The organism is Enterococcus spodopteracolus (assembly GCF_030441955.1).
Taxonomy (GTDB): Bacteria; Bacillota; Bacilli; order Lactobacillales; family Enterococcaceae; genus Enterococcus_B; species Enterococcus_B spodopteracolus.
In genome coordinates, this window is sequence record NZ_JARJHD010000013.1 from 1 (window position 1) to 49,363 (window position 49,363).

At 37.9% G+C, this 49,363-nt stretch carries 37 protein-coding genes, 2 pseudogenes and 1 other annotated feature; of the genes and pseudogenes, 27 read left to right on the forward strand and 12 right to left on the reverse strand.

The window, feature by feature from the left end; translation table 11 throughout:
* The 3 genes from P3R27_RS11840 to P3R27_RS11850 form a co-directional block, all read right to left on the reverse strand.
* The coding region (locus tag P3R27_RS11840; protein WP_301399081.1) for a PALP domain-containing protein at positions 1–512 on the reverse strand (512 nt) is incomplete at its 3' end.
* A gap of 47 nt (positions 513–559) precedes the next feature.
* Positions 560–934, reverse strand: coding sequence for a hypothetical protein (locus tag P3R27_RS11845; RefSeq protein WP_301357424.1), 375 nt, complete (start codon positions 932–934; stop codon positions 560–562).
* Between the two features lie 473 nt (positions 935–1,407).
* Positions 1,408–1,671: a hypothetical protein gene (locus tag P3R27_RS11850; protein WP_301357425.1), complete on the reverse strand. Its 264-nt coding sequence runs from the start codon at positions 1,669–1,671 to the stop codon at positions 1,408–1,410.
* Between the two features lie 1,097 nt (positions 1,672–2,768).
* Here P3R27_RS11850 and P3R27_RS11855 point away from each other — a divergent pair.
* On the forward strand, positions 2,769–3,449 hold the full coding sequence (locus P3R27_RS11855) for a DUF5626 family protein (RefSeq protein ID WP_034689787.1): 681 nt from the start codon (positions 2,769–2,771) through the stop codon (positions 3,447–3,449).
* A gap of 232 nt (positions 3,450–3,681) precedes the next feature.
* Here the strand turns inward: P3R27_RS11855 and mnmM are convergent, their stop codons facing one another.
* The 3 genes from mnmM to P3R27_RS11870 are packed head-to-tail and all read right to left on the reverse strand — an operon-like array spanning position 3,682 to position 5,869.
* Positions 3,682–4,257 (reverse strand): tRNA 5-(aminomethyl)-2-thiouridylate-methyltransferase MnmM, encoded by a 576-nt coding sequence (gene mnmM, locus P3R27_RS11860; RefSeq protein WP_034689785.1) that lies wholly within the window; start codon positions 4,255–4,257, stop codon positions 3,682–3,684.
* On the reverse strand, positions 4,251–5,213 hold the full coding sequence (gene mnmL, locus P3R27_RS11865; protein ID WP_301357426.1) for a tRNA modification radical SAM protein MnmL/YtqA: 963 nt from the start codon (positions 5,211–5,213) through the stop codon (positions 4,251–4,253). The genes mnmM and mnmL overlap by 7 nt, the downstream gene beginning before the upstream one ends.
* Complete coding sequence (locus P3R27_RS11870) at positions 5,213–5,869, reverse strand: phosphatase PAP2 family protein (RefSeq protein WP_034689781.1); 657 nt, start codon at positions 5,867–5,869, stop codon at positions 5,213–5,215. Before P3R27_RS11870 ends, mnmL begins: the two co-directional genes overlap by 1 nt.
* A gap of 365 nt (positions 5,870–6,234) precedes the next feature.
* On the opposite strand from P3R27_RS11870, the gene P3R27_RS11875 reads away from it, so the two are divergent.
* The 9 genes from P3R27_RS11875 (at position 6,235) to P3R27_RS11915 (ending at position 20,453) form a co-directional block, all read left to right on the forward strand.
* The gene (locus tag P3R27_RS11875) at positions 6,235–8,250 is read left to right on the forward strand and encodes a LysM peptidoglycan-binding domain-containing protein (protein ID WP_126134370.1); all 2,016 of its coding nucleotides are present in this window, start codon (positions 6,235–6,237) and stop codon (positions 8,248–8,250) included.
* Between the two features lie 70 nt (positions 8,251–8,320).
* Positions 8,321–8,533 (forward strand) — a binding site (T-box leader).
* A gap of 90 nt (positions 8,534–8,623) precedes the next feature.
* A complete protein-coding gene (gene leuS, locus P3R27_RS11880; RefSeq protein ID WP_034689778.1) occupies positions 8,624–11,038 on the forward strand; it encodes a leucine--tRNA ligase in 2,415 nt (804 codons plus the stop codon).
* A gap of 549 nt (positions 11,039–11,587) precedes the next feature.
* Positions 11,588–14,521, forward strand: coding sequence for a hypothetical protein (locus tag P3R27_RS11885; RefSeq protein ID WP_126134369.1), 2,934 nt, complete (start codon positions 11,588–11,590; stop codon positions 14,519–14,521).
* A gap of 300 nt (positions 14,522–14,821) precedes the next feature.
* Positions 14,822–15,136, forward strand: a complete 315-nt coding sequence (locus P3R27_RS11890) for a PTS cellobiose transporter subunit IIB (RefSeq protein ID WP_010734143.1) — start codon at positions 14,822–14,824, stop codon at positions 15,134–15,136.
* Positions 15,137–15,156: 20 nt separating this feature from the next.
* The gene (locus tag P3R27_RS11895) at positions 15,157–17,136 is read left to right on the forward strand and encodes a BglG family transcription antiterminator (protein ID WP_034689775.1); all 1,980 of its coding nucleotides are present in this window, start codon (positions 15,157–15,159) and stop codon (positions 17,134–17,136) included.
* 12 nt (positions 17,137–17,148) lie between these two features.
* Positions 17,149–17,469, forward strand: coding sequence for a PTS cellobiose transporter subunit IIA (locus P3R27_RS11900; protein ID WP_034689774.1), 321 nt, complete (start codon positions 17,149–17,151; stop codon positions 17,467–17,469).
* Positions 17,470–17,491: 22 nt separating this feature from the next.
* Positions 17,492–18,010 (forward strand): hypothetical protein, encoded by a 519-nt coding sequence (locus P3R27_RS11905; protein WP_034689772.1) that lies wholly within the window; start codon positions 17,492–17,494, stop codon positions 18,008–18,010.
* Entirely contained in the window at positions 18,011–19,366 is a 1,356-nt protein-coding gene (gene celB, locus P3R27_RS11910) for a PTS cellobiose transporter subunit IIC (protein WP_126134368.1), read from the forward strand.
* 205 nt (positions 19,367–19,571) lie between these two features.
* Positions 19,572–20,453: a hypothetical protein gene (locus P3R27_RS11915; RefSeq protein ID WP_034689768.1), complete on the forward strand. Its 882-nt coding sequence runs from the start codon at positions 19,572–19,574 to the stop codon at positions 20,451–20,453.
* Positions 20,454–21,629: 1,176 nt separating this feature from the next.
* Here the strand turns inward: P3R27_RS11915 and P3R27_RS11920 are convergent.
* Complete coding sequence (locus P3R27_RS11920) at positions 21,630–23,132, reverse strand: UDP-N-acetylmuramoyl-L-alanyl-D-glutamate--L-lysine ligase (RefSeq protein ID WP_034689766.1); 1,503 nt, start codon at positions 23,130–23,132, stop codon at positions 21,630–21,632.
* Between the two features lie 488 nt (positions 23,133–23,620).
* Between P3R27_RS11920 and P3R27_RS11925 the strand changes: the two are divergent.
* The 9 genes and pseudogenes from P3R27_RS11925 (at position 23,621) to P3R27_RS11965 (ending at position 34,000) form a co-directional block, all read left to right on the forward strand.
* A pseudogene (locus P3R27_RS11925) lies at positions 23,621–25,274 on the forward strand (putative polysaccharide biosynthesis protein).
* Between the two features lie 31 nt (positions 25,275–25,305).
* On the forward strand, positions 25,306–26,025 hold the full coding sequence (locus P3R27_RS11930) for a pseudouridine synthase (RefSeq protein ID WP_034689762.1): 720 nt from the start codon (positions 25,306–25,308) through the stop codon (positions 26,023–26,025).
* A 251-nt stretch (positions 26,026–26,276) separates the two neighbouring features.
* The gene (locus P3R27_RS11935) at positions 26,277–27,224 is read left to right on the forward strand and encodes an ABC transporter permease (protein ID WP_034689760.1); all 948 of its coding nucleotides are present in this window, start codon (positions 26,277–26,279) and stop codon (positions 27,222–27,224) included.
* Between the two features lie 11 nt (positions 27,225–27,235).
* Positions 27,236–28,156, forward strand: coding sequence for a carbohydrate ABC transporter permease (locus P3R27_RS11940; protein WP_034689758.1), 921 nt, complete (start codon positions 27,236–27,238; stop codon positions 28,154–28,156).
* Between the two features lie 25 nt (positions 28,157–28,181).
* Complete coding sequence (locus P3R27_RS11945) at positions 28,182–29,642, forward strand: ABC transporter substrate-binding protein (protein WP_034689757.1); 1,461 nt, start codon at positions 28,182–28,184, stop codon at positions 29,640–29,642.
* A 252-nt stretch (positions 29,643–29,894) separates the two neighbouring features.
* Complete coding sequence (locus tag P3R27_RS11950; protein WP_034689755.1) at positions 29,895–30,509, forward strand: YesL family protein; 615 nt, start codon at positions 29,895–29,897, stop codon at positions 30,507–30,509.
* Entirely contained in the window at positions 30,502–32,247 is a 1,746-nt protein-coding gene (locus P3R27_RS11955; RefSeq protein ID WP_301356825.1) for a sensor histidine kinase, read from the forward strand. Before P3R27_RS11950 ends, P3R27_RS11955 begins: the two co-directional genes overlap by 8 nt.
* The gene (locus P3R27_RS11960; RefSeq protein WP_034689752.1) at positions 32,237–33,691 is read left to right on the forward strand and encodes a response regulator transcription factor; all 1,455 of its coding nucleotides are present in this window, start codon (positions 32,237–32,239) and stop codon (positions 33,689–33,691) included. Before P3R27_RS11955 ends, P3R27_RS11960 begins: the two co-directional genes overlap by 11 nt.
* 207 nt (positions 33,692–33,898) lie before the next feature.
* On the forward strand, positions 33,899–34,000 hold the full coding sequence (locus tag P3R27_RS11965; protein WP_126134367.1) for a putative holin-like toxin: 102 nt from the start codon (positions 33,899–33,901) through the stop codon (positions 33,998–34,000).
* A gap of 277 nt (positions 34,001–34,277) precedes the next feature.
* Here the strand turns inward: P3R27_RS11965 and P3R27_RS11970 are convergent, their stop codons facing one another.
* Together P3R27_RS11970 and P3R27_RS11975 are read right to left on the reverse strand one after the other, a co-directional pair.
* Positions 34,278–36,431, reverse strand: a complete 2,154-nt coding sequence (locus P3R27_RS11970) for a GH92 family glycosyl hydrolase (protein WP_126134366.1) — start codon at positions 36,429–36,431, stop codon at positions 34,278–34,280.
* Positions 36,412–37,479, reverse strand: coding sequence for a GntR family transcriptional regulator (locus P3R27_RS11975; protein ID WP_126134365.1), 1,068 nt, complete (start codon positions 37,477–37,479; stop codon positions 36,412–36,414). The genes P3R27_RS11970 and P3R27_RS11975 overlap by 20 nt, the downstream gene beginning before the upstream one ends.
* Before the next feature lie 150 nt (positions 37,480–37,629).
* Here P3R27_RS11975 and P3R27_RS11980 point away from each other — a divergent pair, with 150 nt between their 5' ends.
* Genes P3R27_RS11980 through P3R27_RS11990 form a run of 3 tightly spaced genes read left to right on the forward strand, consistent with a single transcriptional unit; the run spans position 37,630 to position 42,487 of the window.
* Positions 37,630–38,919 carry a glycoside hydrolase family 125 protein gene (locus tag P3R27_RS11980; protein WP_034689748.1) on the forward strand — a complete coding sequence of 430 codons (1,290 nt, stop codon included), beginning with the start codon at positions 37,630–37,632 and terminating at the stop codon, positions 38,917–38,919.
* 14 nt (positions 38,920–38,933) lie between these two features.
* Complete coding sequence (locus P3R27_RS11985) at positions 38,934–41,615, forward strand: alpha-mannosidase (RefSeq protein ID WP_301356823.1); 2,682 nt, start codon at positions 38,934–38,936, stop codon at positions 41,613–41,615.
* 5 nt (positions 41,616–41,620) lie between these two features.
* Complete coding sequence (locus P3R27_RS11990; protein ID WP_034689744.1) at positions 41,621–42,487, forward strand: ROK family protein; 867 nt, start codon at positions 41,621–41,623, stop codon at positions 42,485–42,487.
* 146 nt (positions 42,488–42,633) lie between these two features.
* On the opposite strand, the gene P3R27_RS11995 is transcribed toward P3R27_RS11990, so the two are convergent.
* Both P3R27_RS11995 and P3R27_RS12000 read right to left on the reverse strand, forming a co-directional pair.
* A complete protein-coding gene (locus tag P3R27_RS11995; protein ID WP_034689741.1) occupies positions 42,634–42,984 on the reverse strand; it encodes a GyrI-like domain-containing protein in 351 nt (116 codons plus the stop codon).
* A gap of 164 nt (positions 42,985–43,148) precedes the next feature.
* The gene (locus tag P3R27_RS12000; protein WP_034689739.1) at positions 43,149–44,003 is read right to left on the reverse strand and encodes an RluA family pseudouridine synthase; all 855 of its coding nucleotides are present in this window, start codon (positions 44,001–44,003) and stop codon (positions 43,149–43,151) included.
* 209 nt (positions 44,004–44,212) lie between these two features.
* Here P3R27_RS12000 and P3R27_RS12005 point away from each other — a divergent pair, with 209 nt between their 5' ends.
* From P3R27_RS12005 to P3R27_RS12015, 3 genes are all read left to right on the forward strand, one after another.
* Positions 44,213–46,387 (forward strand): PBP1A family penicillin-binding protein, encoded by a 2,175-nt coding sequence (locus P3R27_RS12005; protein WP_126134363.1) that lies wholly within the window; start codon positions 44,213–44,215, stop codon positions 46,385–46,387.
* Positions 46,388–46,454: 67 nt separating this feature from the next.
* Entirely contained in the window at positions 46,455–46,796 is a 342-nt protein-coding gene (locus P3R27_RS12010) for a YlbF/YmcA family competence regulator (RefSeq protein ID WP_010734167.1), read from the forward strand.
* A gap of 172 nt (positions 46,797–46,968) precedes the next feature.
* Positions 46,969–47,499, forward strand: coding sequence for a hypothetical protein (locus P3R27_RS12015; RefSeq protein WP_126134362.1), 531 nt, complete (start codon positions 46,969–46,971; stop codon positions 47,497–47,499).
* Between the two features lie 109 nt (positions 47,500–47,608).
* On the opposite strand, the gene P3R27_RS12020 is transcribed toward P3R27_RS12015, so the two are convergent.
* Positions 47,609–47,839, reverse strand: coding sequence for an SGNH/GDSL hydrolase family protein (locus P3R27_RS12020; RefSeq protein WP_235186420.1), 231 nt, complete (start codon positions 47,837–47,839; stop codon positions 47,609–47,611).
* 299 nt (positions 47,840–48,138) lie between these two features.
* Here P3R27_RS12020 and P3R27_RS12025 point away from each other — a divergent pair.
* Positions 48,139–48,769: pseudogene (locus P3R27_RS12025) on the forward strand (family 43 glycosylhydrolase); the annotation flags it as partial.
* 9 nt (positions 48,770–48,778) lie between these two features.
* The gene (locus P3R27_RS15210) at positions 48,779–48,886 is read left to right on the forward strand and encodes a beta-xylosidase family glycoside hydrolase (protein ID WP_369075744.1); all 108 of its coding nucleotides are present in this window, start codon (positions 48,779–48,781) and stop codon (positions 48,884–48,886) included.
* The last annotated feature ends 477 nt before the right edge of the window (positions 48,887–49,363 follow it).

Consider the following 49,363-nt stretch of genomic DNA (forward strand, 5'->3'; position numbering starts at 1 on the left):
CCTAACTTTGCTCCCATGATTCCGACACTAAGTCCTAAATTTCCTGTAGAACCCACAGCGATTGAATAATTAGAAAAAATATTTTTGAATTCATCATTTGCTAGAATAGCATAATTACTATCAATTGTGAGTTTTCCAGAATCCAGTGCAACTTTTTCAGCAAACGTCAAAACCTCATAGATTCCACCTCTGGCTTTAATCGAACCAGATACAGGAAGATTATTGTCACATTTAAAATATAGTTTACTGTTTGTTTCAAAATGTTCTTTTTCTTTTATTTTATCCAACATACTAGGAATCTCAACTAATTCTGACTCGATGATCCCATTAGTAGATTTAGTATCAGGAAAAACTTTAGCAATGTATGGAGCAAATCTTTGTAGGCGTTTAGAAGCGTCGATTACATCATTTATGGTAAAATATGAAATTTTTTTCCCAAAATTTGGATTTATCCAACAAACTTCTTGATATGCTTGTAATGCTCTTAATAAATGATCTGTTCTAATAGTCATTTTTAGGCCTTCTTTCTATTTTTTAACTTATGTTAACGATGAAAGAATTATTGATTCATCCCCCATGCAACGAAGAAATAAAAGAGTGTAGGGAGAGAAAAAAGTAAATTTGTTCCTAAAATCCAAATGGAAAGCAATTTATAATTATTAGTGAAGATATTGAAAAATAATCCAATTATCGAAAAAATGATAAAAAACGAGAGAGAAGATAAATAAAGTTTATCGGAAGAAACGTGAAGGATAGATGAAGTAGCAGAAGCAAATTTTTCAAAAAATCCAAATAGAGGGATGTTCGGATCTGCAACGCCCATATGGAAAATATAGAGACAAGTGATGTGTAATACCGATATCGCTGCACCAAGAGCACCGATTACTAATAAAGAGATTGTTTTTAAAGGATTAGCAGATTTGATTATTGGCATATAAATACCTCCTAATTTTGATATATTTAATTATCTATAAAAATTTTTTTCTAACCATTTTTTTGTCCGATTTATTCATTACATTTTTGTAAGGAAAGAGATCTGAATGATTGGAAAGCTTCATTTGAGAGTCGCTAGAATTGTTATAGCTTAAGACAGTTTACTTATCTCGAAGGTCTTGATTTTTAAAGGGACAGCTATTTTTCAGAGTAATTATCTTTTAAAAGTAAATACAACCACTGAAAACCAAAACTGTTGAATAATAAATAAAATGATAGTAATGTTATTGTATCACCCTAACAACATTTTTTACATCCGGCTCATTGGAGCGGGGTACATAAAAGAACATATTATTTGAACATAGCCTGAAATGGTAGTAAGCTTTAATTAGCCTCACTAATGCGGATTGAATTCTTTAGTGGCCCGCTCTTTACGAGCGGGTATTTTTTTGTTGTGTGTTATAAACATAGCAATCAGCAAATTCCTAATCTGCGTATAGTATCATCAGGGTTTACAATAGAAATTTGATTTACAACAAGCTGTTTTCGTTTGTTATAGCGACCACTTACTTCTAAAACATACTGTTTTTCAGGTAGCAATAACAGCTTATCGATAATGTCATTTTTTGCAGTTACGCAGTTTACATATTCTGATGGCGATTCAATAGTAAATCTTAGTAAAAGAGGGGCAGAGTTGATGACTCTGATTTTATCTAATATGCCAACAATTGATCCCATGTAATCACCATCCATTTTTTATACTATTTTAACAGATGGAGGGGCATATAAGGGGCAAAAAAAGAGTCATAATAGAAAAATAAGTGACATATGATAGCTAGATAAAATTCCTTTTTTAATTATTTATCGTTGGTATTATAGTGTTTTTAGTATTCGGATATATGTCAGTTGATTTCTTGTTTTAAACCAGTTTGTGTTTGAATAGGTGGTGGGAGAGAACGAATGTCTCACGCCCGTCATTGTGTAACGAATGTTCAAATGGAAGTCGAAAAGCACCAAATCAAGAAGCCCTTGGTTTGGTGTTTTTCATGTAATGCAGTCTGATTGGCGTTTTTGGATGAATCCAAACATGAACCTTGGAAAATTAGCAAGGCTAATATACTTATGTAACAAAAGTTATGGCAAATAGTTTTCAGTTATTGGAAAGTGAATCTGTGATTTCTTATTAAGCCAGGTTAATGATTTTAGGAACCATGACTATGTAAAATAAAAAGAACTTAATCAAGTATTCCTCTTGATAATCGTTTGATCAATAGAAGTGACGATGAATTTCTATTCTAAATACACAGACACACTGGAATATTAATTGTATTATAGTATAATGTATTCAACAAAGAACAGGTTCATATTAAGAGCAAAAACCACTAGCTGGCGGGCTAGTGGTTTTCTTTTACGTTTCAATAGGACCTAACAGGTAGGCTTACTGTCTTTTTTTGGCAATTCTACAATCAAACCATTTGCAGATGTAATGAGCGGTTACTTCTGCCGTGATTACAAAGATAAAATCAAAGAATAGATTCATGAGTACATCTTACTTCCCTTGTCCGAAACAGACAGAAAAAATTTTATAGCGCATTTGAAATCTCCAATTTTAGATGAGGTGGCTATTCGTTTATTGAGGTGAGGTAGTTTTTTTATAAAAATAAATCAGAGAATATATAGTATGAAGTTTTTTTAAAAGAAAAAAGAAAAAATCCCGATATTCTAAAGTTGATATAATTAATTATAGCAGAATAACTATTAATACATCATTTAGTTGCATGCCCATGCATAATGAACTCATCCTAACTTCACTTGCATATAAATAGGAAGACTGCATGCCATACTTATATAAATATAAAAATGAGGAGGATAAAACTAAATCTAGTTTGAGCGTTAGTAGGAGTAGTTGGAATGTTCCATGCAGTAAAAATGAAAAATGTGTTAAAGAAAGAAGGGAACTTAAGATGTGGAGAGAAAAGCAATTTAGTAAAGTAATCGATTTGATTAGTGTTATAGCAATCACTCTGATATTGATATTTTTCATGCCAACTAAAATTGTAGAAGCGCAACCGCTAGTAGAAGCAGATGATTCTGCCGTTCTTGTAAAAGAAGAAGGAGGTAGTGGAGTAGAATTTGACTTATCAAAAAACATGGTACAGACTAAAGAGATACATTTGGCAAGTGGTACAACAGCGAAAATTGTTGCTGAACCAGTGTTTGATAACCATTTACGTTTAGGTAATGGAGTATGGAATATCTGTTATTATTCAGTAATCTTTAATTGCGGCTTTAATATTAGAGTAAGTAGTAATAGTATTAGTATTAGTAGTGCTTATGATCCTTGGTACTATCATGTGGGGGTTAGTGTGAAATCTAGTTCATTGAAAAGAGATAGCACAAAACAAGCAACTTATTATTTTGAGTTTGGAACTCCGATATGGGATTTTGGCGGATGGAGTGGCTGGTTAAGAGCATCAATTAATAGCTCAAATAATTTGGTCGTAACTGTTAAATAGGATGGGGGCTCTAGGAATAATAATAGCCATCATCAGTTTTATTTTGGCAGTAGGCGTAACAATATTGATCATTCGTATGCTAAAACAGTATTTCACCAAATCATAGCTCAAATGTGATCAAGTGAGGGTCATTAAGAAAATAGAATTCTAATTGGTCGTTAGGTTCTGCTAAAAAATGAAAAAACTCTTTATCTTCTCAGTTTTATCATACTAGAAGACAAGGAGTTTTTTATTAGTTGTGGCGTTTCTTTTTTTCGATACAATACAAGATCGGAGGATTATTTTTTTGATTGATAAATTGATAATTCAAAACATTGAATTGTTCTTGAGGCAACGCTTGGCAAAAGCTTTGGACCATATCTAGTTCTGCTTCGCCACCTTGATGGCCATAATAAACGACGATGATCATGCGACCTTGTGGAACTAAACGTTTCAAGATTTCTTCCATCGCTGTTTTTGTCGTTTCAGGTAGGGTGATGACGGATTTATCACTTTTTGGTAAATAGCCTAAGTTGAAAATACCGGCTTTGATCGGCTGTTGTTCAGCAATGACTTCACCAATGGTTTCATGCCCTTGTAAAAACAGGGTCGCCCGCTCCAATAAGCCATTCTCTGACAATTTCTGTTGTGTGGACGCCAATGCTTGCTGTTGAATATCAAAACTATATACTTGACCGGTTTTTCCGACTTTTTCTGCCAGAAATAAAGTGTCATGCCCATTGCCCATCGTGGCATCAATCACATGATCTCCTGGTTGGATGATTTCCTCCAATAGCGTATGACTATAATGAAGTGCCGTTTTCAACATCCGCTTTTGACTCCTTCTCGAATATTGTATTTTCCTTGATAGCTATTGCGACGAATCATTTCTTCATCGATCGCATTCAAGACTTCCCATTTTTTCAAACTCCACATCGGACCGACCAATGAATCCCAAGGCGCATCACCAGTTAAACGATGGATGATGATCTCTTGTGGGATCATTTCTAATTGGTCACAAATGACAGATACATAATCGGCTCGACTCATCAATTGCAGTCTGCCCTCGTGATAGTCACGTAACATCTTTGTTTTACGCATCAAGTGCATCAAATGTAGTTTGATTCCTTGGATATCAGAATCTAAGATCGTGCGACGAACATTTTCCCGCATCATTTCTAATGATTCTCCTGGCAATCCGTTGATCAGATGTGTACATACACGTATGTTGTGCTTCCGTAATTTAGCAACACCGTCTAGGTACGTTTGATAATCATGTGCCCGATTGATCAGGTCGGAGGTTTCTTCATAAGTCGTTTGTAAGCCCAATTCTACCCATAAGTATAAACGTTGATTCAATTCAGCTAAGTAATCCACGACTTCATCGGGTAAGCAATCTGGTCTGGTACCAATTGATAAACCCACGACACCTGGTAGGTTGATGACCTGTTCAAATCGTTCACGAATGACTTCGACTGGCGCATGGGTATTTGTGAAATTTTGAAAGTAAACGATGTATTGATTCACTTTTGGCCATTTTTTATGCATCATATCGATTTCTTTTTGAAACTGGATCGGTAGTGGCTCTTCTGGAGCAACGATCATATCACCAGATCCAGAAACACTACAAAAAGTACAACCACCGTGGGCAACTGTTCCGTCACGATTGGGACAATCAAAGCCACCATCGATCGGTACTTTAAAAATTTTTCCACCAAATTCATGACGTAACGCATAATTCCAAGAATGGTAACGTTTATTTCCTTCAGCATAAGGAAATTCCATTAAAATCCCTTCTTCCTATTTGATTGTGTAAATGGCAAGCGTTGTTGGACATACCAAGGATAAGTCAAGCATAACCAAAACAGGCTCAAGCTATATCCACCGAGGATATCACTAGGATAATGGACACCCAGATAGACACGACTAGCGCCAATACTCAGAATCAGTAAACCTAACAATACTTGGATCATCCATGCCCAATCTCTCGTCTTGATCAAAGATGGCATCAAAAAAATCAGTGTGCCATACAAGATCATACTCGTTGCAGCGTGTCCACTTGGAAAACTATACGTCGTTTCGACAACTAAATGTTGAAGACTTGGACGGTCACGCATCACTAGCAGCTTGATCAGTGGATTTAAGATCCCAGCAATTAGCACAAAATTGAGGGTAAACCAATAAAGTTCTTTTCTTTTTTTCTTGAACCATAACCAAAGAGCAACTAATCCAAATACTAAAATGACAGTTATTGCATTTCCAAATGTCGTGATCAACCGCTGAAATGGATTCCAATCAGGATAAGGAATACGAATCCAATGGGTCAGCGTTTGGTCAAAACTAGACAATAGATCCACACGAAATAAGACAAGTAGACTCAACGCTAGAAAAAGCAAGAAGCAACTTGCGGCTGAGATTTGGAAGATTCTTTTATTTTTCATTTAACTCCTCCTTCATGCCCAATCATTATAGCATTTATTATAAGAACGAAAAACAAGAGTTTTCTATTCCTGTTCACTTGGAGCAATGAATAAAAATATATTGTTATGCAAGTTGTAATGTAATAGCAACCCTCAAGTAATATACCCGACATATTTAATTAAAAAAATAGGTGGTCATATATAATTTAATAACTCGGAATCGTTTGATTAAAGGGTTAACAAAAGCGTCAAATCAAAAAATTACGAAAGATTACATAAAGATTACAAAACAACGTAATAGTCTTAAATAACTTTTAATAAATATTAAGAGAAGTTATAATTATTGATAAGGCTAGATAAAAGTAATTAAATATGGGGGATAGTATATGCAAAAGGAATTAGTAGGACGAAAAGAACGCAGACGTCTGGAACAAGCAAAGCGTTACCGTAAAGTAAAGCGAAGTGCGGCAATCGTCGGAACCGCAATGGTGGGCTGTTCAGCTGTAGCACCAGTATTACAATCAGTCGCTGTCAATGCGGATGAAACACCGATCCAAATGAACTCTCGGATCAATACCGCTGCATTTATCACAGAAATTGCCACATTTGCACAACCGATCGCAAACGCGAACGATTTGTATGCTTCAGTAATGATCGCTCAAGCAGTTGTCGAAAGTGGTTGGGGTGGCAGTACATTATCACGTGCACCTTATCATAACTTATTTGGGATCAAAGGAAGCTACCAAGGACAAACTGTTTATATGGACACGCTTGAATTCTTGAACAACCAATGGGTGACGAAAAAAGAACCTTTCCGTCAATATCCTTCTTTCGCAGAGTCTTTTAGTGACAATGCCTATGTACTTAGAAATACTTCATTTGGTAATGGCTACTACTATGCAGGTGCTTGGAAGAGTAATACTCGTTCTTATACGGATGCTACTGCCCATTTGACAGGACGCTATGCGACGGACCCAAGTTATGCGACAAAATTAAACAATCTTATCATGACGTATGGCTTGACTAAATATGACACACCAGCAACTGGAAATGCAGGCGGTGGTGCGACTACTGGCGGCAATACGATTAATACAGGTAACACAGGAAGTACAAATACAGGAAGCACGAATACAGGAAATACTGGTGGAAGTACGACTACTGGTTCAACGACGTACACAGTAAAATCTGGTGATTCTGTTTGGGGCATCTCAAATGCTCATGGCATCTCAATGGCACAATTGATTGAATGGAATAATATTAAAAATAATTTTGTTTATCCAGGACAAAAATTGACGATCAAAGGTGGTACAGCTGGCGGATCTTCAACAACAAATTCAGGAAACAATACAGCTTCTGCAGGTAGCAGTTCTGCTGGAACAACAACAAACAATTCGTCCGGTACGCGTTATACAGTCAAAGCAGGTGACTCTGTTTGGGGTATCTCGAATGCCCACGGCATCTCAATGGCACAATTGATCCAATGGAATAATATCAAGAATAATTTTGTTTATCCAGGACAAAGCTTGATCGTTTCTAATGGTGGGTCTGCTTCTGTAAATACACCATCGACACCAAGCACAACACCATCAACACCAAGTACAGGTGCTTCAGTTTCTGGTGCAAAATATACGGTCAAAGCAGGTGATTCTGTCTGGGGTGTGTCTCATGCCCACGGTATCTCAATGGCCCAGTTGATCCAATGGAACAACATCAAGAACAACTTTATTTACCCAGGACAACAGTTGGTTGTTTCAAATGGTGGCGCATCAAGCACTGCATCAACGAGTCCAGCACCTTCAACAACGACGAATAATCCAACGACTTCAAACACAGCAAGTCAAGGATCAGGCACCTACACGGTCAAAGCAGGTGAATCGGTGTGGAGCGTCGCAAATAAAAATGGGATCTCGATGAACCAATTGATTGAATGGAACAATATCAAAAATAACTTCATCTATCCAGGTCAAAAACTGATCGTAAAAGGTGGTAGTACAGCAGCACCAACATCTACACCGACAACAACGCCGGCAGCTGCGCCAAGCACACCGAATACGTCAGCAGCAACGAACACATCAACGTCTGGTGATACGATCTATACGGTCAAAGCAGGTGAATCTGTTTGGGGTGTAGCTGATAAACACGGCATCACGATGGATCAACTGATTGAATGGAACAATATCAAAAATAATTTCATTTATCCAGGCCAAAAAGTGGTCGTGAAAAAAGGAAATACAACAGCAGCACCTACGTCTAATGATGGCAAACGTTACACGGTCAAAGCAGGTGAATCCGTTTGGGGTGTAGCTGATAGCCATGGCATCTCAATGGCGCAATTGATCGAGTGGAACAACATCAAAAATAACTTTATCTACCCAGGGCAAAGTTTGATCGTTGCAAAATAATCGATCTGACTGAAATAATAGTTGATTGATTCAATAATATTTGTTACTATGAAGCTACTAAAAATTTAGTTGATCAACGTTTGAAAAGGAAGTAGTAAAAAGTCGAAAGTTTTAGAGAGCACATGGTTGGTGAAAATGTGTACGGACGCTTTTGAACTCGCCTTTGAGTTGCACCTGCTGAACAGTTCTCCCAGTAAGCAGAGGCGGTGACGACCGTTACAACGTTCAAGGCCTTGTTTAGTAAGGCAAAATTAGGTGGTACCACGTAGATTACGTCCTATAAAAAGAGCAATCTTTTTATAGGATTTTTTTGTTTTTCAAGGCCAGATGCTAAAAGAAAAACAGATCATTACATCAAAATAGGGGGTTCAAGATGAGCTATAATCACAAAGAAATTGAAAAAAAATGGCAAAAATATTGGGCAAAAAATAACACCTTCAATACGCATGATGAACCAGACAAACCAAAATTCTATGCGTTGGATATGTTTCCATATCCATCAGGACAAGGTCTACATGTTGGGCATCCAGAAGGCTATACTGCAACAGATATCTTAGCACGTTTCAAACGTAGTCAAGGTTTCAACGTGTTACATCCAATGGGGTGGGATGCATTTGGACTACCAGCAGAACAATACGCATTGGATACAGGGAATGACCCTGCAGAATTTACGCAAAAAAATATTGAAACCTTCCGTCGCCAAATCAATTCACTTGGTTTTAGTTACGATTGGAATCGTGAAGTCAACACAACAGACCCCGAGTACTACAAATGGACACAATGGATCTTTACTAAATTATATGAAAAAGGGTTAGCCTATGAAGCAGAAGTAGCAGTGAACTGGGTACCTGAACTAGGTACAGTGATCTCAAACGAAGAAGTGATCGACGGCAAAAGTGAACGTGGTGGCTATGATGTCATCCGCAAACCAATGCGTCAATGGATGCTGAAAATCACCGCTTATGCAGATCGTTTGATCGATGACCTCGAGCTTGTGGATTGGCCCGAAAGCATCAAAGAAATGCAACGTAACTGGATCGGTCGTTCAGTCGGAGCAAATATCACGTTTAAAGTGGCTGGCACAGACAAAGAATATACGGTCTTTACCACACGTCCAGATACGTTATTTGGGGCAACCTACTCTGTGCTAGCACCAGAGCTAGACTTAGTTCGTGAGATCACAACTCCAGAACAAAAAGAAGCAGTCGAAGCGTATATCGCAGAGACAGCGAAAAAATCAGATCTTAAACGAACAGATCTTGCTAAAGAAAAAACCGGCGTATTTACAGGGGCGTATGCGATCAACCCAGTAAATGGTAAGGAAATCCCTATCTGGATCGCTGATTATGTGTTAGCTTCTTATGGCACAGGTGCGATCATGGCAGTACCGGCACATGATGAACGTGATTACGAGTTTGCACAAGCGTTTGATCTAGAAATCTTACCAGTCATCGAAGGTGGCGATACTTCAACAGCTGCCTACACAGAAGATGGTGCGCATATCAATTCTGATTTCTTGAACGGATTGAATAAAAAAGAAGCCATCGATGCGATGAATCAATGGTTGGAAGAACATGGCGTTGGGAAAAAAGAAGTCAGCTATCGCTTGCGTGATTGGTTATTTTCTCGTCAACGTTATTGGGGAGAACCAATCCCAATCATCCATTGGGAAGACGGCACAGTGACAACAGTAGCAGAAGAAGAATTACCACTACGTTTACCAAAAACAAGCAATATCCAACCAAGTGGCACAGGGGAGTCACCATTAGCAAACATTGACGAGTGGGTCAATGTCGTTGATCCTAAAACAGGTAAAAAAGGCCGTCGTGAAACGAATACGATGCCACAATGGGCAGGAAGCTCATGGTATTACCTACGCTATATCGATCCACATAATAAAAAAGAATTAGCTAACTATGAAAAACTAGAACGATGGTTACCAGTAGATATTTATATCGGTGGGGCAGAACATGCGGTACTTCACCTATTGTATGCTCGCTTCTGGCATAAATTTCTTTACGATATTGGCGTGGTACCAACAAAAGAGCCTTTTGAAAAATTGTTCAATCAAGGAATGATCCTTGGAGAAAACAACGAAAAAATGTCTAAATCTCGTGGCAATGTCGTCAATCCTGACGATGTCGTAGAAGCATATGGTGCGGATACGTTACGTCTCTACGAAATGTTCATGGGCCCATTAGACGCATCGATTGCTTGGAGTGAAAATGGATTAGAAGGTAGCCGTAAATTCTTAGATCGTGTTTGGCGCTTGATCGTGGACGAAAACAATAAAATGCGTGATCGGATCACGACACTGAATGACGGTAAACTTGACAAAGTATATCACCAAACAGTTAAAAAAGTCACAGAAGATTACGAAAATCTACATTTCAATACAGCGATTTCTCAATTGATGGTCTTTGTCAATGAAGCATATAAAGTCGATGCCTTACCTTATGAATATATCGAAGGCTTCGTTCAATTGCTAGCACCAATCGCTCCTCATATTGGGGAAGAGCTATGGGCGATCTTAGGCAATGAACAAGATCTTTCTTATGCACCATGGCCAACTTATGATGAAGCTGCTTTGATTGAAGATGAAGTAGAAGTCGTCTTCCAAATCAATGGAAAAGTTCGTGCAAAAGCCAGTGTTGCACGTGACTTATCAAAAGAAGAACTAGAAAAAACAGCGATGGACGATGATAGTATCAAAGAACAATTAGAAGGAAAAACAATCAGAAAAGTGATCGTGGTTCCCAATAAATTAGTCAACATCGTCGCAAATTAATAAGTAAGCATTAATAAAAAAGTATAAAAATGAGATGCCACATTCGCATGAAAATCATTTAGATTTCATGAGAATGTGGTTTTTTATAAATTTCTTTTTGAGGGAAATATTATTATCAGTGATGCTCGCTCATTTTTACTCTATCTAGTTAACTCCTTTTGTTCAAGAAATAGTAAGCAATCTAGTGAAAATAAGTAAAATATAAAGTCGGAAAACAATAGTTATCAATTAGAGTTAATGTGTGGAGTATTTTTTTACCTTGCTAATGGTAAAAAAAGATTTTATTAGTATTTGGAAATTATAGATAATATCTATAGGACATATATATTTTTTACTTTGTAGAGAGGAGTGGATGATCGATTTCATATACATGATCTTGCTTTTGTGAAGGGACCTGAGCTAACTACATATCTTTTATTTACAGGTGTACTTTGCAGAGAACTGACGATCAAGTAGATTGTTTTAGACGATTATTTATAACGCTCTTTTTATCCATAAAAGATCGATGACGAAATGTATTGTCAAAAAATAAGAGAGAGGAGAGAAGCTTTGAAAGCAAAAAAAATAAGAATTATCGCTGCGTCATTTCTATTGTTTCAACATGTGTTGCTGCCTTCAGTAGTAATGGCCATAGAAAATGAACCGACAACTAGTGCAGAGATTACACAAGAGCAACCAGAAAGCCACTTGTCTGAAGCGACCACCGAAGTGGTCGAAGAACAAGAACAAATGATTCACGAAGAGCAACCAGAAAGCTACTCGTCTGAAACGACCACTGAAGTGGTCGAAGAACAAGAACAAATGATTCACGAAGAACTACCAGAAGTACCGAACATTCCTGAATCACAAGAAGAAGTGGCAGAGGAGATATTGGAGACAGTAGAAACAGTAGCAACACAAGAAGTCCCACCACTTGATGAAAGTCTTTTATCTGCCTATTTGGGACGATTGAATTTATCTACAGAAAATGTCAGACAGTTAACTAATCACGGTAGAAGCTCATATCTAGAAAATATCTTACAAAATGCCATTAATCGAACAATCGATTTAAATACAGCTGCAGGTTCATCCACAACATTCGCAGTCACTGTACCGACACATTCTTTAGTTGAAAGAACGAATGGCAGTAATGGATGGATTTCGTCAATTGCGACAGACAGTCCTGCAGGAATGCCAGACGAATTTTACACGCAGATGTACTATGGCAATCATTCAACTCACCAAAATACTTATAATTTGGGCAATATAGTATCAAGTAATTCGGCTGTTGAGGTTTCTGCAACAGTGACAAAGAATTCTAACTATACCGCAAGCATCAATTTCACAGTTACACGAAAACAAACAGGAAATACAGCGATATCATTAGATATTCGTGGAAATGTCGTGCTAGGTTCAACGGTTGTCGCAACGCAGTATGAAAATATTGCTACACCTAGGAAAGTGAAGGAGCTCAATTATACAGGGGAAACAATTGGACGCTTGACCATCAATCCAGTTGCTTCAGCTGATGTTTATGAAAATGTGACAGTTCAGGCTACGAGAAATCAGAATCTCCCTGAAGCGATCATCAAAAGCTGGTTTCATACATTACCAAGTACAGGTAGTTGGGGTTATTCCACGATTAGTATTGGAAATGGCTGGTATCCTGGTTACAAGGATAAAATACCAGTGTATCTTCATGATAAAAATTCATCCGCAGACCCTCTGCAATTTTGGACAAACGTGACAGTTGTAGATACAGAAGCTCCTATTGGAACAGCAAAAACGGCGTGGACATCCATCCAAGCGAATCGACATCGTGATTTCACTCAAGAAGAGTTCCGATCTGCAATCAATACGCTTAGTGATAATTGGTCATATCCAGAAAATATAAAGGTGAGTTATAAACAGAACTTATCTGAGTTAAGACCTGGTACAGTTTTTGAAGATGGATTTACCATTACGGATGAATCATCAAATAATGGCTATGTTTCATCAATAAAAATCAATATTGTCGATACATTAGCCCCAACAGGAACGGTAAAAACAGAAACGATCGATCTTTCTGAAGTGACAACAGAGATTCCTTCACGAACAGAGCTCATGCAGTTTTTGAATGATGATCTTGATGATAACTGGACCTTACCAAAAAATATCATCATTCAACTCGTTGACGATAATGGCACAGTGATAAACCTACAAAATTTAAAACCATCAGATGCTATTCAGACAGGTTATATTCGTTTAGAAGATGAGCAAGGAAATCAATCAAATTTACAAGAAGTCAAATTTAAACTAGACAACGAAGGACCAACAGGAAATGTCGTTACGACACCTGTTGATTTTCAAGCACGAAGAAGTAATGAATTGACAAGGGAAGAGTTATTGCAGTTCTTTACTGAAGACCCACTAGATAATACGACGGCCACCGATCAAATCGATATTTCTTTACGAAATACGTTCGGAGATGTAGTGAGTGTCGTCAATGTGGCACCTTCGACGACCATCTATGACGCAAATGTTCGTTTGCAAGATATCCGAGGGAATCAAACGGAATATCCAGTCAACTATCGAGTGGTCGATACGCAAGCGCCGACAGGAAATGTCAAAGAAATTTGGACTGTGTTTGAAGCCAGTCGTCATCGAGATTTTACTCAAGAAGAATTGCGTTCCTTGATCACTAATTTAACGGATAATTGGACGGAATTAGAAAATATTCAGTTAGAAAATCAGCGACACTTGTTTAATTTATCTCCGAATTCACCGAGTGAATACCATCCGATGGACATCACAGCAACCGATGAAGCTGGGAATGAATATACCTTTAAAAATACCATGCCAAAGATAGTGGATACCACAGCTCCGGACGGAACATTAAAAGATCCGTTAGTGTTCACAAAAGGACAAACAGTACCAGATGCTCGTGAATTTCTAGATGGGGATCCAACTGATAATTGGTCATTGTTACCAGATATTCAAGTCGAAGTTGCGTATGAAAATAATGCCGCATTTGCAGATTTAGCGGTAGGCGATCATGGTGTAACAATTACCTTAACGGACCAAGTGGGCAATATTCGGACACTGAACAGTCAAGTCACGATTCTAGAAGATACGTCTGAGTACATTGATGTGACGATTCCTACAAATGTATCCTTTGCCCAAAATAAAGAAAGCAACGGTATCGTTTCTCCAACATACCAGATCCAAAACAATGCAGAACGAGCAGTTCAAGTTTCAGTGAGTTCTGTCGTTAGTCAATCAGATACAGAAAAACTAACAGAAATCGATCTGGGTGTGAAAAACAATCTGAATGACAAGCAAGTCATGTTGATTTCATCAGGTGAAAATCTGAATAACCGCAGAGAACTAGGGACGATTGAAGGCCATAGTACTTCTTTTTCGTTCTCATTATTTGGAACAGTTGGTGAAAACTTTGATTTTGAAAGCTTGACTGATCCATTGCATCCAATCTACAGTATGCGCTTGAACTTCTATGCGCCATAAGTTACTACTAAAGAAAAACTAGAATGAGATAAAGGAACTTCAAGCAAGTCTTTCGCAGGAGACAAGAGACAACGGTAACTTATTTAAAAATGTGGTAAAACTGACATTTGATGTTTAAATACGCTGAGTGAATAAAATGGTAACCATTGTTAAGAAGTTGCACAATTGTGTGACTTCTTTTTATACGTAATTTTATAACTATTTTCCTAAGCGATACGGAAAAATCTATTTTGAAAAGAAAGCGATTTCATTTTATAGTAAAACTAAGAAATCCATTAAAAAATTAGAGGAGTGATCGTAATGAAAAAAGCATTGATTATTTGTGCCGCAGGGATGTCTTCTTCTATGATGGCATCAAAAACAACAGAATATTTTAAAGGAAAAGGGGAAGAAGTATTTGTTGATGCGGTTTCTGCAACCGAAGGGGACAACCAAATCAAGACAAGTGATTTCGATTTGTTCTTGATCAGTCCTCAAACCACAATGTACTTAGATAAATTTGTTAAACTAGGAAAAACAGTAGGGAAACCGGTCGTAAGTATACCATTCCAAGCGTATGTTCCTATCCCTACGGGTATCCAAAAATTAGCGGAGCTAATTGAGGAAAATATATAGACGAATAGGGGAAGATAATAATGAAACAAACAGAAAAAGAGTTATTGCGGCAATTGATTGATCATCAAGGAGAATACCTCACGAGCCAGTACCTCGCTTCTGAACTATTATTATCTGACCGTACGATTCGCAACTATTTAAAAAGATTGAATGAAGCGATCGAAAATAATGGCGGAAGACTTATCGCCAAGCAAGGGCAAGGGTATCAACTAGAGGTCGTTAACAAGCTTGCTTTTGCTCTGTTTTTAAAGCAACGAGAAGTAACTGTCGAATATGGTGATCAGGTGACTGAGTTTTATGGTTCAGAAGATCGAAAAAAGTATATTTTAAATAAACTACTTTTGGAAGATCGCGCAATCGTGATCGATGACTTGGCAGAAGAGTTATATATCAGTCGTTCGAGTTTAGTGAATGATATCCAAGAAATTAAAGAGAAGTTAGCCGAATATTCGTTGAAAATTGTGTCAAAACATAAACAGGGAATGTGGATCGAGGGTCAAGAACAGGACAAGCGACATGTGATCATGGATACTTTTTTTGGAAATAAGTATACTGATTCTTTAAAAGAGTACCTCGGTAACAGTCAATTCTTCAAGGAAATCAACTTTGAAGAATTAGTGATCGTCATCTTGGACGAGATTCGTGAATCGAAATTAAAGGTGTCCGATTTTGTGATCCAAAATTTAGCGTTACATTTAGCTTTGGCAATCAAGCGAATGCGTGCCGGGTTTGAGATACAAGTGCCTGAAATCACTGGAGAAGAAATCTATGAGACCGAATATCAAGCAGCCAAGAATATGACCAGACGGATCGAGTCTATAATGAATGTTCGTTTCCCAAAAGATGAAATTGCTTATTTAGCTTTACATTTAATGGCTAAATCGAATCAAAGTCATAAAAAGGAAGACCAGAAGTTAGTGACAGAACTAATGTCAGTTCTTAAAGAGCTAGCTCTGGTTCTTAGTCAGTCCATCGTCGAAGATTATCAATTCAGGAATGGTTTACTCAATCATTTAGAACCAATGTTGGTTCGTTTAAAGAGAGGAATTGCTTTGGAAAATCCTTTAACAAAAGAAATCAAAAAAGAAGATCCGAGAGCCTTTGAATTGACTAAATACTATTTTAGTCAGATGCCTTCTTTGAAAGATTATAAAATCAATGAGGATGAATGGGCTTATTTGGCCCTCCATTTAATGGCAGCGATTGAAAAAAATAAGGTCAATTGTAAACTACAGGCGTTGATCATTTGTGCAACTGGCTATGGAAGTGCACAATTGCTGAAAAATCGGGTGTTGAGTGAATTTGGGAAAAATATTGCAGTGAAACAAGTGAAAGGCTACTACGAAATCGATGAACAGGCGTTAGAAGATATCGATATGATCATCTCTTCTATTGATTTATCGACGATGTTTTTCAAAGTACCTGTTCTTCATGTCAGTGTTTTTTTAAATGATCAGGATGTTCAAAAAATCCGTAAGGTGATTGAAGAGCGTCATCCAAGCTGTTTTGCAAAATCACAAGAAACCTCATCTCTTATCAAAGAAAAAGTAAGCTTTTATGAAGAACAGATTTCCAGAAAATGGTTTAAAGTCTATCCTTCAGCGCCAACAAAAGTGCAGGTCATCAATGAGTTATTGGCGCTTTTACAAGAAGATGAAGCGGAGAATTATACGTCTGAAATGATTCACCAAATCGAACGTCGTGAGAAAATGGGGCAGATCATCTTTAGTGAACAAGTGGTTGTTCCCCATCCAGCAATCCCGATCGGAGTCACCGCTAAAATTGCAGTCGGTATCATTCCTGATGGGATGGAATGGGACGAACAAGAAGCAATCAATTTTGTCTTTCTGGTCTCTCCTTCTTGCATCGAAAATGAAGGGATCACTGTTGTAACCAAGGCAATCGTTAAATTTATTGATCGATTAGATTTACAGCAATTGATTACAGTTGAACCAACGTTTGAAAATTTTAATGAGCAATTTATAAAAATGATTTATTAAGGAGGAGTCTTGATGATGGAGAAAATCACTAGTGAAGAACTCCAAGTGACCGCTTTTGATATTATTTTTCACAGCGGCAATGCACGGACATTGATCCACGAGTCATTTGCTTTGTTACGAGCAGAAGACTTTACAGAGGCAGAAGAAAAACTAAATGAAGCAAATCAAGAAATTTTAGAAGCCCATAAATCACAAACTCATTTATTGAAGGAATACGCGAGTGGGCAAAAAATTGAAATGGAGATCATCATGGTCCATGCGCAAGATCATCTGATGACAACGATGACATTATTGGAAGTTGCAAAAGAAATGAGTTATCTCTATCAAAAATAAATAAGAACAGGGGGTGAAACAAATGAGTGAAGCTGAAAAAAAACCACGAGAATTAGAGAAAAAGGCATTTAGTTTGAAAGTCTTGTATTTTAATCGCTATTTGATCATTCGCTACTTAACGGCAGGGTTCTTTTTTACTAATCTTTATTGGCTGGTTTCCTTACTACTTGCGAGTAGCAAGCTGTTTTGGGTACCATCTGGGCTATTATTCTTTCTTTTACCAGTCGTCGCAGAACAAGTAGCACTCTATCGTACACATAAAAATAATGCAACGGTTACTCGAAATTATTTCTGGTTGCAAGCGTTAACCAATGTATTTCTCCTATTAGCAGTATTTTCACCAGGATATTCTCAGTTATTTCCTTTTATGGCGAATGGTTCAAATGGCCAAGCATTGATTCTGTGTGTGATTGCTTGTGGGCTACTAATCTGTCTGTTTTGTCAGCGACGCTTGAATAAAATCCATACAGATACGGATCGTCACTATCAACGAATCAAAGAGTATGAACGTGTAGTACAATTTGGAAAGGGGAGTAAATAGATGTTTGATTTTCTACAGAAATATTTGATGGGACCCATGGGGAAAGTAGCACAATTTAAGATCGTACGTGCAGTAATGGCTGCAGGGATGGCGTCGATTCCCTTTACAATCGTAGGCTCGATGTTTTTAGTTTTGAACATTCTACCATTACCATTTCCGTTTTTGGAAGGATTTTTCAATGCGACATTCTTCAAAGTCAGTGACTTGTACATGATCGTCAACACGATGACGATGGGGATATTATCTGTTTATTTTGCTATTGTATTTGCTTATGAATTAACGTCGATTGAAAGAGATGAACAAGGACTGAACGTCAATCCTTTAACAGGTGCACTGTTATCTGTTTTTGCATTCTTCATGTGTATTCCTGAGTTGATCATTTCAGATGGAAAAATCAGCTTGATTTCTAGCATGACCGATGCAGAAACCGTCATTAGTGGTGTACGCATGGGGGCATTTGTGGAACGGCTAGGCACGTCAGGTATTTTTACGGCAATCATCATGTCTTACATTGCGGTTGAATTGTATTGTATGTGTGTAAAACGTAACTGGGTCATCAAGATGCCAGATGTTGTACCACCTGGGGTTTCACGTTCCTTTACAGCATTAATCCCAACGTTTGTGATTGCCTTTGTGGTAATGCTTGTCAACGGCGTATTAGTTGCTTTAGGAACAGACATTTTCAAAATGATTGCCATCCCTTTTGGTTTTGTAACAGAATTGACGAATACGTGGATAGGGATCATGATTATTTATTTCTTGATCCATGCATTATGGATCGTTGGGATTCATGGAGCGAACATTATTACTTCATTCTTGACACCAATCGTCTTAGCGAACATGGCTGCAAATGCTCAAGGGGCAAATTATCCATTAGCAGGCGAATTTAATAACTCTTATGTGACAGTTGGTGGGTCAGGAGCGACACTAGGACTGATTATCTTTATTGCATTTATGGCAAAATCTGATCAGCTAAAAGTATTAGGAAAAGCTTCATTAGTACCAGGAATCTTTAATATCAATGAACCAATCATTTTCGGGATGCCGATCGTTTATAATCCTTACCTGGCAGTACCGTTTTTCTTAGCACCGATGGCATCCGCATCATTAGCATACTTTGCCATCAAACTAGAAATTGTTCGACCAATGTTAGCCCAAATGCCTTGGCCTTCACCGGTAGGGATCGGTGCTTTTGTTGGTAGTGGAGGAGACTGGAAAGCCGCTGTTTTGGCCATCTTATGTGCGATTGTCGGCTTTATCATCTGGTTACCATTTATCAAATTTTATGACAATAAATTATTGACCGAGGAGAAAGAAAAAGCCGCAGAATTAGCAAAAGAAGGGGTAGGGGCTTAATTTATCGTAAGCAAACTCAGTTGCCATTCGTTAGAAAAGGCAACTGAGTTTTTTGTTATGAAAAACGAGAGTATATATATTTTGAATAACGGAAAAAAATAGGGGTCCTTTGGAAAAAGAACTTGTATACTTAAGAATAGATAGCCACTTGTAGGAAATAATTAATAAGCCTTAAGTTGCTTGTTGAATTAGGAGTGAATGACAAATGACAGAAAAAAGAGTATTGCTGTATGGACTACAAAAGAAGCGAAGTGAATTTTTCGATGCAATTGTGAAAGGAGAGTTCAAATGGCTTATTGATGAAAAACCGCATAGTAGTAATTTCCGTATGTATAAAATCGATAGTTATAATGAGATGTTAAAATGGTTGATTATAGATTATCGCAAAAATTTGACTTCATTAGAAGCCTGGAAGCTCTTTTCTAAGACATGGCTGAACTACTTATCACCGGAAAACAAGAGATTGTTTTTATGGGAAGAATACTATCAAAGTATGGAACAGAATACTAAAAATCATTTGCTTACCATTTTTAAGGAAGCAATGAAATTTAAACTGAAAGTAGATGCGGGGGCAATAGGCTATAAAAATAAGGAGAATAAACTAGTTTATGTGAGTGGGATTATCAAAAGAGGATGTAAAAATGGTATCGATATGGCAAAAGATCATCCTCATGTGTACATTTATTTTGTCTTAGACGGCATTGATATGAAGGCTGTACTAAATAAAAGAAAAGCAAAAAAATATGATGGGAAATACACGAATAGGGAACTACGCTATATTTTTCGAAAGTGGGGAAAGCTAAAAGATAAAGTCATATTTATTGAGGATAACCAAGAAGTCGCAGCTCCTTGGATCAAAGGAAGCCATGTCAAGCTATGGCAAGCATACGACGAGCAAAGAAAACTTCGACTATTTGATAAGATAGTGAATGAAGAGAAACTCAAAACAGAAAGATTTTCGAGTGAAAAACAGACAAAAGAAAAGCTGAAATCATTTCGTTCTCTTTGTTCCTTACACAGCCAGCAAGCGAGAATAAGTAATCAAGGTGCAAAAAAAGTAAGTAGAGAACAAAGTCTATCTATTTAAGCAGAATGAAAGTAGGTAAAGGATTTTTTGATATCTAGTAAATCAATTAATCTTGAAAAAATCGTTAGTTTACCAAAACATTGATTTACATTTTTTATATGTTATGTGGAATGTCTAAAATAGAGTATAGTTCCGCTGTCATTTCTTATAATAATTGAACTATTTCCTATCAGATAATCTTCAGCGATTAAAAAAGTCGATTCTCGATTAATGAAGCTTAAAATTTTATTTCAAATAACAGAAAAAAGGACAAGAACGAAAATAATTATTCGCATACTAAAACAAGTAATCGACAAGATGAACGAAGAAATTGACGGAAAGTACAAGAATTGATTTGAGTATCATGATTGAAAATCGAGTGCCGAGTGATTCGTAAGAAATGATTCGATGATCAACTATTTAGCCCATGAGAAAAGTGTGCCGATATGTTACGTTTTTTGAAACGACAAAAAGGAAAATTTACCTAATGGTTTAGCTTGGATGATGAAAACTATCCAACCCATGACGCATACAGGAACTCTTATCATTATCATCCAACGATGGATAATAGATAGACAGCCGGCTGGAACCACTCACGAAATTCCACTTGATTGGTGTATGGAAATGGTGCCATGCTTGTTTTTTTAGATAAACTAAATGATTATTAGTTAAGTATCAGAGGCTGCCAATATGCCTTTAAAAACATCACTATACGCTCAAAGTAAAAGAAAATGTCGTATATCCAGACAGATATTGCGCTATTTTATGAGTACATAAAGCTATTTGATTAGCAGATGTAGCGTTGGATGAGAGTAATCGCCAGCATAGAAGAAACATAAGTATACTTATAAATAAAAAGACTATTTAGAGAACTTAATTTAGTCTTTGAAGGGCAACGAAATAACACAAAGTTAGTTAATGAGAAAAGTGGCAATAATTTGTAATAGGTCAAAATATCAACGGTTACAGAGTTGGGAGAAGTTATGAAGAAAAAGGATAAAGTACTTTGGATGAGAGCTGTTTTTTTCAAAAAAGTAACAAGGTTATATTGAATGTAAAGAAAAAACCGCATAAGAAAATATATTATATTTTTATCTATAAAAAAAGCCTCCCCACTACATACAGGTAACACTCGTGAGGGGAGGCTTTTTGGTTGGAGTTAGCTAAATCAGAAAGTTTTTTCCTTTGTAGAATCAATTATTGTTCAATCAAACGTTTTGCTATGTCATAGTCACCTTCATAAGGTTCATCTACGCCACCGACTTTTTGATAGGCATCCACGCCTTTACCAGCAATCACAACAGAGTCTTCTGGCTGGCTTTCTGCTAATGCTAGTTGGATCGCAGTCGGACGGTCCATTTCATAATGAACAGCAAGTGCTGTATTTGTGATCGCTGCATGGATTTCTTCTGCAATTTTTTGTGGATCTTCAAAAGCAGGATCATCTGCGGTCAAGAAAACGACATCGGCTGTTTCTGACAAGACTTCTCCAAAGTCTTGTCTGCGGGAAATCGCTTTGTTTCCTGGACTTCCTAGAACGACGATCACACGGCCATTAGGATGCTCACTCTTAGCAAATGCTAATAATGTTTTTAAACTTAAATAGTTATGGGCATAGTCAACATATATATGGGAGCCGTTCTTATGGGTCAACTGATCCATGCGTCCGGGAACCCTAGCTTCTCTTAGTCCTTGTTGGGCATCTGAAATCGAAGCACCCGCTAATGTCGCTGCAATGATTGCGCTAGCTGCATTTTCTTGATTAAAGCCACCAGCTAATTTGATCGTATATTCTGCTTCAACAGGTAATTCAGGGCCATTTGTGATCAATTCGAACGCTTGCGTTTGATTTTCTAAACTTTTCACTTGAACGTCTGTAGTATCTGCTCGTCCGTAAGTGATGGCAGGAATACCGTGGACTTGTCCTGTTTCCACTAATAAATCAAAGTAATCACTTTCACGATTTAAAATCACTTTTTTTGAATTTAAGATCAGTTGACGTTTGCAATAAAAGTAATCATCAAACGTAGGGTGTTCGATCGGACTGATATGATCTGGTGAGATATTTAAGAAAATCCCAACGTCTAAAGTAAGTCCATAAACACGTTGCGTTTTGTAGGCTTGAGAAGAAACTTCCATGACAAGATGTGTCATACCGTTTGCTACTGCTTCAGCCATCATGCGATACAAGTCGAGTGATTCCGGTGTTGTCAGATGAGATTTGAAAAAAGACTTGCCGTCTAATGTGGTATTCATAGTTGAAAAAAGGGCAGTTTTATAGTTAGTCGTATGGTCTAAAATGGCTTTGGTAAAGTATGCAGCGGTGGTTTTACCTTTAGTTCCAGTAAATCCGATGACTAGCATCTTGTTTTGTGGATAATCATAAAAAGCCATGGAAAGAATCGCCATTGCTTTGCGAATATCGGTCACGATTATGCCACATGCTTCATTCTCATAAGGTTCTTCAGCGACGTAGTAATTGAGTCCTTGAGTAATTGCGGCAATTAAATACTCTTCTTTAAAATTTAATCCTTTACAAAAAAATAATGTCTCAGCATCGACCTGACGTGAGTCATAACTTAATTTCTTGAATACTCTATTTTCTGGAGCATACAGATGCCACCCCTGTGGTGATACAAATTCTTTTAACAGATTTTCTTTTAACAATAAGTTGCGGATATCTTCTAAGGAGAAGCTCATTGAATCATCCCTCACTTTGTATTTATTTGGTTTATTATAGCATATTTTTTGTTACTTATTTTCATGAACAGGCGATTTAAGTAAAAATGAAAATTAGTTGAAAAGATCAAAAAAATAGGCCGGCCGAAAAATAGGAAAGTACCTAAAAATAGATGGAGATAATTCATTACAGAAATCCCAATATATTAAAAATAATAAAATAAATAGAAAGCAACTGAGAAATTAAGCGATGGGCGATCTTTTTCACATTTTAATTTCGTTCGGTGAATGAAGATGTTAAAACAGAAAATACTCCCTTGGTAAAAAAAATAAGCCAGTTTCCAAAGAATGAGGATAGAGAACAAGAGCATTCTGTAATCAAAATAAAACAGTTATTATGTAAAGACTTTAACTGATATAAAATAAAAAAAGTCGATAAAAAGATTGCTACTTTGTGGATTTACACTTAAAATATGAGTAATGTTTTGAAGAAAGTTGGAATCTGATCAATGACTAATCAACGAAAACCAGCAGTAGAAAGTTTGACAGTCCAAGAGAAAATGGCTAGAGGTTCTGCTTGGATGACTGCAAGTAATATGATCTCTCGATTACTTGGTGCAGTCTATATTATTCCTTGGTATGCTTGGATGGGCGAAAATGCAAAGGCTGCCAACGGTTTATTCAATATGGGGTACAATATTTATGCGTTATTCTTAATGATTTCAACTGCGGGGATTCCAGCTGCTATTGCGAAACAAACTGCACGTTATAATTCATTGAATGAATACGGGACCTCTCATCGGTTGTTTCTACGAGCAATGCAAATGATGGCTGTTTTAGGAGTGTTTTTTGCAGGATTTATGTACTTTGCTTCACCTTGGTTAGCTCGTGCCTCTGGTGGTGGGGAAGAATTGATTCCAATCATGCGCTCGTTAAGCGCGGCATTACTAGTGTTTCCTTGTATGAGTGTTATTCGAGGCTACTTCCAAGGAAATCAGGAAATGATGCCTTATGCACTTTCGCAAATCGTTGAGCAGATTGCACGCGTTTTTTATCTGTTGCTTTCTACATTCATCATCATGAAAGTCCTCTCTGGTGACTACGTGACTGCGGTCACCCAATCGACTTTTGCAGCATTTATTGGGATGATCGTCAGCTTGGCTGTCTTATTATATTTTTTGAAGAAACATCAAGCATATACAGCAGCTCGTGTGCAGTACAGTGAAAACCAAGTAACCATTGCCACAAAGGAATTATTGTTGGAAACGATCAAAGAAGCAATTCCTTTTATCATTGTAGGATCAGGGATCACGATTTTTAAATTAGTCGATCAATTTACATTTATTAAAATCATGTCGGATACCACTGAGTATTCCAATGCCCAATTATTGGATCTTTTTTCCATTTTCAGTGCGAATCCTGACAAATTGACAATGGTCGTCATTGCTTTAGCGACGTCGATTGCTGCGACAGGCTTACCTTTGATCACAGAAGCGGTAACGATCAAGGATCGTCGTGGACTAGCAAAATTAACAAGCAGTAATTTACAGTTGTTTTCCTTCATTCATTATGTTTCCAGCAACGTGTGGTGTGATGCTCTTGGCCTACCCTTTGAATACTTTATTTTATACACCAGATCAACTAGGAAGCCAAGTATTGATCCAAGCAAGTTTTGTCGGTCTTTTTCTAGGACTTTATATGCTTGTATCGAATATGCTTCAAGGGATGTTTGAAAATAAAGCGGCAATCCAATACTTACTGGTTGGGTTTCTCGTAAAATTAGTCTTGCAGTATCCAGCAATCCGAATTTTTGAAGTGTATGGACCATTGCTCGCAACGATGATTGGATTTATCGTTTCTTGTTCGTTGATACTAAAGAAAATCCATCAAGTGGCTCGCTTCAATCGGAAATTTGTATGGCGCCGCACCTTATTGATTTTTATTCTTACTCTGTTGATGCTCCTTGCAGCCGGGCTGACGAAAATGATTTTCGGGATGTTCTTGAGCCAAGACAGTAAGTTCCAATCACTAATATTAATTGTTTTAGTCGCCGGAGTGGGTGGTTTGGTTTATATGTATCTGGCACTGAAGCTTCGTCTTGCAGATAAGTTATTAGGTCGTCAAGGGATGATTCGCTTACGCCGACGTTTGCGCATCAAATAAGACAGGCATTGCTTGAAAAGGGGACAATCACATGCGTTTAGATAAATTTTTAGCTGACATCGGTCTTGGCAGCCGCAAAGAAGTCAAAGGGCTGATCAAAAAAGGCTTGATCACAGTCAATGGAAACTGTATTAAAAGTGATAAATATCAAGTGAAAGAAACCGAAGACACGGTGATGTATCTAAATGAATCCTTACATTATCAAAAAGATTTTTATTATATCTTGAATAAACCAGCTGGCGTAGTTTCAGCAACTCAAGATAATCACGATCAAACCGTCATTGATTTACTTTCTGATAAAGATTTTCGGGAAGATCTATTTCCAGTTGGTCGGTTAGACAAAGATACAGAAGGATTGTTGATCCTGACCAATGATGGACAGTTTTCACATCAATTACTCTCGCCTAAAAAACACGTAGAAAAAGAATACTTGGCAGAGGTCAAAGGTGTGATGACGAAAGCAGATGTGTCAGCATTTGCAGCTGGACTACTCATTGATGGAGAGGAACAGACATTGCCTGCAAAACTGTTCATTGACTCAGTCGATGAAGAAACAAACACTTCTCGTATCCGCTTGATCTTACATGAAGGGAAATTCCATCAAGTGAAACGGATGGTAAAAGCCGTTGGAAAAGAAGTCACTTATTTGAAACGGATACGTATGGGGAATTTTCTTCTGCCAGAAGATTTAACTTTAGGAGAGTATCGCCAAATGACACCAGATGAATTGGCACAAGTAAGAAGTAAATAGCGCCTGAAACCACAGCTTATAGGATTGGGGTATACTACTCAATCCTGTAAGTTTTTTGTTTGTTTATTGAAATCATGATAGATGGCTACCTAAAACAGCTAGTTTTTGTTTTTCTATCTCACACCTCAGATCAAAATGATTCTTTTACAATCTTCTCTATAATTTGTTTCATTTTCCCTATGATTTGTTCATTTATTATATCTTTTGAAAGCGCTATAATGACAGTCGAATGAGGTGAAAGGAGTTTTTATATGAGAAAAAGGAAGGGGTTAAAAGGTTTTTTTGGGAATTTATGGCGCTATAAGGCGCTTGTTTTGATGGCGATCCCTGGGATGATCTGGATGATTTTTTTCTTTTACATCCCGGTATTAGCGAATGTCGTTGCGTTTAAAAATTTCCATATTTCTGCGGATGGCTTTCTTGCCAGTTTAAGAGAGAGCCCATGGGTTGGATTAGAGAATTTCAAATTTTTATTTTCTTCTGATCAAGCCTTTCTGATTACCAAAAATACGATTTTATATAATGTGACATTTATTTTACTGAATCTTTTGATATCTGTCGTGTTTGCAATCATTATGAGTGAATTGCGAAATAAACGATTGGTAAAAGTATACCAGACCATGTCATTGCTTCCCTACTTCCTTTCTTGGGTCATCATTAGTTACTTTGTCTATGCGTTTTTAAGTCCAGATAAAGGGATCTTTAATCAATGGCTGGCAGCAAGTGGAAGAGAAACAATCAATTGGTATAATGATCCTAAATATTGGCCATTTATTTTAGTCTTTATTGGAACGTGGAAAGGGATCGGCTATAACAGTATCATCTATTTTGCCTCAGTTATGGGGATCGATCCGACGTATTACGAGGCAGCAATGGTGGATGGCGCAAGCAAATGGCAACAAATCAAACATGTGACGATTCCACAATTGATCCCTCTGATGACGATCTTGACGATATTAGCAGTTGGAAATATTTTCCGAGCGGACTTTGGTTTGTTCTATAATATTCCAAGAAACTCCGGAGCGCTTTATGAAGTGACACAAGTGTTAGATACTTATATCTATAATGGGCTGACATCCACTGGCGATTTTGGTATGACGGCCGCAGCTGGGCTGTATCAATCGGTCGTCGGCTTTGTTTTATTAATGATCACCAATACGATTGCTCGTCGTTTTGACAGCGAATCGGCATTGTTCTAAGGAGGAGAAAAATGAATAAAAAGAAAGTTCAACGAGTAGAGATTCGCTCGTTTAGTCAAACCACCAACTTTTTCTCCAATATTTTGATTGCACTTTTTGCTTTTTCTTGTGTGTTACCATTTATTTTTGTGATCGCGATCTCTTTTACAGATGAATCCATTTTGTCCACGCAAGGGTATAGTTTCTGGCCTAAAACATTTAGTACATTTGGGTATACTTTTTTGTTTGATCAGATGCAAGACAAAATTTTCCAAGCTCTTTTCGTTACTGTTCTTGTGACAGTATTAGGAACGTTGATCAATAGTACAGCAACTTCTTTATATGCTTATGCTATTTCTCGATCCAACTTTCCATTTCGTCGTTTCTTTACAGTCTTTTGTTTGATCACGATGTTGTTCTCACCAGGGATGGTTGCGAACTACTTAGTGATGACGAATTTATTACAACTGAAAGATACGATTTGGGCATTGATTTTACCGATGGCGGTCAGTCCGTTCAATATTATCGTGATGCGAACATTCTTTAAACGTTCGGTGTCTGATTCGATCATTGAATCTGCTAGGATAGATGGGGCGAGTGAACTTCGGATTTTTTTACAAATCGTCTTACCTTTAGCGATTCCAGGAATTGCGACAATCAGTTTATTTGCAGCTTTAGGTTATTGGAATGACTGGTTCAATGCATTACTATATATCCAAAACGATAATCTCGTTCCATTGCAATATTTATTGATGAAGATTCAAAGCAATATCCAATATCTTACTCAAAATGCTGGAGCAGGTAGTCAGTTAGCTGGCGGTCTTGCTTCTGTTCCTGGAGAGTCTGCTCGTATGGCAATCGTTGTTATCTCAACATTACCGATTGCGATCAGCTATCCATTTTTCCAAAAACATTTTGTTAAAGGGTTAACGATTGGTGGCGTCAAAGAATAAAACACTCAAATAGGAGGAAAAAGATATGAAGTTATGGAAAAAATTAGCTTTTACAGGATTCTCAGCACTAACAGCAATCAGTTTAGCAGCTTGTGGGGGCGGTTCAGATGACAAGGACGATGCAGCAGCCAGTGATACGACGACACTACAAATGTACCAGATTGGTGACAAACCAGATAACCTTGATCAGCTGATGGAAGTCGCGAATAAACGAATTGAAGAAAAAATTGGTGTAAAAGTCAATATCAATTATATTGGTTGGGGTGACTATGAGAAGAAGATGAATGTCATCATCTCATCTGGTGAAAATTACGATATTGCTTTTGCAAACAACTACGTATCAAATGCACAAAAAGGTGCATTTGCAGATTTGACTGAATTAGCACCTAAATATGGAAAAGAAGCATATGATTCTTTGGATGAAGCATATATCAAAGGAAATCTGGTCAACGGAAAATTATATGCGTTTCCAGTAAATGCCAATGTCTTTGCACAACAAGTGTTGACCTTCAATAAGCCATTATTAGATAAATACAATTTATCGATTGATGGTATTGAAACGTATGCGGATGCGGAAAAAGTTTTACAAGAATTCCATAAAAAAGAACCGAATACAGCAGCTTTTGCCATTGGTCAAGGGTTTAAAGTACAAGGTGATTTTGATTATCCATTAGGAAATACCTTACCATTTGCGGTTGATTTGAGTGGCGATAAAACAAAAATCATCAATCAATATGACAACGAAAATTACATCGAACTGTTACGGACGATGCATAGTTGGTATGATCAAGGATTGATCCCTAGTGACGCAGCGACAAGTAACAAAGACTATCCACTAGAAGGTAATACATGGTTGATGCGTGGAGAAACACAAGGACCATACGATTACGGCGATACGATTTTAACAAATGCTGCAAATCAAGAATTAGTGTCTAAACCGATCACGGTTCCGTTGAAATCAACAGGGCAAGCACAAATGGCAAATTTTGTTGTCTCTAATACGTCAAAAAACAAAGAGAAATCAGTAGAGTTCTTAGCGTTATTGAATAGCGATCCTGAATTACTTAACGGCTTGGTTTGGGGAATTGAAGGAGAAGCATGGGAAAAAGTTGGCGATGACAAAGTGAAATTATTAGACGGATATCAGCCAAAAACTCACATGTCTGCTTGGAATACCGGTAATAATAAAATTCTTTACACACAAGATACGATTACCGATGAAATGATTGCTAAAAGAGATCAATCGATTGCAGAAGCTGAAACTTCTCCAATCTTAGGCTTCAGTTTTAATACAGACAGCGTAAAAACTGAATTGAGTAATATCTCAAATGTCATGAATCAATACCTTGATGGATTGAACACTGGAACTGTCGATCCAGATGAAACCTTACCAAAACTAATGGATGCCTTAGATAAAGCTGGATACGACAAAGTACTGACAGAAATGCAAAAACAATATGATACATTCCGACAAGAGAACAATTAATCAATACTGAAGTTATGATGGAAGTATCTAGCTCCGAGAAATAAGGCGGAATCCACGGAAATTGCTCTTGCATTTTTGTGGATTCCGCCTTATTTACGAAGAAGCTACTTCTGGACTATCGGTTATCTAGCTGATAACCGAAGTATTGCTCCTCGAAGACCATTTATTTGGTTTTAAAGGTTCCAATATGCTCAATGTTACAGTATGTTTTTGTATAATAGGATATGATGAAGAATAAAGGGGGGAAGTCCTGTGTTAGGTAGAGCATTGGAAACAGTATTCATACGCGTATGGGTCATCATGAAATTGACATTGTATTTTTGGGGCTTAGCTGTATGTGGCGGAGTCGTTTTAGGAATCGGACCAGCTTGGAAAGCTGTCAATGAACAGTTTTATCTCCATGGTTTCGAATATAAAGACATCACGATCAGCGAAAGTTGGCAGATGTTCAAACAATCCTTCTTAAGAGGAAATCAATTATTTGGTCTTTTTTCGGCTTGTCTTTTTTTGCTTAGTTATAACTTGTATTTATCTGTACAGATCCAAGGGATTCTTTTCTTAGTGGTTGATTTTATTATACTGTTCAGCATGTTGTACGTTTATGCGACGTATCAATATAGCATGATCCTGGATAGTGGCTATCAAATGACCTTAAGAAATCTATTGAAGTTGAGTTTGATTTCCAGTTTCGCAAGTTTTTCAACTTTCTTAAAAATCATCCTTGGTAGTGGTTTGATTCTTTGGGTGACGTGGAATTATAAAGGGTTGATTTTATTTGGATTGATTGGGTTACTTACAGTTTGGAACGGAACGATCACCAAACAATGGCGGGAAAATCTGGACTTGCAGTTGGAAACATATGAATAGGTTAGATTTCATCTTTTCAAAAGGAACGTTGTTGAACCGCTTATTGCGTAAATATGCCATCATGATGATTGCTCTGACGATGATTGCAACGATCATCATCAGTGTGCATACATTCATCCAAAGACAAATTCAAGCACAACAAGTAGTAAATGAGGCAGTTCAAAGTACGTTGCGAACGCTTAGTGATAAAACAACGTTAAGTAAAGTGATCAAAGATCAATTTGTGGGGAATTCAGATAAAATCGAGAATACCACCACTTATTTAACTAAACCAATCGATCAATATTTAATGTATGCGTATGACCGACAACGACAATCTGCTGATTTTCTTTCATTCCCTAACGTAGTTCGTGATATGTATGTCAATTATGAAGAGGTAAGCAGTGTGTACCTTGTGTTCAACCAATTACCAGAATATTTTGAGTCCACTAGAGAGAACAAAGGCGGGATAGTCAAGCAGGGAACGCCACAATTAAAACAGGCTTTTTATATCAAAATGACGATTACACAAGGTGGCGCAGAAATTGGCAGTATGTTTGTAGGTTTTGATAAAGATGAACTTGATGCAGCGCTAACAAATTTAAATACGTTTGACGGATTATCTCTTTACATGATTTCCGGAACGAGTAATCGGTTGTATACATTTCATGATCGAGCACTGGGTAAAGAACGAATCTTTGAGCAGGAAAAGTTGATCAATCAGACCCTACAAGCGGATTCTACATTACCAGTGGAAAAATTAGGAAAATCGAATTTTATCCAATCTCAAGAGGTGTCCGATGATTATCGTATTTTAGCCACATTAGATAAGCGTACGGTTCGCCAAGTAACAGAAAAAAGTTTAGCACCGTTAATTATTGGGGTCATTTTATTGGATGGGTTATTGCTTTTATTTTTATACAAGACGTTCAAACGTTACTCTCAACAAATCGATCGTGTCATGGAAGCCATGGATGAAGTGGCTAGAGGGAATTTAGATACTCGTGTGGATACTAGTATCACTGAATACGAGCTAAAAGACCTATCAGTCGGAATCAATGAGATGCTAGGCAGTATCAATCAATATGTGGAAGATATCTACAAATTAGAAATCAAACAACAAGATGCACACATGCGCGCATTACAAGCGCAAATCAATCCGCATTTTCTATACAATACATTAGAATATATTCGAATGTATGCCATCAGTGAAGGTAGTGAAGAACTAGCAGATGTTGTCTATGCTTTCTCGGCATTATTACGTAATAACACCAATCAGAAAAAGACGATTCATTTAAAAGAAGAATTGGATTTTTGTGAGAAGTATGTGTACCTCTATCAAATGCGTTATCCTAGCCGAATCGCCTATCATTTCACGATCGAATCATCATTGGAAGAGATTGAAGTACCGAAATTTATCATCCAACCATTAGTAGAAAACTATTTTAAACATGGCGTTGATTTCACTCGTTTTGATAACGCATTGAGTGTAAAAGTATTTAAAGAAAATGAACTTGTTCATCTTTTGATTAGTGATAATGGCAAAGGAATCACAGAAGAGCGATTAGCTGAAATCAGCGCACAGTTGGCGCAAAGCAAAGTAGAACTCAGTGGATCGATCGGCTTACAAAATGTCAATGAACGGTTGCGTGCTAGTTTTGGCCCGAGTTATCAGATGATCCTAGCTAGAAATGCAACTGGTGGATTAACGATCCATATTACTTTTAAAATAAAAAGGGGAGCTGCTGATGACTTATAATGTACTACTAGTTGATGATGAATATATGATCTTAGCTGGCTTACAAAAAATCATCAATTGGCAAAATTTAGGATTTAACGTTGTTGCTACTGCAGAAAATGCTATGCAGGGACTATCGATTTTAGAGACGCAGCCAATTGATCTAGTTGTCACAGATGTAACGATGCCTGAGATGAATGGATTAGAATTTATTGAAGCTGCTCAAAAAGAACATCTTTTTGAATTTATGATCTTATCGGGCTATCAAGAATTTGATTATCTAAAAAGCGGGATGCAGTTAGGCGCCGTTAATTATTTGATGAAACCAGTCAATAAAGCAGAACTGATTACTAGTCTTGAAACCGTCAAGAAACGCTTGGATCATCGAAGACAACAAAAAAATCAACAAGAAGTGTACCAAGAAATTCTATTTAGCCAATGGTTGAATGATGAATTGGATGAACCTAGTGAAGAAGAACTTTTAGAAAAACTAGGCAAGCGTCAGCGACGTGTCTTACTTGCACAAGTACCTAGGCAGGCTGAAACGACAATCAGTCAGTGGCTGACAAAAAGAAAAGAACCTTTTTATTACCAACGGAATTATGGAGAACTTGTTTTATTTGTTTTGTTGCTTCAGAAGGAGGCAGTAGAACTGTTCAGCCATTTTGTTGAACAGTCGCTGATGTGTGAGAATTGGCTGATTAGTATTGGGGATGAATCTTGTGATCCGGAAACGATACCGCAAAGCTTCCAGCATGCTAAAGATAATTTACAACTACATCAATTCTATGGGGATCAAAATCAACGTATTTTTTATGCCGAACAAGCAGGAATCAAACAATCAATTGATTTTGTATCATTTAGTCGTGTGTTGAAAAGCGGTCAGCTAGCGCTTGCGCAACAAATGATCTCTGACTTTTTCGAGCAATTCCAACAGGCGGTCATGTCGCCTGAAGATATCCGTCATTTCAGTTTTTTATTATTTATGGATATCTATCGTGAGCTGATCCGTTTAGAAGATGATGAATACTTAACAGGCATCCAAAAAATTAATCAAGCAAAATCTGTCCAAGAGTTGCATCAACTCCTATTATCTTTATTGGAAAATCAGCATAATCAAAAATATAGTCAAAATGTCGAAAAAGTTCTTCAAATCTTACATGAGAAATACAAAGAACCTTTAACCTTGAAAGAAGTCGCAGAACATTTGCATCTGAACGTCATGTATCTAGGACAACTGTTTAAAAAAGAAACTAAAAAAAGCTTCTCTGCGTACTTGAATCACTTAAGAATGGAACAAGCAAAATGGTTGCTGATCCATAGTAATCAAAATATCAATGAGATCTCTAATGAAATCGGCTATAATAATACGACCTATTTTTCAAAATTATTCAAAAAAATCGTCGGACAGTCGCCTTCAGAATACCGAGAAAATCAAGGTCAAACAGAAGGAAGTTTCATCTGAATAAAAAACAGAGTTTTTGAGAATTAGCATCTCATGATCTCTGTTTTTATATGGTTTGATTAGTAAAAAATCATATAAAAAAACGAAAAAATATAAAATATGTGATGGGTTCTATGTTAAAATGGACAATGTAGATTGTTTAAGATGGTAGCTACTCAGGGATGATGCCTACGAGTATTTTCCTACTTCAACGAGGGGAGTAGCCTTTTGTCTGTTGCGGAAGCACAGGCATTGATGATCCAGTTTGGATCGTTGATGCTTGGGCTTGTTGGCATTATGCTGACAATAAGCAAAAAAGATAAAAAATAAACCCGTCATAAACTTTTAGCGAAGTTGACGGGTTTATTTTAGCTCAAAACATGCTACCGTCTTAAACGGCTACATTGAAGTGATGTTCACGCATCGCTTCTTTTCTTTAGTATAGCATCTCAACGAGTCATCTGTAAACAACGTGTCATGAGTGAAATCAATCATTCAATAAAGTCCTAATGAAGTCGCACATTCTCTAAAGTTAGTGCTGAAGAGGATGGCAAATGGACTTCACTACAGAGTAAGCGCTGAGATAGCACTTCCTTAACCACGGTTATTATTCTTGGCGACTTAAAGAATAAGGCAAGTTATCCTCTGAATAAGTTTTAGTATGAGGAACGATGCCTAAATGGTAGTTGATCGTGCCACCGTTTAGTAAATCTTTATGAGTAAAATATAGCTTCTCATAAGTGTAGCCATCTCGACTTACATGGTGAATAAACTGTTGTTGTGGCTGATTAGGCGTAGCATGGATAGTCAATTGATTGCCGTTTGAAAGTGTTAAGATCGCTTGATCAAACAGTGGGATACCAATGACATACTCACCGGTTCCAGGTGTAACTGGGTAAAAACCTAAACTGTTAAAGATATACCAAGCGGCCATACTGCCATTATCCTCGTCGCCAGGATAGCCAGTAGGTGATGCATCGAAAAGTTGCGTAAGTAACTGTTTGATCAAAGGTTGTGCCATTTCGGGTTTCCCAAGGTAATGGAAAAGATAAGGGTAGTGAAAACTTGGTTGATTAGAGATAGCTAATTGTCCAAATTCAGTTGCTGCCATCTCGCTCATTTCATGGATTTCAAACCCATAACCACCGACTTCAAACTTAGGCAGTTGATTACATAATTCAACTAATTTGTTCTCAAAAGCTTGTTTTCCACCATGCGCTTCGATCAGTCCTGCAAAGTCATGGAAAACAGCAAAACTACTTTGCCATGCGCTTCCTTCTGCATAATCTGTGCCCCAAGAAATAGAGGAGAAATCAGGACGGAATTGTCCTGAGCAGTCTTTTGAACGCATAAAACCAGTTGCTGTATCAAAAACATTAAGATAGTTCGTGGATTGTTGCTGATAGTGATGAGTTGTTTCAACATCAGCTAGTGTTTGAGCAACTTGGCTGATACAAAAATCACTGTAGGCGTAATCAAGTGTGTGATTGATCGATTCATGGTAATGGTTTGGCACGTAGCCATACTTCAAATAATCGATTGTCCCTTGGCGACCATAATTTTGTTGGTCACTTTGAACTGTCGCCCCTTTTTTCATGGCTTCTAAAAATTCCGGCATATTCTGACTGCCGATACCTTTGATAGCAGCATCAGCGATCACTGCATCAATCAATGTTCCAGGCATGAGACCTCGTTCATCTGGAGAAAGCCACTTAGGTAAGAAACCAGTTTCTCGATAACTGTTTAAGAAACCTTCCAACATCTCTTCATATTTTTCGACCGCAATCAATGAAAAGAGTGGATAAACCGTTTTGTACGTATCCCAAAAACCATTATTTGTATAAAGAATCCCATTTTTTACTGTACGACTAGTGGTATCATAATGGATTTTTTTTCCTTCTGGATCAATTTCGTAAAAAGTTTGTGGGAATAGGAATGTCCGATATAAATTGTGATAGAACGTTTGCGTTTGTTTTTGATCATGATGGTTGATTTTGATTCGATCAAAGTAGTTTTGCCATTGCTCCCGACTGTCTAAAAGATAGTCTTTTTCTTGTTTTTCTTGCTCTTGTTTCAAATTATGGTGAGCTTGTTCATTACTGATGAATGACGTCCCTAGCCGAATCTTCTGCTGCTTGATATGACCAAAATAAAGAGCTACAGTGTCTGCTTGTTCGCTAGAATACTGGAGTTCACTAGTTGTCAGAGGCTGTTCGAAGCCCAAAACAAAATAAAAAGTGAAATTCGGATCTTCTGCGCCCGCAAAATGAGTGACTTGGCCTTCTAGTGTGTAGGCATCTTTTGCAGTAAGACGGAAACGGCCAGGAAACGCTAGTAATAAACCGCTATCATTTTGTTGGTAAGTGATGGAAAGGATGCCGCCATACATACTAGGGATTAATGTCGATTGAATACCGTAACGTAATTGGTCAATGGAAAGGTGGGTGGGACAAAAAGTACATTCTTCGGGACGATACGAACTTTGGGCATGGAACACCGTGGGTTCTTGTAATACTCCACTGAACGGAGTCATCAAAAAGTGGCTGAAATCCCCCATCCAAGGACTAGGTTGATGAGTCAAACGATAGCCTTGGAAAATCCGGTCATCAGGGTGAAACCACCAACTACCTCTTTGTTCATTTGTCTGTGGGGCAAAATAGTTCATACCAAAAGGAACGCCTGTATAAGGCAGGCAATTCCCATTAGAAAAGTTGGCTTGATTCGCAGTGCCATGACGTGTATCAATTTGTTGAATGTTCATGTGTATACTCCTTTGTCGATAGTCGTTGGATCAAAGTAACAGGATGTTTGATGTCAGCCGGTTTTTCTTTTGCTTGTAACCACTGGATCATCGCTTTGCCCGCAAGTTCGCCTAATTGGAGAAAATCTTGGGCAATCGTTGTTAAAGGCGGATCAACCAAAGCAGCAGCTTGGATATCATCAAATCCAATGACAGAAAAATCATTGGGAATGGTGTAACCCAATTGTTTTAACGTAGTCATTGCTTGAATTGCAACTAAGTCATTCTCACAGACAAACGCTGTAACGCTATGTGTATGAATATAGTTAGCTAATTCATTAGTGGTCGCCATTGGATCATTTAATGCAGTATGGAACGATAACTTTGCTTTATTCAGTGCTTCAAGATAACCGAGATAGCGTTGTCTCACGGATTGTGGATGGGATAAATCACCAAAAAGATAAGCGATTTTTTTGTGATCTTGTTCAATCAGCTGATTGGTTGCTAAAGAACCACCTTGAAAGTTGTCCGATAAGACGGTTGGAAAAGGTAACTCATATATTTTTTTATCTAGCATGAGTACTGGAAATTCTTTTAAGGAAAGCTCAAAAAGCAAGTCAAGATGTTGGTCTGTTTCAAAAGCATAATAAATCAAGCCATCAAATTCTTGCATCAAATCATTGGCTGTCTTTGTTTCTAAAAAATCTAAAGTCGTCATCATGACCTCGAATTGATGTTCTTGCATGATTGGATTCAAGCCCTGAGTAAAGTCACCCACGGATAAATCAGACAAGTAAGGCAACAGAAATAAGATTCTTTTATGAGTAGAGAGACTACGTGAAAGAATACCTTTTTTGGGAGCTTTAACAAAACTTCCTTTTCCGCGTACACGATAAATCAATCCTAGTTGTTCTAATTCTGTCAATGCCCGTTTAGACGTGATCCGACTAACATTGTATTGTTGGGATAGTTCTTTTTCAGTGGGAACTTGACTGTCGACAGGTAAAGTTCCATCATGTATTGCTTTTTCTAGCGCTAAAAATATTGTTTTATATAATGGTTGCTCCATAATTACACCTCTTAATGATATATCATAAATAAATAATAGCATAATACTTGAAAAAGTAAATAGAAAAAAGTTTATTGAAAGCGTAGACATTTGTGGTGTGAGCAGGTATAATCCATAATGACATATCAAATAAAAGGGAGTTTATATAATATGGCTTATAAAGATATACCTAATTCAGTGAAGCGATTTATGGATGACATTATACAAAAATGTGGAGAAGAGCATGCAGATTGGGCTAAGAATTTTTCTTCGGCCTTTGCGAATACGTTGTTGACCACAGTCAAACGGCAAGAGGATGGTACAACTTTTCTACTCACAGGAGACATCCCTGCAATGTGGTTACGTGATTCCACCGCACAGGTTCGTCCTTATTTAGTGATTGCGAAAGAGGATGAAGATTTAGCCGACATGATCAGTGGGTTAGTCAAAAAGCAATTTTACTATATTACGATCGATCCATATGCAAATGCGTTCAATGAACAAGCAAATGGCGCAGGGCATCAAACCGATCACACTCAAATGAACGATTGGATCTGGGAAAGAAAATATGAAATCGATTCTTTATGCTACCCTGTTCAACTAGCTTATCTACTTTACAAAAATACTGGACGTACAGATCAATTTGACCACTCATTTATTGAGGGAATAAAAAAAATCTTAGAAGTTTTTCAAGTAGAACAAAACCATCGACAATCGCCTTACACCTTTACAAGAGATACCACAAGAAAAGAAGATACGTTAGTCAACGAGGGGCGTGGATCGGCGATTGCGCCCACGGGTATGACCTGGTCAGGATTTCGTCCGAGCGATGATGCCTGTCAATATGGCTATCTTGTCCCATCCAATATGTTTGCTGTAGTTATTCTAGGATATGTCGAAGAGATTTTCACCTCAATTCTTGAAGACCAAGAAATCGTTGTAAAAGCAAACGACTTAAAAACAGCCATCCAAGAGGGGATTGCCACCTATGGAAAAATCGAAAATCAACAAGGTGAAACGATTTATGCGTATGAAGTAGACGGCTTAGGGAATGCCTCATTAATGGACGATAGCAATGTGCCTAATTTGATTTCAGCACCTTATTTGGGGTATTGCTCCAGTACAGATGAACACTATATAAATACGCGAAACACTTTGTTAAGTAAAGAGAACCCTTACTTTTATGAAGGGAAGTATGCAAAAGGAATTGGTTCTTCGCATACGCCCGAGAATTATATTTGGCCAATCGCCCTAGCGATGGAAGGAATGACGACAGAAGACAAGCAAGAAAAAGAACGAATCCTTGATTTACTAGTAGCGACCGATGCAGGGACACACTTGATGCATGAAGGATTTGATGTGAACAATCCGCAAAATTACACAAGAGAATGGTTTTCTTGGGCAAACATGATGTTTTGTGAGTTAGTCATGGATTACTTTGATATCCGAGTGGAAAAATAAGGAGGAGAATAGATATGAAGAAAAAAGTGTATATCATTTCTCATAGCCATTGGGATCGTGAGTGGTACATGGCATATGAGCAACATCACATGCGATTAGTGGAGTTAATGGATGATTTGTTGGAGCTGTTTGAAATCGATCCAGACTTCAACAGCTTTCATTTAGATGGACAAACCATTATTTTAGATGACTATCTACAAGTACGTCCTGAAAAAAGAAAAGCAATCCAACAAGCCATCGATGCAGGAAAATTACGGATTGGACCATTTTATATTTTACAGGATGATTTTTTAATTAGCTCAGAGTCAAATGTTCGGAATATGTTGATCGGTATGGAAGAAAGTCGCAAATGGGGAACGCCGGTCATGCTAGGTTATTTCCCTGATACCTTTGGCAATATGGGACAAACGCCACAAATGATGAAGCAAGTAGGACTAGAAGCTGCTGCGTTTGGTCGTGGAGTGAAACCGATAGGCTTTGATAATCAAGTACTAGAAGCTGAGAACTATTCGTCACAATATTCTGAGATGTGGTGGAAAGGGCCTGATCAAACGGAAATCTTTGGGTTATTGTTTGCCAACTGGTACAGTAACGGGAATGAGATTCCAGCTGAGAAAGAAGCTGCGATTCGTTTTTGGGATCAAAAGTTAGCAGATGCCGAGCAATATGCGTCAACGAACCATTTATTGATGATGAATGGAGTGGATCATCAACCTGTACAAAAAGATATATCAACAGCAATTCGATTAGCCAATGAATTATATCCAGAATATGAATTTGTTCATTTCAACTTTACGGATTATATAGAAACGGTACAACAGGATCTTCCTCAGGATCTTGGCGCAGTTGCAGGAGAATTGACAAGTCAGGAAACTGATGGCTGGTATACGTTAGCCAATACAGCTTCTGCAAGAGTTTACCTCAAACAGTGGAACACAAAAGTACAGCGTCAACTTGAAAATGTCACAGAACCTTTAGCAACGATGGCGTATGAAGTGACAGGGAAGTATCCGCACGATCAATTAGATTATGCTTGGAAAACACTGATGCAAAACCATCCTCATGATAGCATTTGCGGATGCTCAGTTGACTCCGTTCATCGAGAAATGATTCCGCGTTTTGAAAAAGCCAATGAAGTGGGGAGATTTTTAGCACAAGAAGCGTTGGATCAACTGGCAACAGCTATTGATACCAGTGGATTTTCGAAGGAAAGTTATCCTTTTGTCGTTTTTAATACAGCTGGAATGCCCAAAACAGGGTCAGCCGTAATCACTTTAGAGTTGGAACGAAAACGATTTGCAGAAGGTATTCCAGAGGAGCTATATCAAGATTTGGCGGAACAACCTAAGAAATACTATCATGTTGAAACGTCCGACAAAAAACAGATTCCAACTTTGATTTCTGAAGAAGTTGTATCATTTGGCTATGATTTACCGAAAGATCGCTTTAGAGTGCCATATATGGCAAGATATGTCACGATTGAGCTACCAATTGATGAAATGCCTGCATTTTCATGGGAAACATTCGCTTTAGTTGAAGGAGTTGCGGATGAAAAGCAAGAGTCGATGATTACTCAAGCAGGATGCTGTATTGAAAATCAATTCGTGCATGTATCCATTGAGAAAAATGGGACATTGACCTTATTGGATAAAACGACCGGGCAAGAATTTGAAGAGTTATTGACATTTGAAGACGTCGGTGACATCGGTAACGAATATATCTTCAAGCAACCAGAGAATGAAAAAGCGATCCTTTCAAAAGACCAACCGACAAGTACTGTTGAGATCATCAAGGATACAACTAAAATCGCTCAAATCAAACTAACTCAAACCATTGACATCCCTATTTCTGCAGATGATCGGTTAGAAAAAGAGCAACAAATGGTACGAGAGTTCCGCTTTAGACAAGCCCAACGCTCAAAAGAAACAAAGCCACTGACAATCACAACACTGATTACGTTGCGTGCAGAGAGCAAAAAGATCGATTTTACAACAACCATCGACAATCAGATGAAAGATCATCGCTTACGTGTCTTATTCCCAACGAAGTTACATGTGGAACAACATGAAGCAGATAGTATTTTTGAAGTCGTAGCTCGTCCAAATCAAGTCTCTGCAACTTGGGAGAACCCGACCAATCCCCAGCATCAACATGCCTTCGTTCAATTAGGTGATGAAAGCCAAGGGATAACGATTGGAAATTTTGGTTTGAATGAATATGAAATCGTGGATGGAAAAACGATTGCGGTGACCTTACTGCGTTGCGTTGGTGAGATGGGCGACTGGGGTTATTTCCCAACACCGGAGGCACAATGTCTAGGTGTTCATCAATTCGATTACAGTTTAGAGGTCCATTCCGGGAAAGACAAATTCGCCACATACAAACATGCTTATGCCGCTCAAATTCCGTTTTCGACCAAGCAATTGCCAAATCAAGTAGGTAAATTCGCTCCGAAAAAACAATATTTATCAATCGAAGGGGAAACGTTTGCAATTACTGCTTTGAAACGAAGCAAACTTAATGATAAACTAGTAGCGAGAGGATTCAATATGTCTAGTCATTTAGAATCGTTGCATTTGACGAAAAATGGCAAAAAAGGCAAACGGTTGAATCTCCTTGAAGAAGAATGTCAAGAGACGATTGACGAAATGCTCCAGCCTTATGAGATTCGGACAGTCGGCTTTGAGGAGGAATAATTGAGATGTATGGCGGAATAGAAGCAGGCGGAACAAAATTTATTTGTGCGGTATCAGATAATGGAGAGATCATTGAAAAAATCAGTGTACCAACGACGATGCCGGAAGAAACCTTGGCACGTGTGTTTGACTTTTTTGATCGGTTTGAGTTAGAAGCAATTGGAATCGGTTCCTTCGGTCCAATCGGTATTGATCCAACGAATGATCGCTATGGCTATGTCTTAGCTACGCCTAAACAAGGATGGCGAGATTTTGATTTCTTAGGAAGCATCAAACAACGATACGACGTTCCTTTGGCATGGACAACCGACGTCAATGCTGCGGCATATGGTGAATTGTTGAAAGGGGCGGCGCAAGGGAAAAACAGTTGTATCTACTTGACTGTCGGCACAGGTATTGGTGGGGGAGTTGTGTTGAATAGCGATATTCTTTCTGGGAGTGCACATCCGGAAATGGGACACATCATGGTCAAGCGTCACCCAGAAGACGACTACGAAGGAACTTGTCCTTTCCATAAAGACTGTTTAGAAGGATTAGCTGCTGGACCATCGATCGAAGCACGTACAGGAATCAAAGGGCAAGATTTACCTGAGGATCATTCTGTCTGGGATATCCAAGCATATTACCTTGCACAAGCATTAGTCAATTATACATTGACATTAGCGCCAGAAAAAATCATTTTAGGTGGTGGTGTCATGAATCAAGCACACTTACTACAAAAAGTGAGAGAACAATTTATGACATTAATGGCTGGTTACATGGAAACACCGCCAGTAGATGAGTACATTGTTCAATGGGGCATGCCGAATGAAAGTGGGATCATTGGAAGCTTGCTTTTAGCGGAAAAAGCACATCGAGAAGGAATCAAATAAATTTAGTTTATTGTTAAAGTTCTGAAAAATAGAAAAACACATACTGTACTAATTCTTGATGTTGCATCGGCTAAGGCAACATCAAATAGTATGGTATGTGTTTTTCTATCCAGTGAGATCAAGGCTACATCGATTTTTTTCAAAGCTTAGTTGATTGGAAAAATGACTTGTGTCAATAACTCGTCTTCTGGTGTTTCAAGTGTGACGTAAGCACCTTGGTGTGGGGCGATAACTGCTTTTCCACTATACGTTTGGCTCATATAAACCTCATCACTTGCAGAAATTGCAGTATTGATAGGAATCCCTAACTCAATGTCCAAGATGGTAAAGTCATCATTACTATTCAGGTAAGTACAGTAGAGGGCATCAATCAGTTGGCCACCTTGTTCAGCAACAACTCCAGTATCTATTGTAGCGATCAAGTTCTTCATGGTAACAGCAGTCGCTTTGGTTGCTACAGCAATTTGTGACGAAAGGTTAGTTCTTTCAATATTCATATGAATAATCTCCTTGATGTTTTAGATACATATAATGTAAGAGCAACATATAGGCGCTTACTGTCGATTTATATTTTTTGATAGAAATAGGAAAAAAGCTGAGAATCGGGGACCGTATTAAGTTCCCAAATCTCAGTTTTTTGTTTATGACTATTTTCAAGTGTTTACCATAATCCCGGCAATGCTCTTGCAATGATTTTTTCTTGTGTAAATGGATGGGTCATATGGAGTTCCAACGCATGGAGCATCAAACGTTTCGCTGGCTTCGTTTGATAGAGCGGGTCACCAACAATGGGGTGGCCTTGATTTGCTAAATGTACACGGATTTGGTGGGTTCGTCCTGTATCCAAGACACAATAGATCTTTGTTTTATCTGCCGAAACTTCGGCAACTTGGACATGTGTGATGGCTGGTTGCCCATTTCTGGGATCAACCACTCGTTTGCGACGATCATGACGATCTCTGCCGATTTTGTCTGTGATTGTTACATCTTGAGAAAGTTTACCCCAAACAACGGCTTGATAACGGCGGTAGATTTTTTTCTGTTCCAACATTCTACCTAAAATAGGTAAAATAAAAGGATTTTTAGCAAATAGAACAGCCCCACTCGTTTCCTTGTCTAATCGATGAACGACATATGGACGTTGTTTTTTTTGATCTAAGTAAGCAGCCAGGTGATTCAATAACGTATTCGTTTCTGTCGGTTCATTCGGATGCGTTTTGATACCGACTGGTTTGTTGACGATGATCAAGTGTTCATCCTCGTACAACACGCTGACTTTTGCTGCTTCCCCCAATTGGATCTCTTGATAACTATAGTCGGTCTCTTCAAAGTGCAAAGTGATTTGATCTCCAGCTTTTGCTTCGTGATGGAATAAAACAGATTCGCGATTCAATAAGACGTTTTTACGTATACGTAAAAAGTGCCGAACTTTTCTTGGTACAAGCCACTCATTTTCTAATAATTCTCGAATCGTCATGGTTGGATGAGATTCAGGTAACGTGATTGTGATGTCCACATGCTCACACCTTTCATTGAAATTCAGATTCATTGTAACATTTTTAACAGATATTTAAGAAAAAAATGGAAAATTCTCGTCATTTCATATGCTAAACTATCCACATTGTGAATAAACAAAGCGTACACCTACATCTCAAGCAGGACGTCACGCATAATTAGTTATGTTAAAATGAGAAGAATTAGATCAATAGACAGGAGAAGAAGTGAATGGATTTTCAGAGCATGCTAAGAAGAATAAAAACTGCGCTCATCAGTTTTTGGCGATGGATTAAGCCTTACCTCGGACAATTCCATCGTTGGCGCAAGCGTATTTGGAAAAAATATCATATCAACAAGTTGATTTTACTGATCGGACTGATCTTCGTATTGATCACGAGTATTTATCTATTTGTATTAGCGAAACAAGCGAATGTTGAAACACTGAAATCTGGTTTGAGTCAGTCGACCGTGATTTATGATAAAAACAACGAAGAGGCGGGGACGTTGTATGCACAAAAAGGGTCTTATGTGGAGTTAGATGCGATTTCTCCACTGATCCAAGATGCTGTTATCTCGACCGAAGACCGGAATTTTTATCAACATCCTGGTTTTGATATCAAAGGGATTGCCAGAGCAGCAGTAAGGATGATCACATCTGGTGGTACAGGCGGGGGTGGCGGAAGTACCATTACCCAACAGTTAGCCAAAAATGCGTATCTTACACTAGATCAAACATTTGACCGAAAAGCGAAAGAACTTTTTCTAGCGATTGAAATCGAGAAGAAGTATAGCAAAGAAGAAATTTTAACGATGTATCTAAACAATGCCTATTTTGGTAATGGGGTTTGGGGTGTACAAGATGCATCAAGACGCTATTTTGGGGTGGATGCTAAAAATGTCACACTGTCTGAAGCTGCTACGTTAGCGGGGATGCTGAAGGGTCCTGGTATCTACAACCCAATCGATCATCCAGAAAATGCCAATAATCGGAAAAATACGGTATTAAGCGTGATGGCAGACAATGGTAAAATCAGTGAAGAACAAGCAACTGCTGAGTCTCAAACAGATATCACACACTATTTGAATGATACGTATACTGGTTCGGAGTCTGGTTATCGTTATCCTTATTATTTTGATGCAGTGATTGATGAAGCGGTTAGTGAATATGGTTTAGCTGAAGCTGATGTCATGAACAAAGGCTATAAAATCTATACGTCATTGAATCAGAATTATCAGCAACAACTAGAAGCGACTTATCAAAATGATGCGTTATTCCCTCCAAATGCGACAGATGGTGCCATGGTCCAATCAGGTTCGGTTGCACTAGATCCGAAAACAGGAGGGGTTGCAGCACTCGTTGGTCGACGTGGGGAACATGTCTTTAGAGGATTCAACTTTGCAACGCAGATGAAACGTTCACCTGGTTCATCAATCAAACCACTCAGTGTATTTGCACCTGCGTTAGAAGCTGGCTATACACCGTCAAGTATTCTTGAAGATAAACCACAATCTTATTATGATGCACACAACTTTGATGGGACCTATCAAGGGGAAGTGCCGATGTATCAAGCAGTTGCTCAAAGCTTGAATTTACCTGCTGTGTGGTTACTTCATGAGATTGGTCTTCAAAAAGGCTTTGATAAGACAAAAGAATTTGGCTTGCCTTTAGCTGATTCAGACAAGTATTATGGGTTAGCGTTAGGTGGTTTGAAAAATGGGGTTTCTCCTATGACTATGGCGGGGGCTTATGGTTCATTTGCCAATAATGGGAAGATGTATACACCGCATTTGATCACCAAGATCGTTGACTCTACTGGAGCAGTCATCGTTGATAATACCAACAGTAAACCAAAGCAGGTCATTTCCGAAGAAACAGCGAACCAAATGACTAGCATGTTACTAGGTACGTTCTCTAATGGAACGGGTGTTGCAGCGAATCCATACGGCTATACGGTAGCTGGAAAAACAGGAACGACAGAAACGAATTTTGATGCAACAAAAGCGAATGACCAATGGATCGTTGGCTATACTCCAGATGTAGTCATATCTACTTGGTTGGGATTTGAAGAAACGAGTGAACTTCACTATTTAGAAGGTACAAGTGGCAATGTGGTGGGGAAAGTCTTCAAATCAGCAGCAGAAGGCATCTTGCCTTACACCGAGCAAACAAGATTTAATGTTGCGGATGCCTATGCTACCGGTGGTCAAGTCGTCCCAGCAGATCAAGTACCAGATAATTCCCAAAATAATGAAGAGAATCAGGGGAACTGGCAAGACAATTTAGATCGTTATGGCGAACAAGCAAAAGATGGCCTAAGGAATTTTGGCGATATGCTGAGAGAAGGCGTACAAGGCATCGGTGATGCAACACGAGATCTATGGCGTCGATTCCAAGGAGAGTAGGCACTTTGAAAACAAATCACCTCATGTTACAATAGAGTTTATTAAATAGAAGAAAAGAGGCCGTCGTATGTCAAATATTTATGATAGTGCAAATCAAATCGAACGTGAGATTCGTGAACTAAAAGAATTCAAAGAGCTAGAAGAAGCTTATGCAAAAGTAAAAGCGAATGAAGAAGCACATCAACTGTTCAAAGATTTCCAAGCGATGCAGATCGAATTACAAGAAAAACAAATGAGCGGACAAGAATTTAGCGATGAAGATGCTGCCAGAGCGCAAGAAATGGCAATGAAAATCCAAACAGAAGAAGTCATCAATGACTTGATGCAAAAAGAACAAGGGTTCAGCACGATCATCAACGATTTAAACCGTATCATCATGACACCAGTACGCGACTTGTACAGCGAATAGTCACCAACAAAATAACTCTCTGGCATGAAATCTCTAAAGGATTTCATGCCAGTTTTTTTATGAAAAATAATTTTTTCTTTCAGAAGAAAAAGTGATGGACAGGCAAGGATCATCCTTTGGTATCATTAAGTTGCAGAAAGACACGGATAAACAAACGAGAGGATGTGAACCTATGCGAAAAAAAATGACGATCGAAATTACCGCACCGATTAAAGGATTGAATGTTACGAAACCTTTTGACTTAGCCCTTTTCAATCAATTTATCCTACATAAACGAACAAAAGAGTTACTACAGACACTAAAAAAAATGAAATATCAGCTTGTCGAAGATTCATGGGCCTATGATAAAAATTTTCGTTGGGTATCCACAAAAACGCATTTCGAGCATTATCAAAACAGTTTGATCTGGGCAGAAAAACTGGATCGATTCATTTATCAGCGGTTAACAGAAAAACAAAAGAATCACACGCCTTTTGCTTTTCTTTCATTGATGATAACTCATCGCTATATTCACGAATATGCACGTTATACAGTGAAAGACCAACGAATGATCTTCCAAGAGATCCGCCAAAATCCCCAAGTAGAAAATAAAGATCTTTTTATGTTTGAAAAATTAAAAGAGGGCGTCAGCTTGGCAATTACGGCTAGAAGACCTTCATTAGCGGAAAAACAAAAGAATAACGAGCAAACACAAAGCCTTTGATCGTATCATTGAGTCCTAATTTAATAGACAAAGCAAAAACTTAAAGCATATTGCATGCTTTAAGTTTTTGCTTTGTCTGGGTACAATCGTAAATCCTTTGAATCAAGTTTTAGATATGAGGAGTATCAAGATAATTTACTAATGGAAGATCAGTTTCTTTTAGTAGTTCAACGACGAGTTGAGCGACTAAAGCAGCACCTTCTAGACTAAAATGGGTGTTGTCACAAAGACCTGAGTGATAATTTTCATAAGTATCAACTGGTAAATGCAAGTAGAATTTTTTTGTTTCTTCTTGCGTATACTGTTGAAGAGTTGCTTGTGAACGAGTGAAAACATCCAAAATAGGGTAGTTATTTTTTTAGAGGGGGGAGTGTAAAAGAAACCTTTGAGTCACTACGGAGCATGACGGGGTCGTTTAGTGTTAGCCTATTCCTCTCATTGGTTTGGCTATGTCTTGCTCTTTATTTATCGTTGAAGTTGAAGAGAAAAGCAAGTCCGATGGCGGTGCTCATTTATTGGTTTCAGAAGTCCTGCTGTTGTTCGGTACACAATTCATTGCTTACCCTTTTGTCTTTTTCTATCTATTAGCAGCGGGTTCAAGTACGTATCGCCAAAAAATAGAGCAAAGGTGGAGATCGGATGTTTCAAAGTAAAGTAGCTAATCTAATCATTCGAGAATTTAATCCGGACCCGAATATTTTGAAAGTGGGTAGCTCTTATTGTGTGATTGTTTCTTCTTTTGAGGGGTTACCAGGTATTCGTGTATATGAATCAACAGATCTGATCAATTAGGAACATAAAACAGATAGTTTAACTGATCAAGTATGGTTAAAGGGTCATCCGATCAATGGAAGTATCTGAGCGCCACAAATCAGTTACTTAGCTGGGCGATTTTATCTTATCTTATTTATACAGATGTTAAAAGCGTAGCATGTCCTTTTAAAGACACCCACAATTACATGATGATCGCAGAGGATATCAATGGACCTTGGGAAAGTCCAATCTATCTAAATAGTAGGGGAGGTGATCCCTCTCTTTTTCTTGATCCACGTACAGGTAGGAAATGGCTTTTGAATGAAATCTGGGATTTTCGACTAACTACACCTAATAAATCAGCAGGGATCGTCATTCGAGAATATGATGCAAAACAAAAACAACTAGTCGGGCCGATTCACACGATCCTACAGGAACCGAACACGCAAAGACCGAAGCACCTCATCTTTACTATGTCAATGATTACTACTATTTGCTGACTGCTGAAGGTGGTACTGAAATTGATGTGCAGACACTATCGGGGGGGGTTACAGGAAACTTTGTTGGTATTGGTGTGTATGATTTAAACGTAAGAGGTGGGAGCTATGCTGATTTTGATTATTTCAACTATTAGGAAATAGAAATGGAATGAAATAAATAAAAAAAGATTAGGTGTAGTGAAAGTTAAATTTTACCTTGACCAATCTTTTTTTTAATGATAGTATAGTCAACGTTGCTGAAACATGAAAACAATCATGAAATTTGTTTAAAAGTTTTATTGACAATCATAATTTTATATGATAATATAACGAAGTTGGTTATGAGAGATGAGTTTTTATATGTTGATTTCATTAAGAAATAAACAAAAAAACATGTTGACAAATAACAAACGATGAGTTATGATAAGTGAGTTGCTAAAACGACTTCGTGAAAAACGAGTCAAAAAAACTTTTAAAAAATAGTTGACAATCATCCGAGAGTTTACTAAGATATAAAAGTTGCTACGGCAATCACAAATGATGAATTGAGGCAGTTGTGTTTCATTTATCATGTAGACCTTTGAAAACTGAACAAAGTAAGACAAACCAAATGTGTAGGGCGTCTTGATTCA

Coding starts and splice junctions, on each gene's coding strand:
- P3R27_RS11845 (WP_301357424.1), bottom strand. CDS start 934: ATGCCAATAATCAAATCTGCTAATCCTTTAAAAACAATCTCTTTATTA.
- P3R27_RS11850 (WP_301357425.1), bottom strand. CDS start 1,671: ATGGGATCAATTGTTGGCATATTAGATAAAATCAGAGTCATCAACTCT.
- P3R27_RS11855 (WP_034689787.1), top strand. CDS start 2,769: ATGCCATACTTATATAAATATAAAAATGAGGAGGATAAAACTAAATCT.
- mnmM (WP_034689785.1), bottom strand. CDS start 4,257: ATGTTGAAAACGGCACTTCATTATAGTCATACGCTATTGGAGGAAATC.
- mnmL (WP_301357426.1), bottom strand. CDS start 5,213: ATGGAATTTCCTTATGCTGAAGGAAATAAACGTTACCATTCTTGGAAT.
- P3R27_RS11870 (WP_034689781.1), bottom strand. CDS start 5,869: ATGAAAAATAAAAGAATCTTCCAAATCTCAGCCGCAAGTTGCTTCTTG.
- P3R27_RS11875 (WP_126134370.1), top strand. CDS start 6,235: ATGCAAAAGGAATTAGTAGGACGAAAAGAACGCAGACGTCTGGAACAA.
- leuS (WP_034689778.1), top strand. CDS start 8,624: ATGAGCTATAATCACAAAGAAATTGAAAAAAAATGGCAAAAATATTGG.
- P3R27_RS11890 (WP_010734143.1), top strand. CDS start 14,822: ATGAAAAAAGCATTGATTATTTGTGCCGCAGGGATGTCTTCTTCTATG.
- P3R27_RS11895 (WP_034689775.1), top strand. CDS start 15,157: ATGAAACAAACAGAAAAAGAGTTATTGCGGCAATTGATTGATCATCAA.
- P3R27_RS11900 (WP_034689774.1), top strand. CDS start 17,149: ATGATGGAGAAAATCACTAGTGAAGAACTCCAAGTGACCGCTTTTGAT.
- P3R27_RS11905 (WP_034689772.1), top strand. CDS start 17,492: ATGAGTGAAGCTGAAAAAAAACCACGAGAATTAGAGAAAAAGGCATTT.
- celB (WP_126134368.1), top strand. CDS start 18,011: ATGTTTGATTTTCTACAGAAATATTTGATGGGACCCATGGGGAAAGTA.
- P3R27_RS11915 (WP_034689768.1), top strand. CDS start 19,572: ATGACAGAAAAAAGAGTATTGCTGTATGGACTACAAAAGAAGCGAAGT.
- P3R27_RS11920 (WP_034689766.1), bottom strand. CDS start 23,132: ATGAGCTTCTCCTTAGAAGATATCCGCAACTTATTGTTAAAAGAAAAT.
- P3R27_RS11930 (WP_034689762.1), top strand. CDS start 25,306: ATGCGTTTAGATAAATTTTTAGCTGACATCGGTCTTGGCAGCCGCAAA.
- P3R27_RS11935 (WP_034689760.1), top strand. CDS start 26,277: ATGAGAAAAAGGAAGGGGTTAAAAGGTTTTTTTGGGAATTTATGGCGC.
- P3R27_RS11940 (WP_034689758.1), top strand. CDS start 27,236: ATGAATAAAAAGAAAGTTCAACGAGTAGAGATTCGCTCGTTTAGTCAA.
- P3R27_RS11945 (WP_034689757.1), top strand. CDS start 28,182: ATGAAGTTATGGAAAAAATTAGCTTTTACAGGATTCTCAGCACTAACA.
- P3R27_RS11955 (WP_301356825.1), top strand. CDS start 30,502: ATGAATAGGTTAGATTTCATCTTTTCAAAAGGAACGTTGTTGAACCGC.
- P3R27_RS11960 (WP_034689752.1), top strand. CDS start 32,237: ATGACTTATAATGTACTACTAGTTGATGATGAATATATGATCTTAGCT.
- P3R27_RS11970 (WP_126134366.1), bottom strand. CDS start 36,431: ATGAACATTCAACAAATTGATACACGTCATGGCACTGCGAATCAAGCC.
- P3R27_RS11975 (WP_126134365.1), bottom strand. CDS start 37,479: ATGGAGCAACCATTATATAAAACAATATTTTTAGCGCTAGAAAAAGCA.
- P3R27_RS11980 (WP_034689748.1), top strand. CDS start 37,630: ATGGCTTATAAAGATATACCTAATTCAGTGAAGCGATTTATGGATGAC.
- P3R27_RS11985 (WP_301356823.1), top strand. CDS start 38,934: ATGAAGAAAAAAGTGTATATCATTTCTCATAGCCATTGGGATCGTGAG.
- P3R27_RS11990 (WP_034689744.1), top strand. CDS start 41,621: ATGTATGGCGGAATAGAAGCAGGCGGAACAAAATTTATTTGTGCGGTA.
- P3R27_RS11995 (WP_034689741.1), bottom strand. CDS start 42,984: ATGAATATTGAAAGAACTAACCTTTCGTCACAAATTGCTGTAGCAACC.
- P3R27_RS12005 (WP_126134363.1), top strand. CDS start 44,213: ATGGATTTTCAGAGCATGCTAAGAAGAATAAAAACTGCGCTCATCAGT.
- P3R27_RS12010 (WP_010734167.1), top strand. CDS start 46,455: ATGTCAAATATTTATGATAGTGCAAATCAAATCGAACGTGAGATTCGT.
- P3R27_RS12015 (WP_126134362.1), top strand. CDS start 46,969: ATGCGAAAAAAAATGACGATCGAAATTACCGCACCGATTAAAGGATTG.